This window comes from Endozoicomonas numazuensis (genome assembly GCF_000722635.1).
Lineage (GTDB): Bacteria > Pseudomonadota > Gammaproteobacteria > Pseudomonadales > Endozoicomonadaceae > Endozoicomonas_A > Endozoicomonas_A numazuensis.
Genome location: NZ_JOKH01000003.1, coordinates 129768 through 186316, shown reverse-complemented (window position 1 = coordinate 186316; position 56549 = coordinate 129768). Strand labels below are relative to the sequence as shown.

The window sequence follows — 56549 nt, the reverse complement described above, 5'->3', positions numbered from 1 at the left end:
GCTGCCAGTCGTGGGCATCCTTTTACACACACAGGTGTTAATGGTGTCTTCAAACACCGGCATCGTCTTCCTGAAGCCTTCCATCATATGCCAAGACACAAGCTGGAAAATATGGTTCAGGAATTGTTGAGTGAGCGTCCTCCAAGAGTGGTCAAGGGTACACTTATGGGATCAAAAGAACATAAGTGGCTGGACTCTCCCTGGGGACCATTTGCTGATGGCAAAGGCCGGATCGAAGAGGGTGCTGATCGGCTGAAAAATGACTGATTTAGCGTTTCCAGAGCGTTTCCAATTTCCAGCATTTCCAGAACATTTCCAGATTTTTGGAAACGGAGAAAAGTTTAAGAAGGTGCTCTAACAGTCTGAAAGCATGAAGAAATCTACAAAATTGAATGACATATGTCGCATTTCCAGTTTCCAGGAAATGGTGTGGCTCTGGAAACGTGTAACTTGTTGAAAAATAACCCGTTTCCAATTTCCAGAACACCTTACTTATATAAGTAAGGTTGGAACTTAAATTTCCAACCTTACTGACACGTGATATTTCCGGCTGGAAATCGACTCAGAGAGGCGTCGAAATGGACATCAACGAACTGGCCAATCGCTATCGGGAAGCCTGGCTGGTGGCACGACGAGTGTCGTCAGGGATTAATCTCCGGTACTCCGCCTTCTGGCCGGAGATCAATCCCAATCGCTGGGAGGTCTACCAGGGTGAAAACAAAATCCTGAGACTCCCCGAGCCTTCGGAGGATGAGGTTGACCGAATGGTGCAGTGCATGCGCTGGCTGCGCTGGGTCAGTGAGGAGGAACGCAGGCTGATCTGGCTTCGTGCTTCAGGGTTGCCTTGGCGAGTGATTGCTGAAGATCTGGGTGTGAACCGGAAGACGCCTTACGCACACTGGCGCAAAGCCATGAGCCGGATTGCTATCCATTTGGCCGGAGGACGTAACCCGGAGTAACCCGAAGTAACTCGTAGTGTCCGGTTTTGTCCGGGTAAATCCAAAATAGAGGCCTCTTCAAGGGGTGGACACTTTCGCCAAATTTGACAAGAATTAACGCTAACATCGAAGCGAAGTGCACCTGAACCTCACACCCTCCCGGTCTGAGGTTTTCTTGTCTCTGGAAATCACGGAAGAACCATGTCCAGAATCCTTGTCGAAGCCATCGAACATCGCTCAGTCGCCAGTCTGGTGCCCTATGCCAACAATGCCCGGACTCACTCCGATGAACAGGTGAGCCAGATTGCCCGGTCCATCGAGGAGTTCGGGTTTGTCAATCCGGTGCTGGTGGGCAGTGATGATGTCATCGTAGCTGGTCATGGTCGTTTGATGGCTGCGAACCAACTGGGCATGGACACGGTGCCGGTGATTGTTCTGGGACATCTGGATGAGACACAGCGTCGGGCACTTGTGATTGCTGACAACCAGATCACAGCTAACTCGGGTTGGGACGAAGACCTGCTCAAGCAGGAACTGGCAGAACTGGATGCCCTGGATTTTGACCTGGATCTGATGGGGTTTTCCGATGAAGAGCTGGAAGGCCTGCTGCTGGTGGACGAGCCTGAAGGCCAGACCGACGATGACGACATTCCTGAACCGGAAGAACATCCTGTCAGCCAGACTGGTGATCTCTGGGTTCTGGGGGATCACCGGGTACTTTGCGGCAGTGCTACCGAACAGGCCGATGTGGAAACCCTGATGGCTGGCCAGCTGGCGGACATGGTGTTCACCGATCCGCCCTACAACGTCGACTACGCCAACCCGGAGAAAAATGGCAAAGCCAAAAAAGATCGTCGGATCAAGAACGACAACCTGGGCTCTGAATTCCATGCTTTCCTGCTGGCCGCCATGACCAACCTGCTCGGGGTTTGCAAGGGGGCAATTTATATCTGCATGTCGTCGTCTGAACTGGATACGCTCCAGAAAGCTTTTCGGGAGGCCGGGGGCAAGTGGTCCACGTTTATCATCTGGGCCAAGAACACGTTTACCCTGGGGCGCTCCGATTACCAGCGACAGTACGAACCGATCCTCTACGGCTGGAAGGAAGGTAATGAACACTTCTGGTGTGGAGCTCGGGATCAGGGCGATGTCTGGTTCTACAGCAAGCCTGCCAGGAATGACCTGCACCCCACCATGAAACCGGTGGAACTGGTGGAACGGGCTATCCGTAACTCTTCCAAAACCCATGACATTGTGCTGGATCTGTTTGGTGGCTCTGGCTCCACATTGATTGCCTGTGAAAAGTCCCATCGCAGTGCCCGGCTGACTGAACTCGACCCCAAATACGTCGATGTGATCGTGCGCCGATGGGAGGAGTACACCGGCAAGGAAGCCTACCTTGAATCCAGTAATCTGACCTTCGAACAAACCAGGGGCGATAGACATGGACGATCTCTCAAGGCGACTGGATCAGATTGATTCCAAGCTCGATAAGCTGAGTGATGCGGTGTCTCGCCTGGCCATGATTGAAGAACGGATGACTCATCAGAGCAGCAACCTTTCCCGGCAGGACGAACGACTGGATGAGCAGGAGAAACGCATTCGGCAGCTGGAGTTTCAGTCCAGTAAACGAGGTGTGGTGTTGAACTACTTTGAACGATTCGGTTGGGTTGTGCTGACCGCCACTATCGGACTGTTGTCATACTTTCTCAGGGGGTGAGTGATGAGTAAGCGTAAGGAAACCAACTTCATCGTTGTGCACTGTTCAGACACCCGGGCGAATCAGTGCATCACCTTCGAGGACATCAAACGATGGCACATGATGGAGAGGGCCTTTCTGGACATTGGTTATCACTGGGTGATTGAACGGGATGGTTCGGTGAAACAGGGCAGGCCAATTGATAACTGGGGTGCTCACGTGAAGTGTCACAATCACGAGAGTGTAGGGATCTGCCTGGTGGGTGGTCTGGGACAGAACAATCAGCCTGACGATAACTTCACTTCGGATCAAAAACGGATGCTGAAGTTCCTGGTGGCAGGCCACCAAGCACTGTATCCAAATGCTGTGGTTCATGGTCATCACCACTTCAGTAAGGTGAAGACCTGTCCCAACTTCGATGTGCACTATTGGCTTCGACAGGAAGGACTGTTAGGAGGTAAGCAGTGAGTCTCGTTGCAGCCATTCCGGTGCTGGGAAAGGTTATCGACAAACTCTTTCCAGATGCGGGCAAGGCTCAGGCAGCCAAGACTGAGCTGACCGAGATGCTTCTCAACGGAGAGCTGGAGGAGCTAGAGCAACAGGCTGGAGTCATCAAAGCCGAAGCTCAGGGGGAAGGCTGGCTGCAAAGAAACTGGCGACCCATCGTGATGCTGGTGTTTACGGCGTTGGTCGTGTGTCGTTGGATGGGCTGGTCAGCACCGAATCTTACCGAGGCGGTGGAACTGAAACTGTTCAGCATTATCCAGTTGGGCATTGGTGGATACATTGCCAGCCGGGGGATTGAGAAGGTGGCAACAAGACTTGGTAAGGGTTTTTAAGGTCTCTTTATTTTCGCTAGATGATAGGGCTTAAAACGCTTTGATTTTTTCAGACAGGTTTTGAATATTCCTGTAGACTCTGGACAAAGGGATAGTCGTATAAAAAGAAAAGGATGTATTGTGAACTCATCTAAATTCCATAATTACCCTTCAGTCATCCACTATTACCAAAGAATCAGAGAAGACGTGTGGTCCATCACTCAGGAGACGTGGCCCCACGCAACTATTAAAGGTATTTCACGCAGTACTGCATTACTGGCTGATTCGTGGAAAACCCTTCAGGGGGAAGGGTATCGACGTTCCAGAGCTATTTGGGACTGGGAGCCCGAATTTAAATCGTACCAGACGAAACCCAAACGCTTTGAAATGTCTATCTGGTCAGGCAGTGAACTGTGTGGGCTGACATACGGGAGTCTATCAAAGAATGGTTCCAAGGTTCGTATGAACCTAATTGAAGCTACCCCGGTAAGGCCTAGCCCACTTGGAGAGGCTGTTTTCCCTATCCTTTCTTTTGGGGCCACAGTCTATGCTGATTTAGTTGGGGCTGATGAGATCTGGCTTCTGGACCCTGTATCAGGTGCAATTGATTATTATAAGAATCAGGGGTATATGGCACCAGAACGTTATTGTGGCAAACGTATTGGTATGAAGAAGAGGTAAGCCTATGTTGTCCGACGAAGAGTATGAGAAGAGGCTTCAAGAAGTCAGGAAGCGAATGAAAAAAGAAGGTGAAGAAGTAAAGCAGCGCTCCAGAGAGTGTCCTGTTGAAGAGCCCACTGGAAAGATGACCAATCCATCTGATTTGGACCGAATTAGAGACAGGAAGCACGATGACTAATTCAGCACCAAAGACGCCAGAAGAAATTAAGAAGTACCTTCAGAAAAATAAGGGCAGGCTTCTAAACGATTCCAAACAACTGGAAGCCGCTATAAGGGCAAACAAAAAGGATAAGTCTTGAGGAGCTTCTTTTTAAATGCAGGGAGCGTCTCGAGATCGAAGAGAAAGCTTGATAGAAGGCTTCTGACGACCGTTCCGGGGTCCCTGGGCGGTGTCTTCTAGTGCGGGTATGCATCAGCGCGAAATAGCGCCAGCGACAGAGTGAAAATCGGGGTTGACACTCAGGTTGACAAAATCAGGAGTAGCCTAGTAATGACGGGGCTTTCCGGTGTCAACCCGTTGAAGATTTTGTCAACCTGGGCGGTCGAAGTTGTCAACCTGGTTGACAGATTTCAGGTTGAGCTCAATCCAGAGTTGACTCTGGTGACAGAGAAGCGTTTTGATCTTCAAAGTGCGAGCCAGTGCCTTCAGGTGGTTGAAGCTTGTATTTATACGAGGTTGGTGATCCTGCCAGCTGTCTCCCCAATCGCGGTACAAAGCAGAAGTCTGCCTCTCTTTCAGGTAGTGCAGATCTCCCAATTGGATCAGAAAGATGGCTTCAGGCATTGTCCGGTACCAGCGCTTGAGACTGGGGAGGGTGTGACGATCAGGATGGAGCAAACGACAGGAGAGAAAGGAGCCGCTGCTGAGTTCAACGGCCAATAGAATCGGGTCTCTCATGACTGAGGTCCCCACATGGAATGGCTCTGCCAGCCGCCATCTTGCCAGTAATAAACGTATTCGGCTCCGGTCTCCCAGGCCAGGGCAATCAGGCTCTGGAGGTCGTCGCTGGTACGAGGCCGGATCTTGGCCCAGGGCTCACCCTTGTCCATATAAGCATCGACGCCGTTCTTGGTGATGCTCGACAGGTCGCCAAAATTCACAATGATCTTGGCGTCTGCTTCAGTGGGATAGTGTTCCCTCAGCACTTTACCCACTTGATCCCCATCGAAGTGACAGTAGATAGAGCAATAGCGACCGTCAGCCAGCCGCCTTGCAATTCGGGCGCGGGTGCTCATGCGGTCTCTCCCTGAAAGAGAGCATCTAGCCCGGCGGTGATTCGGTAAATGCGGTCCTTGCCTTCAGGCTTTTCCGATTCGATGGTCAGCCCCAGTCGTTTTTTCAGAGTACCGGCAAAGGTGCCGCGCACCGTGTGTTGCTGCCAGCCGGTTTCGCGCATGATCTCGTGGATGGCGGCCCCGTCGGGGCGGCTGAGCAGTTCGATCACTGTATGCAGCTTGGTGCCGGTGCGGATCTTACCCAGACTCTTGGCGGTTGGCCTGGCTTCTTCATCCTAAATTCCTCACTTAAGAATCCCGACTAAACTGTAATCCCTTCTGCAAAGAGGGATACAGATGACTTTTCCACCAAAACCTACTCACCCAAAAGGTGAGCCTAAAGAACTCAGCAAAAAGTGCTCGACAACCTCTCTTGAGGTGGACACATTTGAGGGGAAAATCCATGTCGTGTGGGAACCTGACGCATCAGTCACACCAATGGGGCAGCTACCATTTTTTATTCAGTTTTTAAAAACAGGTTGTCGATTTGAACCATGGGTTGAAGACTGCCCCCTGAATCCGTGATTTCTTGATTGCAGAGAAGATTTTCCATCTCATTTAACTCAATGACAGAAAGTTTTACGCTTTCGGTGCGTGCAATTCACCACAAAATAGCTGAACAGATTTAATAGCACGGCTCTTTTCCAATGAATACCGAAAGATTTCTGCTCTGAAGGCGAGCGAAATCCTGCCAGTGTCAGCCATACTTTTTCATTCAGTCGAGAGAAATAAATAATCAGCTAACAGAGCTGTTTTTCAGGAAAGAGTTGCATAAAGGCCGACAGCCCGGGGCTATGTCGGCCAAAACGAAGAATAAATTGGCGACTCTTTTTCAGGAATCGCGCAGATTGGTAAACCAGCTCCTGCATAACCGTCTTGATTCTTCGGCGCTGAGCTTTGTGGCGAACCGGAGAATCAGGACCCAGCAAACAGGTTTGCCCCATGTAGCGCAAAATTTTGTAGGTCAGTGCACCAAGACACATGACAAGATCATTCGTATCAAACTTACCTGAAGGCAGTCTTTCCAGATCCATGTCAGTCTTGAATTCACTATGAAACTGTTCGCTGGTCGCATGGTCTTCATAGAGTAATATAACATTATCATTATCGTATTCAGTTTCATCCAATGTCGTCCACCAACCATCCAGCTCGTAGTCTGGTGTTAAAAAATACTGACCCACCGAGTCAGTAGTACGCTTGATAATACGGATGATTAGTCGCTGTCTGCCGTAGTCGGTCTCATGGATAACTGAGTGTGTCGCATACGTTTTTCCGGGGCGAAGCTCTGTCCACTGAACACTGGCTGTCTCAAAGGCTTGCAGCCAGGCTGTTACGGCATACTGCTTACGTGGATTGAGTTTGATGATGTGATCCACATGGTTGTGATCGGCAATCTCTCGGCGAGTGTCTTCTGCATCATGGCCACTGTCGAGTCGCAGCAATACCGGAGCTTGAGTAACACGACGAAGTCTGTGTAATACGGTATTCAAGAAGGGTACGAAGTCGTTTTGTGAGTGTTGTGAACCAGGACGTAGTTCAGTGCCTAGACACCATCCCTCGGTTCCCACATAAGACATAATGGGGGCAAAGCCATGAAAGTGCTTGTAGGTCCATTGCACACCTTCTTTTTGAGTTTTGCTGTTATCCTGCGGAGTAACGTCTATATCCAGCGGAATGTGCTGAAGGTGATCGAGTTCTTTTGAAAGTGGAGAGATCGGTGCATCCAATTCGACCAATAGCTCGGGGAGGGCTTCTTCAATTAAGGGGATCAACTGAGTGGCATCTTCATTAAACCGCTGGCGCAAGCGACTGGCGGAAGGCATTTGTTTAATGTCCATACTGCGCTTGAACCAGTCATCATGGCGATAGTTATCAATAGCATCAAAATCAGTTTTACCCAAAGCCAATAAGCCGACAAAAGCCCGCACCAGATCAATATTAGGAATGCCGTGACGTTTCTTGATAGAGCGCAGCGATTTCCTTAGAGATGTTTTCTGGTTCAGGGCATGACCGACAAAACAGAGACCGGCTGCCGGCGTATAAAACTCAGTGTCAGATTGCTCAAATTTAAGTTCCACAAAAATGCACTTATAAGGTGAAAATAGGGATGAGCAAATATTAGCCTACAGGTACTGGTACGACTGAGTTTTTAGTGGATTTAGTGATGGTAAACTCACGGATTCAGGTGCCCCTTAACTTACAAAAGCAACAACGCACCCAAGAAAGTTAATGTACTCGGCTCCCTTTTTCTCTCAATACTTTCAGGTCACAAGCGTTATGCACATATCGGAACATTAACAGGAGACGGAGTGAACCCGAAATTACTGGGTATGACAAAGGTAGTCAGTGATGATTCTGCTCGACGGGGCTTACTTAAAATAGATGAGGACGAAGGTGTTGAATGGATGCAACACCACTTGCAAGAATGCTATGAGCCCTTATTAAAGCTGCCGTGGATATTGGACGCAGATGTTACGATAAAAACAATTTACGGAAGTCAGGAAGGAGCAGAAAAAGGATATAACCCGCACAAGAAAGGACGCCCTTCACATACTTACCACTCTTACATGATGGCTAATTTAAAGTTGATTCTTGATGTTGAAGTCCAACCCGGTGATAAAGGAAACAGCAAGCACTCATTACCCGGTTTAATTAATTTATTAAATCGACTTCCTCGAGAGTGCTGGCCTGAGTTTGTTCGAGGCGACTGTGACTGGGGAAGCGATCGGGTAATGTCAGAACTAGAACAAGCGGGTTGCGGTTATCTTTTCAAAATAAAGAAGACAGTTAACGTCAAGAGGTCCATACACCACGCACACTGTAGCGGAGGATGGGTTCGCTACAACAGGCACTGGGAAGGCAAAGAATCAGAATTAAAGCTGGATGGTTGGGCAGAACCAAGGCGAATCATTATTGTCCGAAGAAGGTTGGCTGGTGATTCTCTGATGCTGGAAAAAGAGAATAACAAGAAACAAAAAGAAATCGCCTTTATTGAAGATCCAGAGAACATCAAACTCTTTGAATACTCAGTATTAGTGACCAGCCTTGATAGTGATGTAGTGTCCATCATAGATCACTACAGGGACAGAGCTGACTGTGAAAACAATTTTGATGAGATCAAGAACCAGTGGGGCTGGGGAGGTTATACAACCAAAGACATAAAGCGATGCCGCCTCCTGTCAAGGATGGTTGCACTGGCTTATAACTGGTGGACTTTGTTTGTAAGGCTGAGTAATCCTGATTCGCATAAAGAGTCAATAACCAGTAGGCCGTTATTAATGAGTGCTATTGGCAAGTTAACAGAGAGTGGTCGTCAGAAAAAAATAACGGTTACCAGTCAGCACAATCTGATGAAAAAGATCCAAGCAATGCAGGAGAATCTCTGTGGATTTTTTGATGCAATCAAGGAAATTGCAACGCAGTTAACTCCAGATGATATCTGGTGCCGGATATTGACGAGAGCTGTATCGAAATTTTTAATAAAAGATCAAGTTATTACACCTGTTCGGCTCATTAACTCAAGTTAAGCGAGAGCAAAGCTCTGCAGCTCACTTGGTGACACTGCACACTTAGCGTACGGTGGGCTATCACTCAACTGCTGAATTTAGGTTGAAAGAGAACTGGTCAAGCAGCAGAAGCGACCAAGGCAGTATGGCGTCTATTCCAGCAAGGGAATCTGAATGAAGATCCGACAAAAGATTGCCGGGTGGCTGCTGCCAGAGCTGAAAAACCTGGCCTATACCTCGGCAGGCCAGGGACGGCGCAGTCAGAGTTGGATCGCACCTTCTACAGGCCCGAATAATTCACTGACTGGTAATCTCGGTACCCTGATTAATCGTTCCCGGGCAGCGATTCGTAATGACCCCTGGGCCGCTTCCGGGCTGGAGAAGTTGGTCGCCAACATTGTCGGCACTGGCGTTAAACCCAAGTCAGAAGCCACAGATGATGCGTTTCGTAAACAGTTACAGGCATTGTTTCTGGTCTGGACCGATGAGGCCGATGCCGATGGCCTGTTGGACTTCTATGGGCTGCAGGCACTGGCCGCTCGATCCATGCTGGAAGCCGGTGAATGCTTTGTACGTTTTCGACCTCGTCAGCCCGGTGATGGTTTAAGCGTGCCCCTTCAGTTACAGCTGCTGGAATCCGAGTTTGTCCCCTGGGATTACAACGACGATCTAAAAAGAGGTCACAAGATTCGTGCAGGCATTGAATTTAATGCTCTGGGTCAGAGAGTGGCGTACTGGATGCATCGAGCACACCCCTCTGATTTTACCGTACTGGATACTGCAGACCTGCGTCGTGTGCCTGCGAAGCAGGTAATGCATCTTTATGAACCTTTGCGGCCCGGTCAATTGCGAGGCCAGCCACGGTTGTCTCAGGTGTTGTTAAGGATGTTTCATTTGGACAAGTTTGATGATGCCACGTTGCTTCGCCAGGAAATCGCCAATCTGTTCACTGGTTTTATTACCAAACCATCACCGGAACAGGAGAAGGTTGATCCTCTGACCGGTAGGCCGATCGTGTATGACTTACAGGGTGTGCCTATGGTCGCTATGGAACCGGGTACCATGCAGGAGTTGTCACCGGGTGAAGAGATTACCTTCAATACCCCTCCGGGAGCGGCCAGTAACTACCCGGATTTTATCCGACAGCAACTGATGGCGGTGGCGGCAGGGATGGGACTGCCCTATGAAATCCTGTCCGGTGATATGAAAGGCGTCAGTGACCGGGCACTTCGCGTCGTGCTGAATGAGTTCCGTCGTCGGATTCAGCAGATCCAGCACAATCAGCTGGTGTTTCAGCTCTGTCGACCGGTCTGGAACCGCTGGTTGGAGATGGCAGTGCTCAGTGGTGCGGTTTCGGCTCCTGAGTTCCATCGAAACCCATCGCAGTACAACCGGGTGAAATGGATACCCCACGGCTGGGCCTATATCCATCCGGTGCAGGATGTTCAGTCCCAGAATCTGGCGGTGCGCAGTGGGTTCAAATCCCGGTCGGAAGTGGTCTCTGAGCAAGGGTACGACAGCGAGCAGATCGATGACGAAATTGCCGCCGACAATCGCCGGGCGGATGAGCTGGAATTGCAATACGACAGTGATGCCAGAGTTCAAACACAAGAAAACCCTGTCACGGATGAGGATAAAGCACCGGATGAACAAGAAACCGCTCAACAAAAATAGAGCCTGGTATACGCTGAAGGACCAGGCTGGCCAGCCAGCGGAACTGCTGATTTATGATGTGATTGGCGACTGGGCGGGAGTTTCAGCTCGACAGCTGGTCAGCACCCTAAAAGATATCGATGCCGATGAGATTACCGTGCGTATTAACAGTCCCGGTGGTTCTGTCTTTGATGGAGTAGCCATTTATAATGCCCTGCGTTACCACAAGGCCCATATCCACGTCCGTATAGAAGGGCTGGCGGCCAGTATTGCCAGTGTCATTGCCATGGCAGGCGACAGCATTCATATGGCTGAGAATGCTCTGTTGATGATTCATAATCCGTTTGGATGGGTCGGTGGTGATGCTGGTGAGTTGCGAAAGATGGCGGATATGCTGGACAAAACCACCGAGGTCATTGCCCAGACTTATTGCAGCCGATGTGAGCTGGATCTGGAAGCCATGTTCAAGCTGATGAATGACGAAACCTGGTTTACCGCGACAGAAGCAGAGGGCCATGGTCTGATTGATAAGGTGGATAGCCCGGTGAAAATGGCGGCCAGCTTTGATCTCTCTAGCTTTATGCATCCGCCACATCAGCCTGACCCTGAACCCAAAGAAGAGAAAGGTCTACAGGCTCTAGCGGTGATGACATTGTGCAATCAGGCCGGTTACCCGGAAATGGCGGAACAGTTTGTCAGACAACAGCAAGGCTTAGAGGATGTAAAAGCCCGGCTGGCGGAGTGCGAAGCCATCAAGTCTCTTTGCACCGCAGCCCATTGCCCGGACCGTGCCAGTCAGTACATCCGGTCCGGCAAGTCCAAAGAGCAGGTGCGCACAGAACTGTTTGATTTGCTGGTGCAGGATGATGACGGTATCGATAATAGCCTGACCCCCCATCAGCAGGAGCAGACCTTCAAGCCGCTGATTGATACCCAGAGCGTTTACCGCAAACGCAACGGACAAACCGACATTCACCACCCCGAATTAGGAATAAATTTCTTGGTACGTTGACCCCAAGACAAGGACTATTGTCGTCATACTCTCCGAGAGACCGATTACATGTTTCTCCGTCCCGTTGACCGTTAACACATGGACACCCGAAAAACAGAAGAAAACCCACCTGCCTGTAGGGTTCTGGGCTGGCTTTTTCTTCATGTCAGGAAACGTCCGACTTTGCCTTTTCAGCTCATGACGAATCCGGTGCTGGATAGCAGCATAGACCATCAGGCAAAGCGTCATCACCATTAATAAAGCCTCAATGCGTTCCGGCTTCTTCAGATACAAAGACGACACCAGAAAGTCCGGGCTTTTCAGAAAACGGAAGCCCCTTTCAACCTGTTGCTGAGATTTGTAAGTCCTGAGCAGTTCTGCGGTGGTCAGTCTGCCTGTATCAGTGTCGTTCGTAGCGAGAACAAAGCAACCCAGCGATGCCTCAGCATCCCGTCGGGTTTGCACAGTGACCGAGCAACACCCTGTCACGAAGTACTCCAGATGATCCGGCTCTGCCCCGTGAGCGGGACGACCTTTGGTCTTGTAACAGGGCTTTGAAATAATCTGTGGCTCAGCCTGACAGAGTTCAGATTGCTTTTGCCACTGCTTGAAGGCTTCAAGGGCGTCCTTCTCGCACCGAAACGCTTTTTTGCCCAGTTTTTCCAGTTTCTTGCACTCTGCCAGAGATTTTTTCTGCATACGTCTTGTCAGTGTCTTCTGTTCAGTTTTCCGGCTTTGCTTGTTGCGGAATAAAACCCAGCGTTGTTCTACGCCAGCATAATCAGACGACACCTTTATGGCTTCGTAATGCTCAAAACCTTCCACAGCCTTCATAGTGCGTGTTGGCGCACTCTGCACCAGCTCTTTGGCGGCGGCGATATTGAGGGGAACACGGGAAATGAACCACTGCCCTTGTTGATCCAGTTTTTGAAGCGTTTCTGCTACATACAACGCAGCATCAGCAACGAAGTAACGGGCTTCCAGTGCGGCCTTGAAACTCTTCAGGTGCTGGGATACGACCCACTGAAAACTCGTCTTGTCGGTCACATTGCCGCTGGCAGCGGCCATAAACATGGGAATGCCCGCTTTGTTTTCGGTCATCAGAAGCAAAATGGCCTGGTTCAGGTCTGGCCGATGGTCACGGCTGTAGCCTTTGCAAATCCTGATGCAATTAAGGTCTTCGTCGCTCTCCTCGCTGTCGCTATTATAACGACCATCGACGTGTAGGCTTGTACCGTCAAGGTTTAACGCCTCGCATGGCAGCTTGAGGTTCTTTGCTACCTTGATAGCCAGCTCGAAATAGACTTTACTGACATCCAGGTTGAACATCTCATCCAGTGCTCTTCCGAGCACTTTGTCGTTTAAGTGCTCAGGTTCGACTCCCTCCCTGATCAGCTTGTCGAGGGGTTTGTTGTCGAAAAACTGCGGAAACATATGGAGAGATTGCCCAACGAACCCCAAGCCATTGAGAATCATGGCGAGAATGCACTCACCATGAGAAACCTTCCACTCGTCGGACTGCTTTGGGGCACGCTGGTCAATGTGTTCGACGATCCCAAGCTCTTTGCACATTCCTGCGACTAAGCCGAGGTGATCCATGACCTGAGTGCGGTACTGAACAGGAGGCATAAGACGGTTTCCTGATATTTGCTTATCTGATAAATAGCAGACTTCAGGAAAATGTCAGGTTAGGTGGTGAATGTCGGGACAAACGACTGCCTAAGCCTTTTTATTCGACGTTTGATTCTATCTCTCTCAAAGGAACTGAAACCATGCCTGTCATGACAGAGCCGGTGCACACTGGCGAATTTATTGTGTCCGAAGGAAACAACAGCATCAGTCGGGAGTTGGTTGAGCTGGCCCCGGATCTGAAGCTTCTGCCTGGCTCAGTGTTAGGCAAGAATACATCCACGGATGTTTATGGACCGCTGGACCCTGATGCAGACACCGGTCTGCAAATGGCGGTTGGAGTGCTCTGGGATCATGTCAGCACCGATGCTACGGGAGGCGAAGGTGTCATCATTGCCCGTCTGGCGGAGGTGCATCAGGATCTGTTGATTTGGCCGGAAGGTGTAACGGATGAGCAACAGGCGACAGCGGTGAGTGAGCTGGCGTCACTGGATATTATTCTCAGGAAAGGAGAACAGGGATGAACTTGCTGGATATCTTTAACAACGATGCTTTCAGTCTCACCAGTCTGACCGCCACGCTCAATGATTTACCCTATAAGCCGGGTCGTATCGGGGAGTTGGGCTTGTTTAGCGAAAACGGTATCAACACCACGACAGCGATTGTGGAATCCAGAAATGGTGAGTTGATTCTGCTGCCGACCTCTGAACGGGGGGCACCGGCACCGCAAGCCAAAGGCCGTAAACGCAAGGTCCGCAGTTTTGTCATTCCTCATATTCCTTATGACTCCACCATTATTGCGGATGAGGTGCGTAATGTGCGGGCCTTTGGCTCGGAGAGTGCTCTGGAAGGTGTGCGTACCGTTGTTAATCAGCGGCTGTCGGATATGAACGCCAATCATGAAGTCACACTGGAGCATCTGAGGTTGGGAGCGATCAAGGGACAGATTCTGGATGCCGATGGCTCCAGTGTCATTTACGACCTGTTTCAGGAGTTCGGGGTGACCCAGCAGACTCATACCTTCAAATTCAGTGTGGCCGAGACCGATGTCCGGCTGGAGTGTGTTGCTCTTCGCAGGAAGGTAGACAAAGCACTGGGGGCGCAACCCTATACAGGATTAAGGGGGCTTTGTGGTGCCGACTTTTATGACGGTCTGGTTGGGCACGATTATGTGAAAGATGCCTACCACCGCTATCAGGACAGTGCCCTGCTGCGCAACGACCCCAAGGCCGGATTCCGGTTCGGTGATATCGACTGGGAAGAGTACCGGGGACAGGTAGGTGATTTGCCTTTTATTCAGCCGGATGAAGCTTATGTGATCCCGGAGGGCACCGGCATCTTCCGCACCTGGTTTGCCCCGGCGGACTTTATCGAGACCGTCAACACCATCGGTCTGCCCCGTTATGCCAAGCAGAAAATCATCGATTTCGACAAAGGCGTACAAGTGCATACCCAGTCCAACCCGTTGCCGATTTGCCTTAAGCCCCGGGCGGTAATCAAATGCAAGATGAGCTGAAGGCATTGAACCGGCAAGTGCTGGCTACCTTTGGTCAGTCGGTGTTGATCTTACGTTCAGACGACAGCGAACTGGAAACCACAGGCGTATTATCCAGAGAGCTGATCCCGACCGGACAGTATGAACAGGTGCTACAGGAAGTGACTGTGTTGGCCCTTGCGTCAGAAACACCGCTTAAAAGAGGTGAGCGGGTCTCATCGGATGGGCAACAATGGACCGTTGATCGAAAGCTGAAAAGTGACGGTCACATGATCTGGTGGAACCTCCATGAAGCTGGATCTTGAACTGGATGACCGTATTGGAGGGCTGATCACAGCTTTCCAAAACTCACCTGAAAAGGTCGATCGGGCTACTCGACGTGCGTTGAAAAAGCTGTCGCGTTTTGCCGAACGACACACCCTGCGAGCGCTGGCGCGGCAACAGGGTATCACCCAGAAAACACTGAAGGCATTGGGTCGGGTAAAAGTCAGTCTTCTTAAACCGGGAGAGCGGGGCAGTGAGGGTTATAGCCTGGTGGTCTGGATCGGAGCCAGTGATCTACCGGCTCACTACCTGGGTCAACCCAGACAAACGACATCGGGCGTTAAAACTGGCAAACACTTCTGGAAAGGGGCGTTTCTGATGCAACCGGTGAATGCCCCCAGACCTATGGTCTTCCGCCGAAAAGACAACTGGCAGCACCAATACCAGCGCTCAAAAAAGTCGGGTCGCATGATGTGGATGGGGCTGCCATTGGAAAAACAAGCCCTGCCTATGCTTCACAATGCTATTAAAGTTCTGGAAAAACTGAAACCGCTGTTGCTGGAGCGGTTTACCACATTAATGCAACAGGAATTGAACTTTTTATGGAACGAGGCATTCAATATCTAGTCCTGAAGCCCGGATTGTACAAACGCTGGTTGAAAGACTGAAGTCTGTTATAGACAACGTGCTGCTGGGTTATGGGGCCACCGGACTGGAAAAAGACCTGACACTACCGGCTCTGCTGGTGCAGCTGGAATCCATCCAGGAAGACTCCCGTCAGGGGCTTAAAGCCAAATACCAGTTGCAGTGTAATCTCAGTGTTGTGATTCGAACGGATGAGCAGACGACGTACAAGCTGATTGAACTGTCCAGTGCGCTTCGTAAAACCCTGAGTCCTGACAACCGACTGACGGCAGAAGTCCGGAAAGTAACTCTGAACGAAACTCAGTTTGATATTGCCCCTAATAACGGTCACCTGTCTTTTTCAGATACGGCACTGACCATTGAAGCCGTCTTTTAATCGAAACCTCAAGGAAGGAGATTCCCATGTCCACCATCGACCGCAGCTTTATCGGCGCAGGCAGTATCCATATCCAACCCTATAATAAATCGGCACCGTTACTGCCCATTGGTAATGTCAGTGAATTCAACTTCAGCTTTGAAGAAGACCGCAAGGAGCTGAAGAACTATCTGGGCGGTGGTGGCAATCGCAATGTCATCAGTCGGGTGTCGGGTATTACCGCCAGTCTGGTGGCTCATGACTTCACTGCCAGTAATATCTCATTAGCGCTGAGGGGCAATGTGACTGCAGCGACCACCACGCCGGTTGTGGATGAAGTACTGGTAAGTCACGGTGTCACCGATGAATTGATTCCCTTTAAACGTCTGCCGGACCTCAATCAAACCATCACTATCAAAGACAGTCTGGATACGATTTTGGTTCAAGGTGATGATTACGAGCTGATGAAATCAGGCATCAAAGTGTCAGAAGGTGGTGGCATCGACGACCAGGGTCTCAAGGTCAGCTACACACCACTCAAGGCCAACATGGTACAGGCGCTGGTAGAATCCGGGCGTGAATTTGTCCTGTTTATGGAAGGGTTAAACGATGCTCAGGAAGGTTTGCCCTTCAATATCCGGGTTCACCGGGTGAAGTTCTCACCGGTACAGAACCTGGGTTTTATCTCCGATGACTTCGCCAGCATTCCCTTGCAGGTGGATGTGCTGGCGGATACGTCGATTTCAGGGAATGGGCTGAGTTCGTTTATGCAGCTGGATTTGGCTCAATGAAGGGAATTATTCAAGAGGTCTGTTACTTAAGTCAGTACTGAATAATATTCCCCGAAGTTCATTGTTTTCTATTACTTGCTTGAAGGACTCTTGACAGTAAATACCCTGAAAACAGTCTACTTCTGTGCGGAAGATGGGAGTCTCCTTCAAAGCTGCCTGAATAAAGGCAATTTTCTCCAATTCGTCCCATTCATTGAAGCAAGTTTTCTCTTGATCAATAGCTTGTAAATCTTCAGCAAGGACCAGTGGGTTGAACAGGTAAGCTTTTGTTCCATCCTCATGTTCTACAGGTAAAAACTCACCATGGTCTTGTAACAAAGTAAATAGCTGATTATAGGCTTTCTGACTTAGATAAAGTTTGCCAAGCTGATCACAGGAGATATCTGGAACAGGGTTGTCTGTCTTGCTGGAAACAGAGCGATAAAATTCTATATGAATGGGTTGCCATAATTGCTTATATTGGGTCGGCTGGCTGTCCATATAGATCAGACAATCTTCCCCAAGTTTGTCTTCTACTTCGTCAGCATCAAGAGTGAAGCGTTGAAACTGTTTAACTTCAGGGTGGATTCGATAGATCATTCAGGTAAACCCTCACCTTTACGCAGCATAACATAGGTTGGCTGTGACCCAGCCTGTAGCCTGAGTTCGATAGTTTTCAGAGTGTACTTCAAGTCATCCTGGCTTTTTGTTTTGCTGGTATTGATCAATGTTCCCAGCCAGAAATAATAGTTAAATCTGTGAATTCTACTGTGAGGAACAGCCTGTTTGAGCCGCTTTGGCATATAAGTAAGAGCGCTGGTGTTTTCTGGAAGCCAGCAGCCATTGTAGCTGTCATCGATACGCATTTTAAGGTGGGCTAATACAGCACGCATTGGAGCGGCGTCTTTATGTGCTCCAGAAACAATGGCATGAGCATGGCATTTGGGATGTGGCTTCGAATCGCCCGTATCCTCTAGATGACCTGCCAGCCTGGATGATTCATGCTGCTCATTCCTAAGTTCTTTTCGTGTCATTTCATCTGCGCCTATGCGATATCGATCGATACCGAGTTCAACCTGTGCAGTTACAGATACTGCGATCAGGTCAGCAGGTGTTGGATTTTTTGTAGAAGCAAAACGATCAATGGAATGCTCGACCCTGTCTTTTTGATAATACCGTTTTTCATTGACTGGCACGGCCACTCGACACCTCCTGTGCACGAAAAATCGTCATTCTGTTTATTTTTTATCACTGCTGTCCGGTTAAAAATCCGGAATAACTGGGAAGTGCCTGTCCCTGTTGGTTTACAGTAAAATAGAAGTTGTCGAGACAGCTATTTCACAGACCAAGAGAGACAGGCATGAAGCATCATAACAGCGTTTTCCAACAGTTGCTCAAAGTCATTCCCCGCCACCAATTCCAGAAGGTGGTTGACCGTCACAATGGTGATCATCGGATCAGAACTCTGTCATGCTGGACTCAGCTGGTCGCCATGATGTTTGCTCAACTGGCCAGTCGGGTCTCGATTCGGGATTTAGTTGAGAACTTCAACACCTGCCACAGCCACCATTACCATTTGGGCGTCTCTCGCATAAAGCGCTCTTCACTGTCGGACGCCAACAGTCATCGGTCCGCCAGCATTTTCTCAGAGACTTTTTTCTTTCTGCTGCAAAAGGTCAGAAGCCATCTGCCACGGGGAGCGGCCAGTGACATGGTACGTCTGATTGACTCCACAACCATCGACTTGAATGTAAACCAGTTTGAATGGGCTCATTTCAGGAAAACCAAGGGCGGCATAAAGCTGCACACGGTTTATGACCCGGAGGCAGATACACCGACCTTCTTCGAACTGACCAGCGCCAAAGTGAATGATCGTAAAGCCGCTCAGAACCTGCCCATTATGGCGGGTGTTACCTATGTTTTTGACCGGGCCTATGATGACTACAGCTGGTATTACGAGATGACCTGCCAGGGTACTCTTTTCGTTGGCAGAATGAAGAGCTCTGCGGTCTACGAAGTCATTGAAACTCGTGCAACGAAGGAAAACTTTATCCTTGAAGATCAAATCATCAGGCTTTCTTCTGACAAAGGCCGTAAAGACTGTCCAACCTACCTAAGACGAGTCAAAATTCACCGTGAGGAAGACGGCAAAGTACTGGTATTTATCAGTAATGACCTGAAGAGAACAGCGGTTGAAATTGCTGCCCTGTACAAATCTCGCTGGCAGATTGAACTGTTCTTCAAGTGGATTAAACAGAATCTGAAGATTAAGCGGTTCATTGGCAGAAGTGAGAACGCAGTGAAAATTCAGGTTCTGACAGCAATGATTGCCTACCTTCTACTACGCCTGGCCCAGATCACAACACGCTGCCAGCTGTCGTTACAGCAAATAGCCAGGAGAATCAGTCTTAATCTGACCGGTCGTCGTTCTCTTCTGGAGTTATTCAGTGATCCTCCGGAGAAAAGCGGGGGCAGCTTGCTCCAGAATCAGGGAAAGCTGGAGCTTGGATATGTTTAACCGGACAGCAGTGATTTTTTATCGATAAAAAGACACCGTGATTCTAAGTGTAACTGAGAGTCAAAGGCAATCTCGCATCAGAAGTAGAAGTTAATGAGTTAGAAGAATTTAGGAGGACAGTATGTCAGCTATGCGTGATATGGCTTTGAAGCTGGTACTAAAAGCCAAAGACACCCTATCCAAAACCGTCCTCCAGTCAGCTACTTCCCTTGAATCCCTCCGTAAAGAAGCCCAAATCCTAAAACAGAAACTGTCTGATTTACAGAAACAAGATCGATTACTGTCGTCTTTTCAAAAACAGACAGCAGCCGTTCGAGATACAGGCAAAGCCTACCGGGAAGCAGAAGCCAGGGTTGAGAAGCTGGCTCGGGAATTTCAACAGGCTGAGAAACCCTCCCGGTCTCTTCAACGCTCACTGGAGTCAGCTCGCAAATCCGTGGTGTCGGCCAGTCGGGCTTATCAGTCTCAGCGCCAGAAGCTAGCCGGATTACGCAGTAGTTTGGAGCAGGCAGGTCTTTCCAATCGTAACCTCTCTGCCCAGCAGCAGCGACTGCAAAAGGAGCTGAAAGAGACAGCTTCCGCATTGCAGAAAGTGGATGCCAGGGCGAAAACCTCTGCTCGTTCATTTAAACGCATCGGCTTCCGGCAGCTGGCTCGAGATGCTGATCGGACATCAGGCAGTATGAGTCGTTTGTCTCAGCGATTGGGGACTCTGGTGGCGGCCAGTGTTGGATTGTATACAGTCAAACGGGCAATTCAGGGACTGTTGGGGACGGGTGATCAGTTTGAACGCTTGAGAGTTCAGCTCAATGCCGTAATGGGCTCAGTGGCTGAAGGTGAACGAGCTATTCAATGGATCAAGCAGTTTACCCGTGAGACCCCTTACCAGCTGGAACAGGTGGCAGAGGCATTTGTACGACTGAAGGCGTTCGGTCTTGATCCTATGGACGGCAGTATGCAGGCCATGGTGGACCAAGCTTCCAAGCTGGGTGGTGGTATGGAGCGCCTGAATGGTATTTCACTGGCGGTGGGACAGGCCTGGGCCAAGCAGAAGTTGCAGGGTGAAGAGATTCTGCAGCTTGTAGAGCGAGGCGTTCCGGTTTGGGAACTGTTGGAAAAAGCCACTGGGAAAAATGTTCAGGAACTGCAGAAGCTGTCGAGCGCAGGCAAGCTGGGTCGGGATACCATTGCCTTGCTGATTGATGAAATTGGCAAGAGTTCAGCCGGTGCCGCTGCTGAGAATATGTCGTTACTGTCGGGTTATGTCAGCAACCTGAAAGACAGCTGGAAGAACTTCCTTGATGAAATCGCCCAGAGTGGCGCTCTGTCTTACGCCAAGGATCAGCTGAAGGGTATTTCAGACCAGGTCAGTGTTATGTCTGAAGATGGTCGTCTGTCTCGATTGGCACAGTCCATCAGCGATGCCTTTGTGCAAATGGGTGAGGCCATCAAGGCCAACTTCACCGGGCTGACATTTGAAAGTGTGGTGACCAGCATTCAGTCTGCCAGCCAGCGTATCGCCTCAACCCTGGCCAGCCTTAACAATACATTTACTTTGACCGGTAATACTGTCCAGTTGTTCTTTAATGGTTTTACCCTAGCGGTGAAAGCCTTTGGTCTGGTTTTCAGTCAGGTGCTCTCTTCCGTTTCGCAGGGGCTGGGCAGTCTGTTTAATGTGTTTGGTGCGACAGAGTCGGCCCAGAAACTCCAGTCCTTCAGTGAGTCACTAAAGGCCGTTTCAGCAGGCTTTAAGGAAGCTGTAAAGGAGGATGTGCAGGACATTAACAGTACCTGGCAAAGTCTGAGTGATGCAATTCTTCAATCCAGTCAAACGACCCAACAAGCCATCCGCAACGAGAGCCAGAAAACGACAGAGTCCGTCGAGCAGGATGTGGTCAAACTGAACTCCGTCTATGTCCAGTCAGCCCAGACCGCCAAAAACGCCTTCACCGATGCCGCTGATGCCCTCAGGCAGATCAACACCGCAGAGGCACGCACCGAACTGGCAGACCTGGCCGTGCAACTGTCCCAGGCTTTTGCTGAGGGGACACTGACTCAGGAGCAATACAACGAAGCCCTGGAAGCCAGTCGACAGAAACTGGCTGAGCTGGAAGACGGTGCCCAGGCTGCCGCTGATGCAGCCAGGACTCTGGGTGATGCCGTCGACGAGGCTGGAGATAAACAAGCACAAGGGGCTGAACGTGCATCCGGCACACTCAATGGTCTAGTGGGCTTCTATAACAACATCACCTCCGAGCTCTATGGGTTGAGTGCCCAAGCAGAAGACACCTTTCTGGCCTTGCAGGGAGCGACTCAAATCGACACTACCGACACTCTGGGCGAAGTTGGGCAGCTCAAGGCCGCATTGGCAGAGACCACCGAAGAGCTGCACCAGTTACAGAGTGCCAATGTAGGAGCAGATGTCACTGGCCTGGGTCGGTGGATGCAGAATACCGCTACCCATGCCGCTGCCGTAAAAGCGGAATTCTATGAGCAGAAAATCGCCCTGGAAGAACTGGTGCAAGGTTATCAAGACGGCTCCATTTCGGCAGAGACTCTGGCCAGACAGGGAAAGGCCGCATCAGAGTCCATGAACCTGCTTAACCAGCAAGATTTGGATCGACTGAACAGTGCTATTGATCAAGCTGAAGCGAGTATGGAACGCCTGGCCAACAGCACTCAGGGTACCCTGGAAGGATTGCAGGATGAACTGGATCGTCTGCAAGGCAAGCAAGACGATATTGACCGTCGTCGGTTTGAAGCCCGGAAACAGGAGCTGGAATCTCAGCTAGCCATAGCTAAACAGCAGGGCGATAACGCATCCATCAGCAATCTGAAAAAAGCGTTGAGCCTGAACCAGTCTATCTACGCAGAAACCAAATCCAGACGTAAACAGCAGGAGCAGGAAGCGGCCAGGAGAGAAAGAGAAGAAAAGACACGCCAGGAAAACTTGCATACTCAACCCTCGCGCCAACCGACACAAGGGTCTGCAGCCCGAACAAGGGCCACTCCTGATAAGGTCATTCGCCTCGAATATCCGGGAGGTCAAGTAGATGTCGGAGTTAAAGCTGGGGACGAAAGGCGGCTGCTGGAAGCATTGAAAAATGCGGGAATGAGGTCCGCACGATGACACTGGATAGCATCACACTGCCTGATGATTTGTTATGGATCAATGAGTTTGACTGGAATCCGGTGGAACAAAGCCAGGATCGTAGCCTGACCGGAGGCCTGCTGATTCAGGAGCAAAGTAAACGTTTCGGGCGACCTATTGAGCTGAATGGTGGTGAAGAAGTCGCCTGGGTATCTCGATCCGTGGTAGTCAACCTGCTTGCATTGAGCCAGATTGCCAACAAGATCATGACCCTGACCCTTCCCGACTTAAGGCAATACTCAGTGATTTTTGATCGCAGCTCGGGAGCCCCTATCGAAGCCCAGCAGATTTTGCCTTATGCCTATCCGGGTGACGACTATCAATACAGCCTGATTGTCAGACTGCTGACCGTTGAATGATTATTTCTTTTCAGAAAGCAGGGACTCCTCAATTTGCTGTTTTAACCCCCGGTCAATCAATCGAACATGACAATAAAAGGCAATGCCACTGAAAGTCAGACCGACTAGCCAGAGGTAGATACCTATAGGCAGCTCTTTAGTGAGATGAGAAGTGGCCATAACTGCTGACAGGGCTATGGCGGTTAATGACCATTTTTTGCCTCTGACTGCTTTGATGGTCAGAAACAGGGTAGGTATTGGAATGCTCAAAGCTATGGCAAGTACAGTCAATGGTTTGAGTTCCAGTAGATTAAAAATGGGTACCAAACTCCAGGTTAAGGCCATAACTAGAAAGGTGTAGGACAAACTTCCCAACATTCTTAATCCATCCCTCTGATCAAGTAAATCGTTGTATTTCGAACATGGCCATCCAAAGCGCTGGACAGGAAAGACAAGCTGGCGGCAATGGAGTCTCGTAAGGTCAGTACGGCACCAGCAGACAACACTTGAGGACTCATTCGTCTGGGTAATGTTTGGGAGCGCAGCAATGCTTTGATTTCACCCTGGGTAGCATGGGGACGGTTGGCTTTATGGATTTCGCGAGTCAGTCGTAATCTTTCCTGCCGGTTTAAAACTTTTTTACTGGCTGATCTCAGGCTGATGCCTGCCTTCCCCAAAATTCCCATAACCCTTATCGTCGCAAAAGCTGAAGCTCCAACGCCAACCAGAGAGACTCCATCCAAGACTTTCATGGATGTTTGGTAAGCAGGTGAGTTATCCCAGGCTGAGTTCATATCCGGGTTATCGAACGCATTGTACGTACGTATCAGTGAGTTAGCACAACTCCCTGCAGTTGCAGCAGTAGCCGCATACCCTATGGAGGTCAGCGCCAGACTGCTACCCCCGGTAAAAGGAGACGTGGCGGCTGATCCAAAAGTGACCAGCGTGGCTACAACCATCGCTGAACAGTTGATGGCAGCCAGCCCAGCTTCTCTGGAGACTTTTGTCATATCAACAGATGATTTGGTGGTGACATCAATGACCCGGTAATCACCCGCTGCTTGACACATCTCCGAGGCAGGCTTGCGCAGGATTTCAGGAAAGTCGTCTCGGTTCAGCACCACGCCAATGCCGGTCAGTGCTCCAATATTGTCAATTTTGTGCAGGATCTGGTTTTTTGTTGTGTTGGGTAAGGTGTTCATTTTTATACATCCATTGACTACTAAATAGGGCTTCTTGCCTCTTTGATAAAAAATCTTGCACCGGAAAAACAAGGAATTATCAGGCCATTAGCTTACTGGCTAGATGACCAGATTTCTACAGGTAGAAGGCTATATCATGAACAGAGGAGCTATGGATGGCCATCAATAACGATGATGTGAAACTCTTTGAAAGCCAGCGTCTCAGTGATGAAGAAGACGGGGGTGGCCGGGCTACCGGCAATGTGGTGATCGACGGTAATGTGAATAACCTGTTTCAGGACATCTCACGGATTGATAGAACCATCGGTGATGTGGCTCTTCGCAAGGCTTACATTGGCATCAGCACCGATAATAACGACGCTTATCTGGGCAGTCATATCATCCTGACCGATGCGCCGGATGACGACAATGTCAGTGTGTTGCTGTTCAACACCGACAGCCAGGTGGATGAGCGCAATGCCGCTCGGGATAGGATCGAAGCCTATGTGGTGCCGGGAATATCGGCCAACAAAAAATGATGCGGGTGAATACAGCCACCGAAAAATAGCCCTGGTTCATTATATTGCAGACTGTCAGGTATGCTCAGGAGAGGTTACGGTAGGTAAAGGCGGCTGGCATTTTCCCGGTCGGCTAGTGGGGCGCTGTAATGAAAACCCTGTGGAACATGTTTATACCTTTGACCATGTGACGCGGGTGGGCAAGCCGCTACGGTGATATCTGGCACGATCCGGTATGGTACTAATGTTCGGTTTATGGGGGTCTCAATAAAGTTCCTCATAAGTTCCCCACCCAGCGCCAAATATTGAAAAACCCGTAGACTTTCGTTTACGGGGTTTTTCTCTCTTCCCAAGTTTGCTGAAGGGTCAGAAGTACTTCTGCTTTTAATTGAGTTTTTCTTTATAAAGCCGCTTCATAATTTGGTTAGCAGAACTTTCCAGACAATGCCTGGTGGCTGATATGGGTGTGCTGCATGGTGGGAGTAGGGGAGTTGGTTTGGGGTTGTCGGTATAAATACTCAGGTTGTACGATAATTCCAGATGAAAATCCTTTCTAATATACTATTGCCGCTGACGAATATTGGTTTATACTCGTTGAGAACAGCTCGAAGCCATGTAAAATGGGCACCACGTTATAAGTGCGTTTGATTCTTTATGTATAGATTAAGTGTTCCGAGTGTAGTAGCTCGTCATGTTCTTCATAAGCGATAACAAAACTTCTAGCTCTATCGTCTTGTTAGCGAAGGCAAATAAGGCAAATTTTTATTGAAAAATATCAGGATATGATTATGTCTACTACTACCGGTACTGTTAAGTGGTTCAACGAAGAGAAAGGTTTTGGTTTCATCGCTCAGGAAAATGGTCCTGACGTGTTTGCCCATTTCCGTCAGATCACTGGCGACGGCTTCAAGACTCTGACTGAAGGCCAGCGCGTTGAATTTACTGTTACTCAGGGCCAGAAAGGTCCTCAGGCAGAAGATATTCGTCCTCTGTAAGGACTAAGCTGCATCTAATGTAGCTGACTTGTTTCGCATCATGTGAAGCTGAAAAGGCAATACCCTTGGGTGTTGCCTTTTTTACGTTTAAAGGGAATGCATAAAGAGGAAAGTTATAGCGACCTATGTCGTCAGGTTGCAGTTCAATTCCTTATTCCCAGAGGACGTGGTTTAGATCTCAGTCCACCCTGCTATACCATTCATCATGAGTTGGATCTGCCCCGAATACTCACTAAGGATTTGTCCCAAAATAACTTCCCGATTTTCACCCGGACTCCGTTCGCCCTGAGCTTGTCGAAGGGTTTTGGCATTGGGCTTCGACAAGCTCAACCCAAGGGATTTTGAGCAGATTTGAATAAGGAAGTTATTTTGGGATTACTCCTAATACGACACTGCACTTGTTTTTCTTTGGGTCAGTTTTGATGCATATATACCCATCGCCTTTCAAGATGCTACGTTGTTGCCAGCGTTCGCTCACCCTGATTACCTATTACTTATAGGCTCACAGGGCTTCGCTCACTTGTCGCCTAGTAGCATCTTGAAATCCAATGGGTATAGTCTCTGGCAGTTTAAGCAGAGTTCGCCCTGGGTCGATATATGCCGTCTGTCTTTAACCCTGTTTCTACTTTTGATCATTCCTAATAGGCCAGTGTCTACTGGCATGGCTTTTAAGGCTTTGGTAGCATGAGTGACAAGTGGCAATATTGCGGTTTGCCCTTGCTTCTTGATACAGCATAAAGTGCGCAACGAATCTCTTATTTTGTGTGCTTTCTTTCGATATTGTCTTCTTTCAATCCCTTACATTCCCAAACGGTAGAGATCTATGCTTTCCTATTTGCTGGCTGGTGACCATGGTATTCCACTGACTCTGGTGGAAACTTCAAATTATGATCGCTGGTTTGATGAGCAACCAGAGCCTCTTCAGAATTGGCTGACCTGTACTGACTATAAAGGGAAAGGTATCAGTCTGATCCCTGGCGAAGAAGGTGTCATGAGTCAGGTGATTGTAGGTGTTGAAGAACTGTCCAGTCACTTTATCTGTGGTGACCTGGTCAACCAGCTGCCTGCCGGGGACTACAAATTACAAGGTGACGAAAGTCTGTTAAAGCTTGCAGCCTTTAGTTGGGGGTTGGGAGCGTATCAGTTTGATCGTTATAAAAAAGCAGAGGAAAAAGAGCGACCAAGGCTGATTTTGCCGAGTCAGGCTCAGGTTGAAGAGGCAGAGAAGTTCGTTAAAGCAGTCGCTATTGTTCGTGATCTGGTGAACACACCAGCGGGCGATATGATGCCAGAGCACTTGGGCGATGCAGTTGAAAAACTGGCAGAAGAGTTTGGTGCCAAGGTGGGGCAGATTGTCGGTGATGAACTGCTGACTCAGAACTATCCCACTATTCATGCAGTAGGCCGTGCCAGTACTCATGCTCCACGTCTGATTGATATGACCTGGGGTGACGAGAAACATCCGTTGATTACTCTGGTGGGCAAGGGTGTCTGCTTTGACAGTGGTGGTCTGGATATGAAAGGTGCAGCGGGTATGCGCCTGATGAAGAAAGATATGGGCGGTGCCGCTCATGTTATTGGTCTGGCTCGTTTGATCATGGATTTCAATCTGCCTGTTCGATTGAGAATGATGATTCCTGCCGTTGAAAATGCCGTTGCTGGCAATGCCTTGCGTCCCGGCGATGTGGTTAAAACCCGTCAGGGTTTGACAGTAGAGATTCATAACACCGATGCCGAGGGGCGTCTGGTGTTGTGTGAAGCACTGACTGAAGCCAGTACTGAAAATCCGGAAATGATTGTAGACTTCGCCACTTTAACTGGTGCCTGTCGTGTTGCTCTGGGTACTGAAGTAGGCGGTTTTTACACTGATAATACCGATCTGGCTTGTGCGCTGATGCAGGCAGGCGACAAAACAGATGATCCAGTCTGGCGCATGCCTTTGCACAAGGGCTACAAATACATGCTCAAAAGCGAAATCGCTGATATGACCAACTGTGCGAAGGAGCCGTATGGTGGCTCTATCACTGCGGCCCTCTATTTGCAGGCATTTGTTGGCAAGAATATCCCTTGGGTTCATTTTGACATTATGGCCTGGAATATCCGAAATCAGCCAGGTCGTCCGGTAGGTGGAGAGGCCTTTGGTGTTCGGGCCGTGTTTGAAGTACTGAAGGAACGCTATGGTAAGTAAGTTGTTAATGGTTGTAATAGCCACTTCCTGATTTCAGGCAGTGGCTTTTTTATGGATGGTTGTTTTTGGACTGACTATTAAAATTACATGGCTTGAGCAGATGCCTACTTCATCATAAGGAAGAAACGTATATGAAGGGAGCACGCTATGTCGGGAGGGGTTCAGTTTGATGCTTCAATACCCTCTGGTATTCCCGGCGGGCTTCCTGAAGTTCCGGCGACAGAAGTCCTGATGATCAATCTTCGCTGCCTTCCATCAAGACGAAAGAGCCAGAGAGCACTGAGGTAATGCAGCCTTTTGAAGAAGTTCTTCAAGAGAAAGTGCCGCGATCTTTCAAGAAAAAGCTTGCCGATGCAGCCAGAAAACTCAAATCAAAAACCTATGGTGACTTGAAGCGTTGGGTGTTGGGGCAGAATCTTAAGCCCATGCCTCAAGGGCTAATTGATCGAGTGTCATATGATGGAAAAATGCAAGGTATGGCGACTGAAAGAAATCAGATGATTGCCACCTTGACGGAGTTAAAAGAAGAGCTCAATAACCTGAAGGATGAACTGTCCAGACATAAAAAAGATTCACCGCGTTATCAGGAGATCAGGTCTGGATTAGTACAGATCAAAGCTCAAATAAAGAGCATTCCTCTGAATCGAGAAAAGTTGAAGGGAGATATCGAGGCACTCAACAAAGAAATGATTGCTGATTTACCCCGATTCGGTGCCGTTGAACGGCAAATAAAAGGACCTTGATCAGAGTTGAATGAGTCGTCAGGGCGTCGCTATTGTCGGAGTCTGATGTTTAGAGTCGTGTTTTCTCAACCGTAGACCTAGCCAATACATCAGTCCATAGAGTGTTATTGACCCTATTAATACCCCAGACCAGGCAGCTATCTCCCAACAAGCGATGAGCAGAAACCCTCCCAGGCTGCCTCCCAGATAATATGAAACAAGATACAGTGCTGTTGCGGTAGCTTTAGCCCGGGTTGCTTGATGGCTGACCCAGCCATAAGCGAGAGAATGAACAAAAAAAGCGCCTGAACTGATCAGCAGCAGTCCAATTATAATGGCCGCAAGGTCCTGAAAACTGGCTATCCACACCCCACTCATACTTATGAACGTCCCGATCAGTATGCCTTGGGTGGTGGTGTGTTGTTTTCGCCAGTGACCACTAAGCCGGGAAGAAACGGTGCCGCTTAGATAACAGAGAAAAATTAATGAAGTCCAGCCCAGGGGCAGGGAGTAGGGTGGGGCAATCAGTCTGAGCCCCATCACCGTATAGAGATTGACGAACAGAGCAAAATTCAGTCCGCCAATCATCACAGCTAATAATATTTTGGGGGTGTGTAAGTGCTCGGCAATATTTCGAGTGGCGCCTTTGACACTAAAATTCTCTGCTTTTTGAAAATGGACGGCTTTGGGCAGTAATGAATAAACAATCAGAGCACAGATCAGGCTGAAAAGGATCATGGCTATTACTGCTGTTTGCCAGTTCCACTGTTCAGAAACCAGTCCTCCAAAAATTCGTCCACTGATACCTCCCAGAGAGTTGGCACTGATATAGGTGCCTACCGCCATCATCAGAGCGCTTTGGGTAAACTCTTCTGCCATATAAGCCACAGCAACGGCAGCAAAGCCTGCCAGGGCCACCCCCAGCATTGCCCGGGAAAAAATCATGATACTCAGGCTGTCCGAAAAAAGGATGCCCAGTCCAGCCAGGGGCACCAGAGCCAGGCTGATCATCATGACAGGGTATCGTCCTACCTTTTCAGAAAGAATGGCCCAGGGCAGTAATGTCAGAGCCAACCCTGAAGTGCTTGCAGCCAATAGCCCATTCGCTTTGAGTACCGACACGGAAAACTGGTCAGCCATCAGTGGAATCAGGGGCTGAAACAGGTACAGATTGCAGAATATCAGGAAAGATCCCAGCGCCAGAGCAAAGGTAGCTTTACGATAAGTCGGGGTGGCAAGATCGATCATGTCATTACTGCTGCTTGGCCTGAAACAGGTGTTAGAATAAAATTTTTTAAGAAATAAAAAAAATATATAATAAATATAGTTTCCATATATAAAAGATATGACAGGTGAATATTCGATACCTCCGTTACTTTATGACAGTGGCTGACACCCTGAGCTTCACCCGGGCTGCCGAGCAGCTGCATATTGCGCAGCCTGCACTGAGTATTGCCGTTAAAAAACTCGAGCAGGAGCTGGACATTACTCTTTTCCACCGACAAGAGCGGAAGGTTTCTTTAACTTATGAAGGGCAGGTCCTATTGGAGCATGCCCACCAAATCATGCAGCAAATAGAGAGTGCCCGACTGGCTATCGATGAGCTGAAAGGTCTGGAGAAGGGGGAGGTTAGGCTGGGGGTGCCCGGTATGATGGGTTCATACTTTTTTCCCGATATCCTGATGGCCTTTAAAACCCGTTACCCGAATATTAAGTTGCGAATGGTTGAGGCAGGCACTCAGTCAATTCGAAAAATGTTGGTGAATGGTGACCTGGATCTGGGCGTTGTGGTGAACAGGAATGTTCCTGATACCTTAGCTACAGAACATCTGCTCAACTCTGAAATGGTGGCGGTAGTCAGTCAGGTACACCGGTTTAGCAAAAAATCATCGATCTCTTTCAAGGAATTTTTCAGCGAAGATCTGGTGATGTTTCGAGAGGGCTATTTTCACCGTGAGCTGGCCGATGAAATTTGTCAGAAGTATCAATTAGAGTCAAAAATTGCAGTTGAGACCAATCTTCTGCCCATGATACTGAAAATTGTTGAAGGCAATCATGCCGTTTCTCCCCTGCTTAAGCTGGTGGCTCAATGTGAGCATCAAGTCAGCTATGTACCTTTTGAAGACCCAGTCAAACTCGAAATTGTCATGGCCTGGCGAAAAAACAGCTATCTGTCTCTCGCTGACCAGACGTTCAAAGAGTTTGTGAAAGAGAAGTGTGTCTGACAGCCCTGATAATGACTGAGTGATCCGAACTCGACGAACTTGCGTATAAGTTTGAGTATTAGGTTTTCGACTTGGTTTAATCTCCGGAAAAGGATGTTCCGTATGATAAGAATTCTCTATCGCTTGCCTGACTTGCCCTGTGCCCAAAAATTTAATGAACTGGTTGAATCTGAAGGGGTTGCTCATAACCGAATCCATATTGCCCACAAAGACCACTTAACCCTCCAGAAAAAGCATTTGAATGACTTAACGTTTCTCGAAGAGTTCGACACGGTTCATTCCGGTGAGCGGGGGTTTCTGGTTGGTATTATATTGACAGTACTGGCTGGACTTTCGGTCTATGAGATTATGGAAGGGTATCCGGTCGCTTCAATGATTACCTTATTTGCCTGCCTGGTTGTGCTCGGATATTCCACCTGGTTAGGGGGACTGATTGGGGCTTCCAGTGACAACTACAGACTCCAGCCTTTCCGGGCTCATCTGGATGACGGCGGCAGTGTTGTTATGTTGGATGTCGACCCGGTTTCAGCTTCTAGACTAATGAATGTGATTGCACACCACATTCCAGAGGCGCAGCCTGCTGGCAGAAGTCAAACACTGGACAATCCGTTCAAGGGGTCGTGGTTTTTAAGAAAACATTCGTGAGGTTAGGTTATGAATTTGAAAAAATTGACTGCAATCGTGCGACAAACGCCGGTTCATCTGGAGTTGATTTCAGCTGAGGGTGATATCTATTTATGCCGGATTAATGATAAAGAGTGGCTCACTGATGGTTCAGAAGAAAAGCCCAAAATTTTTCATAGTATTTTCGAGGCCAAGCACACACTGGGTAAGGAACTGTCAGATCAGCTGGATATGGTGATGTCTACCACCTACGATGAAATGATCAGTTCAGGCGATACACCCAATAACCAATCTATTCGTCATGGGCTTTCAAAAATTGATCAATAGACGTGCACCAGCTGTCGTTTGATCGATCGGGCAACAGGTTCTGATCTCTTAAACCCAACTTGAACTCTACCACTGAGCGCCATTCCATTGAGCCGAGATCAGGACCATGACCCATCCCATCTCCAGTGGGTACTCTGGACTCAACATATTCGTACCAGCTTTCAGAACACAATGACCGCTGTTTTGGACCTTTCTGAGAAGAACACCCTGCCAGAATGAAACCAATGGTTAACCCGGCTAATAAATATTTAGACTGCATGGCTACTGCTCTCCACTGTGTCCATAGGTTTTCAGTACCAGGTTAATAATCATCAAGATGACAGTAATGAAGATCTGAATTATTTACTCTTCAATAAAAGTCACCTTGAAGTTGACCCTGTTATTTCAGCATTAATGGTAACAGTACGCCTATGAAAAACATGTTGTATTTTTTATTTTTTCCGGGCTAACCGATAAAATTGTGTTCTTGGCTGGAAGGTCATCTATTGACCGGTTCTTGCAAACCTTCCTGAGTGGTAATACCAGCCAAACACCATGATGTTGTACCAGTTCCTAAGAGTAAAATTAACGAAGTGTCCCTTAAAAGTATGCATAGCAACTATTGATTTCTACTGATTTCTACTGATTTCTACTGATTTCTACCCATCTGAATAGTGATGTTTACCTGTTCGACCTGAAGATAAGTCTCCAGTATTTTCAGAAATATTGGGTTTCACGCTTTCTCTTCCGTTTAATCCACAGTGACTCCTCGTCAGGGATTCTCTATCCTGATTCCTGTGTTCAATTTATAAACAGAATAAAAACAGCCCTGAAGGCCGATAAGTAATTGGAAATACTGATTTTTATCCTTTAGGAAAAATATCAGCTGAACTCAGAGGAGGCGCTTGAATGCCCCCTAAAAATGACCATTAGCCTGGCTGGCAGAAAAGTGAGAGTGAACTTACTCTATAGATAAAAGGTCTAAAAGTTGATTTATATCAATACTATAGAAGGGGTGATCCATTAGTTTTGCGCACTCGATTCGTGTGAACTGCTTATAAAGTGATCGCCTTATTTCGAGATTTCCCTATCGTGTGGGGGTCGGTAAGACAAGGGGCACGGTATGGAAATAATAATGAACAAACAGCCAAGAGCTGGGAATTCTACCTTTCCCTGATGATCAGAAGGGGTATGAATTTCATTATAAATTAAGTGGGTATAGTATGGGCGAAACTCAATCTCTATTTGATCGTATGGCCAGTACCAGTCTGGTGCTGAGAATTATCATTGGTATTGCACTGGGTGCAGGCCTCGCGGTAGTCGCGCCAGATACTGCCCTCTCATTTTCTCTGCTGGGTTCTCTGTTTGTTGGTGCCCTTAAGGCGGTCGCGCCTATTCTGGTTTTTGTGCTGGTGGCATCCTCTATTGCCAACCAGAAAAAAGGTCAGCACACCAACATGAAGCCCGTCATCGGCCTTTACCTGGTAGGTACGCTGGCGGCATCCCTGACAGCCGTTGTCATGAGTTTTGCGTTCCCGATTACCCTGACACTGGTCACCAATGAAGCCAGTGCAACACCTCCTCAGGGTATTGGTGAAGTACTGAACACGTTGTTGTTCAATATTGTACAAAATCCCGTGGAAGCTCTGATGACCGGTAACTTTATCGGTATCCTGGCCTGGGCTGTTGCTCTGGGTCTGGCCCTGCACCGGGCGTCTGATAACACCAAACGTGTTGTTCATGACCTTTCTGATGCGATATCCAACGTGGTTCGCTTTATTATTCAGCTGGCGCCATTCGGTATCTTTGGTCTGGTGGCTAACACAGTGGCCCAGACAGGCTTCTCTGCTCTGGCTGAGTATGGGCAACTGCTTATGATCCTGATCAGCTGCATGGTGATTATTGCTCTGGTGGTGAACCCGTTGATTGTGTTTACCAAGATCAAGCGCAATCCATACCCTCTGATTTTCCAATGCCTGCGTGAGAGCGGCGTAACAGCCTTCTTTACCCGCAGTTCTGCTGCCAATATTCCAGTCAACATGGAACTGTGCAAAAAGCTGAACCTCCATGAAGACACTTACTCTGTCTCCATTCCTCTGGGGGCCACCATCAACATGGCTGGCGCTGCCATTACTATTACTGTGATGACTCTGGCGGCGGTGAATACACTGGGTATTCAGGTTGATATGCCAACCGCCTTGATTCTGAGTGTTATTGCTGCTGTTTCTGCCTGTGGTGCTTCTGGTGTTGCAGGTGGTTCTTTGCTGCTGATCCCTCTTGCGTGCAGCTTGTTCGGTATCTCTGCTGATGTGGCTATGCAGGTCGTAGCGGTTGGCTTTATCATCGGTGTTATTCAGGATTCAGCTGAAACCGCTCTGAACAGTTCAACCGACGTTGTGTTCACAGCGACAGCGTGCATCTCTGCTGAAGACAATGGCCAGGCTATTCCTGTCACCCGGAAAGCCAATGTCTGAGACTGACGTATTACTCAGTCCATAAAAATGAAGCCGCCAGTTGATCCTGGCGGCTTTTTGTATAAGCAGTGAAAATCAGGATTTAGCGAGGTCAAACCGATCCAGGTTCATGACTTTTACCCAGGCTGCTGCAAAATCATGGACAAATTGCTCTCCAGCATCTGATGAACCATAAACTTCAGACACTGCTCGCAGTTCAGAATTAGAGCCAAAAATAAGATCCACCCGGGTGGCTGTCCACATCAGAGCTCCGGTTTTTCGATCAGATCCTTCAAAAAGACTTTCGTCCTCAGATGTGGCTTTCCATTTGGTGCCCATATCCAGCAGATTAATAAAAAAGTCATTTGTCAGTGTTTCTGGTCTTGAGGTGAACACACCGTGTTGGCTCTGGTCACTGTTGGTGTTTAGAACGCGCATACCTCCGATTAAGACGGTCATCTCAGGAATGCTCAAAGTCAACAGTTGAGCTTTATCAATCAGAAGCATTTCGGCCGGAATATTCACAGTCTGGCTCTGGTAGTTTCTGAAGCCATCTGCCATCGGTTCCAACAGTTGGAAGCTCTCAATATCGGTCTCTTCCTGTAAGGCGTCCATCCGACCCGGAGTAAACACTAAATCAATACTGTATCCGGCATTTTTTGCAGCTTGCTCAACCGCTGAGCAGCCTGCCAGTACAATCAAGTCGGCAAGGGAAATCCTTTTACTCCCCGGTTGTGAATGGTTGAACTGATGTTGAATGCTTTCGAGCTGTTCAAGGGCCTTAGACAAGAGTTCGGGTCTGTTTACTGCCCAACTTTTCTGTGGCTCCAGACGAATTCGAGCTCCATTGGCTCCACCACGCATGTCAGATCCTCTGAACGTAGAGACAGCAGCCCAGGCGGTTGATACCCATTCGCTGATAGAGAGAGGGGTGTTCAAAATGAGCTCTTTGAGAGCAACCTGATCCACTTTATTAACCAGTTCATGATCAACTACAGGAATAGGATCTTGCCAGATCATGACTTCCTTGGGGACTTCCGGGCCGAGATACCGTGCGCGAGGCCCCATATCCCTGTGTGTCAGTTTGAACCAGGCACGGGCAAAGGCGTCTGCAAACTGGTCCGGATTTTCATAAAAGTGTCTGGATATCTGTTCGTAAGCAGGATCAAACCGAAGCGACAGATCTGTGGTCAGCATAGTGGGTTGATGTCGTTTTACGGGGTTATGGGCATCGGGTATGTTGGAATCACTGTCTTTGGCAATCCATTGATAAGCTCCGGCAGGGCTCTTGGTCAGTTCCCATTCGTATTTAAAAAGATTTTCAAAAAACAAGTGACTCCACTGAGTGGGTTGGCTGGTCCAGGTGACTTCTGGCCCCCCTGTTATGGCATCACCGGCTTTGCCGCTGCCGTAACTGCTTATCCAGCCTAACCCCTGTTCTGTAATATCAGCGGCTTCGGGTTCCGGGCCTACCATGGCAGGGTCGCCTGCTCCATGGGTTTTACCAAAAGTATGACCGCCAGCAATCAGGGCTACCGTTTCCTCATCATCCATAGCCATGCGGGCAAAAGTGGCTCTTATATCTACTGCAGCGGCTACCGGGTCAGGATTTCCGTTGGGGCCCTCGGGGTTAACATAAATCAATCCCATCTGGACAGCAGCGAGAGGGTTTTCCAGATTGCGTTCCCCCGAATATCGTACGTCACCCAGCCAGGTGTTTTCATTGCCCCAATAAATATCTTTTTCTGATTCCCAGATGTCTACACGCCCTCCGGCAAAGCCAAAGGTTTTAAAGCCCATGGATTCAAGCGCTACATTGCCAGTGAGAATGATCAGATCGGCCCAGGACAGTTTTTTGCCGTATTTTTGTTTGATGGGCCAGAGTAATCTTCGCGCTTTATCAAGATTGGTATTATCTGGCCAGCTATTGACGGGGGCAAAACGCTGGTTGCCGGTACCGGCTCCACCCCGGCCATCAATCGTGCGATAGGTACCTGCACTGTGCCAGGCCATTCGAATAAAGAAAGGGCCATAATGACCAAAGTCGGCAGGCCACCAGGATTGGGAGTCTGTCATCAAGGTGCGTAAGTCAGCTTTTACCGCCCTGAGATCCAGAGTCCCGAATTCATCCGCATATCGAAAATGCGAACCCATAGGGTTTGAGGCAGCTCCATGCTGTCGAAGAATATCCAGCTTCAAGCGGTTGGGCCACCAATCCTGGTTGGAAGTACCACCGCCAGCGGTATGGTGCATAATCGGACATTGACTAACAGACATACAGTGTCTCCTATTTGTCCTGCAGAAATGCGGAACAAACGACATAAGATCAAGGCAGCATGGTAGGGTGTCTGGCAAGCGCCATGCAATATCCGGAAGCTACCTGAGTTCAGCCTGATTAAAGTTTTTGAGAGTAGAGTGATAAGCAAGTGTAAGAGCCATTGGCTGTGTCAGCAAATAGCGTTTGATGGCAGGCAGCGTTTGTGAAGGCTACAGAGTATATAAGACTGGATGGGGAAAAATCTTCAGGCAAACCTCCGGCGTTGCCGGAGGTTGATATTAAGGACTTTAATCTGACTGTACGACAGTCATGCTTTTCTGAAAATCCACCAGTTCACTCAGTGTCGGTGCTCCGTTTGAACCTGGTTTGCTGACCACAATGCCCGCAATCAGGTTGCCCAGCTCAACTGCTCTCGTGACAGGCATTCCCAGAGCTATCCCGGCAATAACGCCACCTGTGTGACTGTCTCCCGCTGCAATGGTATCAGCCACCTCAACTTTGAGGGCTTCAACAGTGACAGGAGGCATACCTGGCTGGCAAACCGTAGCGCCTTCTTTATCAAAACGACAAATCAAGGTTATATCGCAATTGTTTGAAAACTCGATAGCGGATGTGAGAAGGCTGCCTTGACTGTCGTTTGGCATCTCCAGAGCCCGGAGTTCATCTCTGTTCAAGGTCAGAATGGGTTTCTTCTCCAGTAGTTTGTTAATAAATACTGGATCGATATCTCTGATTCGCGGGCCTAAATCAACAAAGAGGGTTTTATCATCTGACTGTGCCAACAACCAGTCCCTCAGAGCTTCGCTACCATCGCTGACCAGTTCATAACCAGACACATAGATAATGGCTTGATCCGGAACCGGGATCTGGGCAAGCAAAGGCTCGTTCCAATGTTGTTCACACCCTTCTATGGAGACAAAAGTTCTTTCCCGGTTAGCTTCCACCATGGCTATGCACCAGCCATTGTCGTGTGTTGGGTGCAACAATGAAACGGGCAGGTTTTCCTTTTCCATGGCTGCAGCCACTGTTCGACCATGAACACCATTTCCTACCGGTATTGCATTGACAGGCTCCAAAGACAGGCGTTGCAGAACCCTGATGACATTAAAGGCGCACCCGCCCACCTGAGAGCCCAGATCCTGAGCTGTCACATCGCCACCGCTTTCAGGGAGTGTATCTACTCCCAGCATGACATCACAGAAAGCTGCGCCGACCACGACCACCGGCCTCACCTGTGAGTATTGGCTCAGCTCAAACATACAGACTCCTGCTGTGGGCGTAATGCTTTGTTGTACAGGTTGTACATCAACAGGCTGACACCGAAAGAAACAAAAAGTCCGAGGCTGGAGTCTGCAAAGATACCCACTGCAAAAGGCCCGTCAATAAAGCCGGTTTTGGTGACCATCAGGCCTGATAGTGCACCTGCGATCCAGCAAGTTAATGTGGGCAAAATGGTACCCGTCTCACCAAACAGTTCTTGCTCTGAATACCCACGGTGACGATGGTAACTGAAGAAGTCGGAGATAAAGATGGCCGCCCAGGCCGCCAGGAAGACACCACAGAACACCAGAAAAGCAATGAAGGGGCCCAGGAAATCGCCGGAAACAAACAGCACATAGAGGGCAATGCCAAGAATCAAAGTGGCGTCCAGGGCAATAGCGGTTCTCTGCTTGAGCTTGATGCCCATGCTCAACAAGTTAAGGCTGGCAGAATAAAGGCTCAGTACAGAAATAGTGACAATACCTGCGACCGCTGCGGCCAGATAAGGGATAGCCATCCAGGTGGGAAGGAGTTGGCCGATCGCCGAAATAGGGTTTTCATGGGAAGCAAGGTCTGGAATCTGTGCGGTCAGTAGAATGCCGGTCAGCATCAACAAAACCAGTGGTAAACCGGCGCCCACAACGACAGAACTGAAAATGCTGCGGTTAGAGGAAGATGAGGCCTGGTCACGGCTGTAGTCTGCACCTGCAATCGCCCAGCTAATGCCAGTACCCGCAGCAATAATGGAAACTGCAGGCAGAAATCCGGTAAGCCAGTTGCCAGATGGCAGGGCTAAAATGGCAGGCCAGTCAGCAGTGGATAAAAGATACAGCACCACAAACAGTGTCATAGCGCCAAAGGTTCGGGTGATCCACTTCTGCATCAACAGTACGGTGTTCTGTCCGAGCATACTGACTATTACAGTCAGGCCGCCAAAGAGAATCAGGGCAATGACTTTTGTGGCCACACTTTCTGTAATGCCTACTGCACTCAACAAGGCCACTACAGTCAGTGTACCGGTGATGATATTAACGGCTTCCCAGCCCATCAGGTTGATCCAGCAGAATGAGGTGGGGGCAATGTTGCCCTGCTTGCCAAAGCTGGAGCGGGAGAGGGTCAGAGTGGTGGTTCGGCCAATCTTGCCGGCCATACTTGAAACACCGACCAGGGCAAAGGACGCGACACCAACAACGGCCGCCAGAACGGACTGGATAAACGACAATCCGAATGAAACGATGATAGCGCCATAGACAACGCCAAGGATACCAATGTTGGCAGCACACCAGACAAAAAACAGCTCAACCGGCTTTTTGGTCTGCTGGCTTTCGGGTACCAGTGCAATACCCAGTTGATCGATGGAAGGTTCTCCCCCGGAAGTTCTGCCTTCAGGGATCCCGGCAGTGGACTCAATACTACTCATGATGCATGTCCGTTTTGTTTTTTCCGTTAAAGGTTTTTCTTTGCTTCAGGTTGCTTAAGAAAAGCGGAAGTCCGTTAATGCGGCGGCATATGGCGCAAAGTCAATGTCATTTGCCTGATTAATCAGGCTGATATGTTTTGGATCAAAAGCTTCCTGACCATGCAAGGCTCCACAGATAGCCGTTGCCATAGCACCAATGGTGTCAGTATCTCCACCCAGGTTGGCCGCCAGTTTGGCGCACAGAGTGGGTTCAGTTGAAGACAGTTCTACCAGAGCCAAAGCAGCCGGTATGGATTCAATCATATCCATGCCTGAACCAACATTGTCGTAAATATCGGCTAAGCCTTTATGAACATCCTGCTGACCATAAACAATAGCCAGAGCATACAAGATGCGCTTACCAATCAGAGGGCTGAAAGTGGACTCAAAACGACGTTGTACATCACTGGCTAACGGGATGATTTCCAGCTTAATCTGTTCCCAGGTAGCCCCTTCAATGGCCCGGCTTATTGCCCAGGCAATAGCGGTAGCGCCGGCTATGGCAATGTCTGACTTATGAGTAGGTAGACAGGAGTTTCTGACGGTCTCAATAAATTTGTCCTGATCCTGGGTTGGCATTAAGCAACCGACAGGAGCAACACGCATGGCAGAGCCATTCGTGACACCGTTAGCTTCGATTTCTTCCAGAGGGGTACCGTTCTGCAAAGCAAGCAAGGCATTTTTTGAGGTAGGACCCAGAATGTTTTTTTCAAAAGCATTAATACGCTGAGCCCAGTTCATTATGTGTTGGGCTACAACCATGGGCTCAACTTGCCCCTGGCATTCAATAATGGCATCCATCAAGGCAACACACTGACTGGTGTCGTCAGTATACTGCCCGCGTTCGAATTCATTAGCCGCTATGTTTTCTTCCGGTCCGGCAAGGAAATCAGAAATCCATTCAAAGTGACTCTGAACGCGGCTGCGTGGCCATAATTCAGACGGCATTCCCATGGAATCCCCGATGGCCTGGCCATAGAGGCACCCAAGAATCCGGTTTCTGACAGGATTCACTTCTGGTTCCTTGCTCACAAACTACCTCTTAATAATGCTTGTTATACCCATCGCCTTTCAAGATGCTACGTTGTTGCCAGCGTACGCTCACCCTGATCACCTACTACTTGTAGGCTCACAGGGCTTCGCTCACTTGTCGCCTAGTAGCATCTTGAAATCCAATGGGTATAGAACAGTTTCTATCATGATAAGTCCAAAACAAGTCCAGTTAAATACCAATATCACTCCAAAATGATTGAAATCAAAACATTTGATAGAATCTGTCGGCCTTTTTCCAGCATTAAAAAATCAGGTGAATCTATTGAGCCAGCGTCTCCTAAGTTATCTGAAAGACCAAATGTACCAACAAGAGCCAGCCCCGCTGTATCTGAAGTTGCAAAATGCTATTCAGTCAGCGGTCGACAGTAAGATGCTGACTCATGGTAATACTCTTCCTTCAGAACGTCTGATGTCTGATGTACTGGGTATTTCCCGGGTGACCGTCGTGAAGGCGTTGGCTGAACTAAAAGACATTGGTTTGCTGGTCAAAAAGCAGGGGCGGGGTAATCAGGTTAATCAGCCGGTGTTATACAACCTGGCCGGAGGAGGGTTTTCATCACAGCTTCAACACAAGGGAGTTGTCAGTAACCGGTGGTTAGTGCGCGAACTGGTCAATGCGAACGAGACGTTAACCCTGAAGCTGGAACTGTCGAAAGCGGATGAGTCCGTAGCAAAAATAAAGCGGGTACGATTACTGGATCAGATCCCTGTTTCTATCGAAACACTGTTTATTCCAGAAGAGTATCTCCCTCGGCCTGATCTGCTGGAAGGTTCACTGTATGCTTTTTGGAAAGAGTGCGGAATTATTCCGGATAAACAGCAGTATGATCTGAGCATTTATATGCCCGACTCAGAAGAAGCGGCCATGCTTGAAATTCCAAGGAGCATCCCTCTGATGAAAGTAGGGTTGCTCAGTCGCCGGCAGGATGGCCGTATTATTGAATACGGATCTGCGGTTTGCCGGAGCGATTATTACAAATTCCAGTTTGAGGTTAAGGTGGGCTAGGAGCCTGATTACGAACAGACAGGCTCCTCATGTTAATCATACCCTCTAGCCATTTTTATATTTCAGGGTGAGCCGCATTTCCCGCTCATGGCTGTTTATGGATTCCAGACAAAATCCATCTGTCTTGCTGTTTTCTCAGCAAGCGCCTGGCTGTGCAGCAAACTGACCAGAGAAAGGCTCATATCGATCCCGGCGGTAATGCCTGCAGATGTGACGACGGAACCCTCTTGAACCCATCGTTGGTCTGAGACCACATTCAGTTCAGGAAACTGTTGTTTGAGCTCTGGAATATCTTCCCAATGGGTGGTGACCTTCTGATCTGTCAGAATCCCCGCTGCTGCCAGAATAAAAGCCCCTGTACAGACTGATACGGTCATTTTTGCAGAGGCTGAAGAGGTCCGTATCCATTCCAGCATTTGAGGTTTTTTCAGTTCAGCATGGTGAACGCCACCCACTACCATCAGCAGGTCGATAGGAGGGTGGTTGTAAAAACCATAATCAGGATTCACGCTGAATCCGGCACGGGCAGAAACTGTTTCTCCGGTTTCCCCCACCAGAAAGACATTGAAAGGCGCTCCGCCTTCACAGATCCGGCTGGCCGTTGAAAATACTTCGAAAGGACCGGAAAAGTCCAATATTTCAGCATTGTCGTATAGGTAAATGGCAATGTTCATGCTTTATTCTTGCCTTGGGCTTTTCAGAGAGTTTTGAATATAAGGACGTTTGACCAGTAGAGAAAGATTCAGAGGAGGGATGAAATTTAAGGGCGAGTGGTGTACCGAGTGAAGAGGGTAGAACAAGCCAGAAGGCTGGCCTTGTTGCACTGTATTCTGGACTGTCTTTAGTTCTCTGTCTCGACCAGATCACTGACAGAAATGATTCGTCCTTCTTCGGTTTTAACAAAAAGAACCGAATCTCCAGCAGGCATGCAATGACGGGAACCGTCCCTGTTTCTCACACAGGCAGCATTGAAAATACCCATGTTTCTTAGCATTTTTTCCCACTCATCATAAACCGGTTTAACCCTTGAGCGTCCTTCGTCAACAGCGGCCCCCATTCGCATCAGGCGGCTGTACATTTGCCGGATCTCTTTTTCTTTGTGTGGGTAGGCTTGCAATTCCAGAGGCATGGTGTGTTCAGATTTGCAGGTCAGCCAGCGGGTGAACCATTGGGGGTGTTGTTCGTCCCGGTCCACCTGCCACTGAGACTGACAGTGGGTACTGGCTCGATCAAAGTCCTGTTGGGTGATTTTTTTTGAAGCGCTGCCACATCCTGATAAGAAAAAAATCAGAATGAAATAAACAGTCAGTTTGACCGGCGTGAGCAAGACCCTTCTCCCTGGTGCCAGATTCCCAATAGATCATCGTATCGGTTTGAATGAGTCTTTACAATCCAGAGGCAGTGCGGTGTCTAAGCTTAACCTTGGTATTTGTGAAGGACTTCAACAATTTCTACCTGATAATCCTGATACCAGAGTGTTTTTCCTTTTTGTTGAGCAGAGAGATGCTCCGGATTATTTTTCCAGGCCCGGATACTCTCCTTGTCTGGCCAGTAAGAAATAGCCAGTTCCTGATCACCTTCAGTATTGGCAATAAATTCAATACAGCCATACTCGTTTAAAGCCAGCTCACGCATTCGCTGAGCCTTTTGAGTGTATTCCTGATCCAGCTTTTTAAGAGTGGCTCTGAAAATCACAGCGTACATAGGCATTCCTTGTCTGATATGACGAGATATCAGCTGTCAGCTTGCATGGAAACAAAGCCCGGTAAAGCATGAATATGTTCTATCCAGTTCTGGATACCGGGGTACAGTGACAGGTCAAAACCCCCTTCATGAGCAACATGCGTGTACCCGAACAGGGATAAATCAGCTGTTGTCAGTTGATCTCCCACCAGAAAAGGGCTTTTTAACAGTTGCTGTTCCATGACTTTAAGCGCCTTGTGGCCACCTTCCTGCTTACTTTCAAACTCATTGCGTCGATGCTCAGGCATTCCCAGGTATTTATTGATGAACCGGGCCACAGCAATGTAGGGCTCATGACTGTATTGTTCAAAAAACTGCCATTGCTGGATTTTGGCCTCTAAAAAAGGATCCGCAGGAAGCAGCTCAGAGTCCTGGGCCAGGTAATTAAGGATGGCATTGGACTCCCAGAGGCAGCGACCATCATCAAGCTCTAATAGAGGAATCTTCCCGTTAGGGTTTTTGCTAAGAAAGCCTGGGCTCTGGGTTTCATTGTTCAGAATATCAATATCGACCCACTCATGATTCAGGTCGAGCAGAGCAGCCAGCAGTTTGATCTTGTAGCAGTTGCCGGACTGAATATCGCCATAAATTTTCATGTTCTGACGCACTCCATACAGATTTTTATAATATTTTATGAATGACTCAAGAAGCCTTGGCCTGCTCAATCAGGCGCTCATGTTCCTGCCGAATGGGCATGACCTTGAATGGACTGACATTACTGCCACCGGTATTCCCTTTGGGAACAAAGCCTATGGCAGTCATTGCGGCAGCACCGAAGATTCGAAAAATCTGGCCGAAGAACTCACCCGGTCTTTTTTGCTGGAACCCCCAAAGCATCATGATCCAGTGGACTTTGACATGAAGCCAGGTGGATTCCTGTCCCAGGACGTGAGCATTTTCCAGATGTTTGAAAGCCTCAGCAGGTTTGGCCTCGCGCATGAGTGCACGATATTGATCAAGCTCTTGCTCGACGTAAGGTCTTATTTTTTTAGTGAATACAGGCATGATGTTTTATCCCTGATGTTAGGCTCCTGGAGCAACCTATCATTTTTTTCGACAGTCCTGCTACTGCCTGAGCGACTATAGCGAAAAGATCATTCTACAGTTAGATCACAAACCAGCCGGAGCATGTCTTTATGTTGGATACCCTGTTCAAAAATGGGCTCAACATAATGATCAAGAAAGAAGTTTTTACGGATAGAGTCGACCCTGAAGCCCTGCCGCTGATAAAAAGCCAGCTGATATCCAAAAGTACCTGTACCCAGTTCGACTCTTTGAACTCCCTTGTTTTTGAGTGAGTCCAAGGTGAACTTCAGGAGCTTGGAGCCAGTTCCCTTGGCCTGACAATCTGGACTCACAGCAATATTAAACAGTTCAGCCAGTTTGTTGTTCTCGGGCTTTACAACACAAATACCAATGACCGTGTCGTCTTCAAGTGCTGCATAGCACCATGAATCTTTCAGGTATTTCTGTATACATTCTTCAGAGGGGTCGGCTTCCAGAAGTAAGCGGAAGAGGGTGGAATGTGGATGAGAAGCAGGACTGCAAGGCACGTGAAGGCTCTTATCATTCTTCCTCCGGAGCAGGAGGTAAAGAGGCTGCTAGCAGGCATCCATGCTTCCCTGAATTCCCCTAATGAATATCCTTTAACTTAATGGAATAGACATTGGGTTGTCCAGAGATCGAAAAAGCAAAAAGAAACCTGAAAAGCAGGCTGCATGTCATAACGTATTTTTATTGGTTTTGAATCGTATTTTTAATGTGCTTTCTACCATTAATTGAGGAATAAAGAATAACAGAAACACTAAACCCAAAGGAGGCACCCAGCAGGCCAAGTTCCAGTAATTCACTAGCCCCAAAGCCAGTGATAAGAAAGCCCAGTAACGCTCCGGAAGAAGCAATAATCAGAAAATTATTAGTGTATGGGATGACAAAATATTCCATGATTACGATGGAAATGACAGATTGGATGCCCATGAAAATATAAGCAAATAGCAGTGTAATAAAGAAATTGGCAACAGGCCTTCTGGGTCATCCGAGCCGCATGCTCTGCCGACTCCTCCTTATGAACTTTCCAAGCCACGATCATCCGGCTGTAAACGTCCATGACCAGATAAAGGTAATAATACTGACCCCGAATCGACGAGTTCAGGTACGTGATATCCCATGACCACAGCTGATTCGGCTTTGTCGCACAATGGGATGTGGGCGTTCTCCTGACCGGCTTCTGGCTGCGACCTCGATGATGCTGTTGGCCGTCTACTTTCAGTACTCGATAGAACGAGGCTTCCGAACCCAGGTAAACGCCCTCATCCGTCAGTGTTGGCACAATCTGGCTGGGAGGCTGGCTTTTAAAGCGTTCGCTGTTACAGATCTCAATAATCCTGGTGCGTTCCTCTTTCGTTAATTCGTTGGAAGGCACTGGACGGTCAGCGCCTTTTCGCTGATCCATCCTGACGCCTTCTTCATTGTGTACCCAGCGCTGAACTGTGCGCACTGACAGGTTAAGGACAGAGCAGGCCTCTGCCTTACGGGCGCCGTTAGCCACCGCCTCTTCAATCAGTGCTACAGCTTCCTTGCGATCCGGGAGAGGAATCAGTCGTCCTCGCGCTCCCCCCAGATCGCCTCGGCTTTTTTTGACAGTACCAGCAGAGCCGCAGTTTCAGCGAGAGCTTTGTCCTTGCGCTTGAGCTCTCTTTCTAATTTTTGGATGCGCTTTTTGTCACTGCGTTGGGAAGCTGCCTGAGCCTGCCTGGATTCAGCGGGCTTTGAGCTTCCAGTGATACAGTCTGACTTCCATTGCTGAAGTTCTTCTGGATACAGCCCTTTTTTGCGGCAATATTCAGACAGCTCGGTAGTATTCATGGTCGCGGTTTCCATCAGAACCGCGAATTTGTCTTCAGCTGACCACTGATCAGGATTTTTGCCATCTCCGGGCTGAACTCTTGCCTGTTTGCGCCAAGTATACAGGGTGGCATCGGTGATACCTGTGTCTTTTTTCAACTGGGAAACTGGCACATTATTGGGCGGCATCATTTTCTGGATGATTGCTGCTTTCATTTCTTTGGAGTAACGAGCCATTACAGCCTCTTTCAGTCAGCTCTCAGTTGTTGAGAGTCATGGATCAAAAGTGGCGACATCTATCCTGACACAGGCGGGTTGTGGGGGGTGGAGGTTAGAAACCTCCGGCTACCCGATTATGTTGCGGTTGTTCTGCTCTGAGCTACAGTATGAGTCAGAAGATGCTGTTCACCGGTTGTGACTCTATGAAGATTTTATGTATATTGTTGATCGTATTATGCACTGCTTCATGGGCTGATAAAAACGATAGCCCAAGTCAAGATTTAGCTCGTTTATTTGACTCTATTCCCGTTGACATTGAACCATATGAAAACAGTGGATATATAGAACGAAATTATATTGGTTGTTTGAGTCATGAGCTTGAGATATATGGAGTACTTTCTCAGGATAAAAGGATATGTATTGTTCTAAATGAGAACAATACCTTGAGCAAAACCACAAAATTCAGTGAAATCTTTCCCGACTCTACATCTTTAAGTACTACTGCTTCTCATTTTATTACCTCTAACTCCACTTTGAATCAAAGTTATTGGCAAATGAATAATGATTCTCTCTGTTATATTCAGGAACGGTCTGGGTCTCAACATAGTTGCTTGCTTCCAAGTAATTATTTTGAGTCCAATGGAGCTTGGATTCATGGCGAGCCTAGCCCAGACAGCTACTCAGATGAGGGATGTGGTGATTTACAAGCCGCCGTAGTAGGTACAGGTCTATTTGTAGTCATTACGGTCTCTATCCTGACGATAATCAATGTTGTGGCTTGTCAGATTAGAAGCTCAAAATATAGTGGGTATAGCTCTTTGTAATTGTGAGTTGAGCAACATAACGCCTGCAGCAGGGGCGGCGAACGCAGTGAGGCGTCCCTTTTGACTGCACTTGTGTACGCCCGGCATGGGCATGAACTTATGGGGTGAAAGTCCCCTGTAGGAAGATCACCGTTGAAAACCCTGTTGTGATTAAACGCTAACTACTAGCGAACGGCAAGGGCCAGCCCGTGAGGTCTGGTCTGGAGGAAGCCGCTAGCAAAGCTGCGAGCTGATGAACAAGAACATCCTATGAGGCGTAGGCTGGAGGCGAGTTGGCACAAGACAACGAAGCCACGTGATCTGACGGCCACCGTAAAGGATGCAGTTGCGCAGTGACAGTTCATGTCCTTATCCGGGGAGATCTGCTTAACACGCGATCGGTTACTTTCCAGTTCTCAGCCACTGGTCTCAACAGGCTCGGCGAACGCTGGCTTATTTGAAATCACAGGGGCTCTATTCACTGCGGGACGGATGGATCAAGCTTCACCATCCTTAAGAAATGCCCTGTGCGGACCCGCATGCAGGGTGTTGTGGGGGTTGGAGGTTAGAAACCTCCGGCTACCCGATTAGGTGTTTTCCACAAAACCAAATTTTTCAGCTAAAACCGCCATATTTTCTGACTTTGCTTCTAAAATCAAATTTTCTTTTTTCATATGACATTCGTTAATTGCTACAGCTAAACAATATGTACCTGCCCCACGGTATTCTTGCTGCTTTGCTAACAGCAATAATAATTTTTGGTTCCCTTTTTTTGAACTAGGAAGAATAAATGCTAAACAATACAGATCATCCTCTATTGATACATCTATTTCTGTATAACCTTCTTCATAAAATTCAATTTCAGACATTAACCACTCAACTAATTCTTTTGTAAAACCTTGTTGACTTGGTGGAAGGTTATCAGTAATTTTTTCTAATTTTGAAGATAGTTCTAACACACCATTTTCATTTAACTTTTTATTGATAACTTCATGATTAAAGGAAGGTTTTTCTTTTTCTAAATGACCTTTTGTTGATTTCGGTTTAAGTTCTGACAGTTCAATGCTTTTTTTGGGAATAAGAATACATTCTTTTTCAAATAGCCTAGGCTTTAATTCAGAAATACTTCTACTCAATAGTTGAGGTCTACCAGTTTCTACTTGTTCATTCTGGGGTATTTTTTTTGAATAGGTTGTACTATTTTTCGAAGGTGCTGGCTGTAATTCAGAATCTAATTCATGAGATGGTGGTCTTTTTCTATTAATTCTATCCATAAATATATTAATCTCAGTTATTGATTTGCGCCTAATCGGGATAGGGCGGAGCCTCGCGGTTCAAATTACTGTTGTTTATCTTGTCGCCATTTCTGGCAAACCCAAGTTCCTGAAATATCTATTCGGCAGTGCTCTGGTGAGTGCCGGACTACCACTTAAACGCCAGACCCCATGCGCCGACTTCGCTGTATTCCAAGCTAGAAATCGATCAACTCCCAGTCGTCTGAGCATTCGGTAACCTTTGCTTCCCCACTGCTTCAAGATATAACACCTCAATCGTCGTCGAATCCATTTATCCAGATCCCGCAGAGGACTCGGTATTTCGGCAATGTCGAAATACGCTTTCCAGCCAAGCAGGGATTTTCTTAACTCTGTGATGATCTGGGTGACTGAATGACCTCTCGTTCGACGGCTCAGCTGTTTAACCGTTGCTTTCAGCTTCATCAGTGCTTTATCACTGACTTTCATTTTAAGTCCCCGCCGACTGAACGTAAACCCAAGGAAGTTGCGCTCCCAAGGGCGTCCTACCGCACTGATCTGAGGTAGTAAAACTGGACACCAGGTTAAACTTCTGCCAACTCATAGTTCTCAGGGCTTAAATAACCCAAATAACTGTATCGACGAGTTCGATTATAATCAACTTCGATGTATTCAAACACTTCTTGGCGCATCTGCTCCCGATTGATCATAGGCTCATACAGTACGGCTTCTACTTTCAGAGAATGAAAGAAGCTTTCTACACAGGCATTATCCCAGCAATCGCCCTTGCGGCTCATGCTTTGCAGCAACTCCTTCTCCTGAAGGATACTTCGAAAAGCCTCAGAGCAGTACTGACTCCCTCTATCACTATGGAAGATAGTGCTTTTAGGACATTTGCGTCTCCATAGGGCCATATTCAGGGCATCGCAGACTAAACTTGCCCTCATGGTTGTGTCCATCGACCAGCCAATGACTTTACGAGAGAAAAGATCAATGACAACCGCCAGATATAACCAGCCTTCTGTCGCTTGTAGATAAGTGATGCTCCAGCCCATTGTTGATTAGGTTCAGTGGCTGTAAAGTCACGTTCCAGTAAATTTGGGGCAACAGGCATTGAGTGTTTGCTGTCAGTTGTCACTTTAAACTTCCTTGCTGCTTTCGGGATAAGCGCCTGACGCTTCATACTGGCCTGTATGGTCTTAAGGCAACAGGGATAGCCGTCGTCTTCGAGGTCTTTATGTATTCGGCGCGCACCGGAGCGGCCTTTGCTCCGATAAAAGGCTTCACGAATCAACAAGTCACGTGCAGACTGACTCTCTGCCCGCTGACTGAGTGTATGGCGGTTCTTTGCCCAATGATGAAACCCACTTCGGGAAACGCTCAGCACAGCAGCCATTCTTACCAGAGAAAACGGGTCACTGTGTTGAGCATAAAGCGAAACCGCTCTACTTTTGGTTCTTCGCGAAGTAGGTAGCCGCCTTTTCCCCCTGTGTCACCATAGTTGTCGCCTCTTCAGGTTTCTCTACTAAAGACAGGGGGCGGTCAGTGAGTAATCAATGGCCCGTTATTCAGAAGAGTTTAAGGCATCCGTCGTTCAAAAAATGATGCCCCCCAATAATGTACCTGTTGCCCAGTTATCACGAGAGACTGGTATCACTGAGGCAACCTTGTACACTTGGCGGAAAAAGACAAGAGCGCAAGGAGTACCTGTGCCTGGTGATGGTCTGAATCCTGAACAATGGCGTTCAGAAGATAAGTTTGCTGTCGTGCTTGAAACTGCAGCTCTGAATGAAACAGAACTGTCCGAATATTGTCGGAAAAAGGGCTTGTTTCCTGAGCAAATAGCACAATGGAAAACCGCCTGTTTGACAGCCAATGCTGAAGCTGCCGAACAGCGTAAACTGCTTGCTGAAGAACGCAAACAAGACAAGAAAATCATCAAGAACCTTGAACGTGAACTCAATCGCAAGGACAAGGCTCTGGCTGAAACCGCTGCCTTGCTGGTACTGGCAAAAAAGGCCCGCGCGATCTGGGGGGAGCGCGAGGACGATTGATCAGCCTCCAAGATCGCAAAAATGCTGTAAACCTGATTGAACAAACAATGGAACAAGGAGCCAGACAGCTTGCTGCCTGTCAGGTTCTGGGACTGTCTGTACGCACCTTTCAGCGATGGAAACAGGAGGATAATGTGAAAGTGGATGGCAGAAAAACAGCGAACCGACCTGCTCCGGCTAACAAACTTACCGAGTCTTGTACTAAAATCAGACAATTGATGTGTCTTGGCGTTGAAATCCGAATGGTAGTTGGTTGTGGTCGAAGCAGTAAAGGCCCGTGGAGAAGCGCGAAAACGCCGGGTATCAATCAGGCGCTATCGCTGGCTTATCTGAAATCACAGGGGCTCTATTCACTGCGGGAGGGATGGATCAAGCTTCACCATTCTTAATGAAACGCCCTGTGCGGACCCGCATGCAGGGTGTTGTGGGGGCTGGAGGTTAGAAACCTCCGGCTACCCGATTAGACGCGCGAAGCTTGACTAAACTTAGATTCAGCATCTTCATATGTAACTGCTATGAAAAAGATAATCTGTTTTTTATTTGCTTTCACGAGCGTCTGTCATTCAAGTATGTTCTATTTAAATACTCCATATGGAGTGTTGCTTATAGATATAGAAAATGGTGGAAAAATTACTTCAATAATATATGAAAACAATCAACTGAGATTCACGAATTCTACAGTATTACAATTAGTTGTTACTCATGACCCAGCATGTCCTAGCTTGGCAGTTTTATTAGCCTCTTTCTTGAGTGTTAATCATCAAGGTGAGAGTCAAGACCTTTTTTCCATGCATGGCGAAGGCTCTTTGCTAGAAGCAAACTTTATAAGTTATGCAAATAATTATGACTATGAAATAATGACAGAAACTTATAGCCCTAATGATTCAGTTAATTGCCTTACAAACGGTTATGTAATACCACCTCCTTATGCTACAAAGCCATTCCCTTGTATGTTTAACTGTCCAAGTGGGTTTAAAACTCCGCAACAAAGAATAAATCATTATAAAGCTAGTCATCATTCTCCATATGAAACCCTTAAACAGAAGTACAGTAAGCAAACAACATGCCCTCTATGTGGGTTTATTATTATCAGTTTTCTGTCATTTAGTAAGCACATAAATCTAGATCATTATGGGAAAGGATACTCAGATTTTTAGCGCCTAACGCTTGGTTCAGGTGCGCCGTAGGCGTCACCTGGAATTTCTTGTGTACGCCCGGCATGGGCATGAACTTATGGGGTGAAAGTCCCCTGTAGGAAGATCACCGTTGAAAACCCTGTTGTGATTAAACGCTAACTACTAGCGAACGGCAAGGGCCCCCTGTGTCACCATAGTTGCCTCGCACTAAAATCAGACAATTGATGCGTCTTGGCGTTGAAATCCGAACGGCAGTTGGTTGTGGTCGAAGCAGTAAAGGCCCGTGGAGAAGCGCGAAAACGCCGGGTATTAATCAGGCTCTATCGCTGGCTTAGCTGAAATCACAGGGTCATTTCAAAGCGGAGTTAACACTCTATTCACTGCTGGACGGATGGATCAAGCTTCACCATTCTTAATGAAACGCCCTGTGCGGAACCGCATGCAGGGTGTTGTGGGGGCTGGAGGTTAGAAACCTCCGGCTACCCGATTATGTTGCGATGGTTCTTAACTACACTTGATACCTACATGACCACTTACAATTTTTAACATGCATCATTTTTTCGCTGTTTTCGCTGTTTTCGCTGTTTTCGCTGTTTTCGCTGTTTTCGCTGTTTTCGCTGTTTTCGCTGTTTTCGCTGTTTTCGCTGTTTTCGCACTGAGCTTTTTTTCTGGTCTTTTATGTGCCTCTTATAGAGAAGAGCGTTACACAGAACCTAATGAAAAAGTTGCTCGTGGTGTGCTACCTTGGATAGCGAAAATGTCAAGTACTTCCTCAAGCTATACCGCTGTATTAGTTTCAAATAAATTTCTTTTAACTACTGCTCATACTCTGGCACAGGGTGATAAAAGTGACTGCCTTAAAGCTAGATTTTTAAATGCAGCTAGCCCTTTCACTGTGAGTGCGAGAAAATATTTAAAGAGTTCAGAAGATGATTTTGCAATAATTGAGTTAACAGATAGTCTTAATACATCAAATCTTAATCCACCAGAAATGGATTTTGAAAACTATAGAAGCATTGATTTGACAATGGTAGATCCAGTTTATGCTGCTGCATATGATGGTTCGGAAGTACTGAAACAAGTCAAGCTTTCGTGGAAACTGTCAAGTTCAAGTGATGGAGACTCTATTCCTCAATCATACCAACTGAGTTATTCTGGTTATAGTGAGGCTGGAGACTCTGGCGGGGCTTTATTCTATTCTAAAAGTGATACCTTTTATTTGTTAGGACTCCATACTGCAGGGTATGAGTACCCTGGAGCCAATGATTATTATGAACCAATCTTTAAGCATATGAGTTTGATCTTGAACTGCACAAACATTTATTCATCAATTGCAGGAAGTATTTGCCAACAAGATGATTGGCAAGATATCAGCTGTAAACATGATAAATATGAACTTGTCATCAAATTTTTATACGGTGTAGTTGGTGTAATTGGTGTAGTGATTACATCAGCTGCAATATATTATGGCTCGAAATGGTTAAGATTAAAGTGCATTAATAGCCAATAGTGATTAGCAACATAACGCCTAGCGCAGCGGCTTGTGGAACTGGCGCTTGTTTTGCCGTTTTTTTTTGGCAAAACGAGTGACAGTTTTGCAAGTCCGCTGCCGCTACTTGTGTACGCCCGGCATGGGCATGAACTTATGGGGTGAAAGTCCCCTGTAGGAAGATCACCGTTGAAAACCCTGTTGTGATTAAACGCTAACTACTTTTTCGACCACGTTATGCACCCTGAAAACCTTCAGAGAGCATGGTAGCAGGTCCACGCCAACAAGGGCGCAGCCGGTGTAGACGGCATGACCATTGACGCCTTCCCTGAATGGGTGCACCAAGGCTACTGGAAACACACGGCAACGGCCTTGCAGAACGGAATCTACAGACCTGCGCCAGTACGACGTGTGACGTGTAGGGTTCGACAAACTTGACGGAGGAAAACGCCCTCTGGGTATCCCCACGGTACAGGATCGCGTTATCCAGCAGGCGATGGCTCAGCTTCTGACACCTCTGCTCGATCCAGGATTTTCCAATAATAGTTTTGGATTCCGCTCTGGTCGCAATGGGCAACAGGCTGTCAGACAGGTGCAGTCCATAATCTGCAATGGATATCGTATCGCTGTTGATATTGACCTCTCTAAGTTCTTTGACCGGGTAAACCACGATCTGCTGATGTCGCTCCTTGGCCGCAAGATTAAGGATCAGCGCGTGATGCAATTAATCGGTCGCTACCTGCGTGCCGGTGTCATGGATAACCACTGTCTTACAGAAACTCGGGAAGGTGTTCCCCAGNTTGAAAACCCTGTTGTGATTAAACGCTAACTACTAGCGAACGGCAAGGGCCAGCCCGTGAGGTCTGGTCTGGAGGAAGCCGCTAGCAAAGCTGCGAGCTGATGAACAAGAACATCCTATGAGGCGTAGGCTGGAGGCGAGTTGGCACAAGACAACGAAGCCACGTGATCTGACGGCCACCGTTCAGGCGCTATCGCTGGCTTATCTGAAATCACAGGGGCTCTATTCACTGCGGGACGGATGGATCAAGCTTCACCATTCTTAATGAAACGCCCTGTGCGGACCCGCATGCAGGGTGTTTTGGGGGCTGGAGGTTAGAAACCTCCGGCTACCCGATTAGCCGTTTCCCTGATGTTTGGTTTGAACTTTTTTGCATTTTATCAGTCCAATTCATTAATAAAGTTTTTACAGGGAAGTGTATAAATGGAACCTACACTACGGAGACCCCTTATTGCAGGAGTGCTTTCAGATCACACCACGAAGCGTAAAACTCGTTTTCATAGGAAAAAAGAAACCGAACCAAGGCAAAAAACCATGCCGCGCTCAGAGCGAATTCGCTATAACGCTCGAGCAAAACATGACTATACAGATATATTATCTCGAAAAATAAGCCATTTTAGAAAAGACATGAAAGATAATATTGGTGATCGTAATGTAGCAATTGCAGTGATTAAACACTCTGTATCTAACACTGAAGAATTCGTAGCTGTTAGTGGAACTGATACAAGAGTTGGTTTATCAGTTCCTAGGAATAGAGCCTTTGAAACTTTTGATATTCGTCATGACCGATCATGTGATGCGGAAGTGAAGATATTTGAATACTTGGATAAAAAAATCAAAATCGACTCAAAAGCATCTGTTTTTCTGCACTCTGAATTGCCTGTATGCGATTCTTGTCGTTATGTGATAGACCAGTTTAAAGATAAATATGACAAGATAAAAATATTCACATCCTACAGTTTACTTGACCAGCTCTGAATATTGCAGACGGCTAACGCCTGCTTCAGCTGCAGACAAAATTGGCTGTCGGTTGCCTGCACTTGTTAGAGGCTGGGCAAAACATACCTGAATACTTTTGTTTTTATACTGAAACTAACCTCTCTATTCTCTGGTGAATATGAGATTACCTTTGTTATATTTTTACCCTTAAAAAATGTCCCAATTTCTTGCTCAGTAAAGTCTCTACTGAATATTTCAGTAAATGAATTTGAAGAAGTTTGACAAAAACTTGGGGAGTCGCTTGCACTTATTGCTTGAATCCAGCTTTACCAGAACAACGTTCGTCGATTACAGGAATTTGAACATTTATGGAGTAATAGCTTTTACCACGAGTCTCTTCGGCTAAATAAACGCGGCTTGAAACATTTGCACGAACGCATGTATTGCCGAGAAAATATGAATGAGAAATGCCTGTCGTTGGTTCACCTTTAATCTGTAAGCTTTCTCCCCTATCGAGCGCAGAGTAAAAGTTTCTATCATACCCGACATTCACCACCTAACCTGACATTTTCCTGAAGTCTGCTATTTATCAGATAAGCAAATATCAGGAAACCGTCTTATGCCTCCTGTTCAGTACCGCACTCAGGTCATGGATCACCTCGGCTTAGTCGCAGGAATGTGCAAAGAGCTTGGGATCGTCGAACACATTGACCAGCGTGCCCCAAAGCAGTCCGACGAGTGGAAGGTTTCTCATGGTGAGTGCATTCTCGCCATGATTCTCAATGGCTTGGGGTTCGTTGGGCAATCTCTCCATATGTTTCCGCAGTTTTTCGACAACAAACCCCTCGACAAGCTGATCAGGGAGGGAGTCGAACCTGAGCACTTAAACGACAAAGTGCTCGGAAGAGCACTGGATGAGATGTTCAACCTGGATGTCAGTAAAGTCTATTTCGAGCTGGCTATCAAGGTAGCAAAGCACCTCAAGCTGCCATGCGAGGCGTTAAACCTTGACGGTACAAGCCTACACGTCGATGGTCGTTATAATAGCGACAGCGAGGAGAGCGACGAAGACCTTAATTGCATCAGGATTTGCAAAGGCTACAGCCGTGACCATCGGCCAGACCTGAACCAGGCCATTTTGCTTCTGATGACCGAAAACAAAGCGGGCATTCCCATGTTTATGGCCGCTGCCAGCGGCAATGTGACCGACAAGACGAGTTTTCAGTGGGTCGTATCCCAGCACCTGAAGAGTTTCAAGGCCGCACTGGAAGCCCGTTACTTCGTTGCTGATGCTGCGTTGTATGTAGCAGAAACGCTTCAAAAACTGGATCAACAAGGGCAGTGGTTCATTTCCCGTGTTCCCCTCAATATCGCCGCCGCCAAAGAGCTGGTGCAGAGTGCGCCAACACGCACTATGAAGGCTGTGGAAGGTTTTGAGCATTACGAAGCCATAAAGGTGTCGTCTGATTATGCTGGCGTAGAACAACGCTGGGTTTTATTCCGCAACAAGCAAAGCCGGAAAACTGAACAGAAGACACTGACAAGACGTATGCAGAAAAAATCTCTGGCAGAGTGCAAGAAACTGGAAAAACTGGGCAAAAAAGCGTTTCGGTGCGAGAAGGACGCCCTTGAAGCCTTCAAGCAGTGGCAAAAGCAATCTGAACTCTGTCAGGCTGAGCCACAGATTATTTCAAAGCCCTGTTACAAGACCAAAGGTCGTCCCGCTCACGGGGCAGAGCCGGATCATCTGGAGTACTTCGTGACAGGGTGTTGCTCGGTCACTGTGCAAACCCGACGGGATGCTGAGGCATCGCTGGGTTGCTTTGTTCTCGCTACGAACGACACTGATACAGGCAGACTGACCACCGCAGAACTGCTCAGGACTTACAAATCTCAGCAACAGGTTGAAAGGGGCTTCCGTTTTCTGAAAAGCCCGGACTTTCTGGTGTCGTCTTTGTATCTGAAGAAGCCGGAACGCATTGAGGCTTTATTAATGGTGATGACGCTTTGCCTGATGGTCTATGCTGCTATCCAGCACCGGATTCGTCATGAGCTGAAAAGGCAAAGTCGGACGTTTCCTGACATGAAGAAAAAGCCAGCCCAGAACCCTACAGGCAGGTGGGTTTTCTTCTGTTTTTCGGGTGTCCATGTGTTAACGGTCAACGGGACGGAGAAACATGTAATCGGTCTCTCGGAGAGTATGACGACAATAGTCCTTGTCTTGGGGTCAACGTACCAAGAAATTTATTCCTAATTCGGGGTGGTGAATGTCGGAT

Annotated in this window: 60 protein-coding genes and 5 pseudogenes (1 of these 65 only partly in view); 38 read left to right on the top strand and 27 right to left on the bottom strand. The window is 48.0% G+C overall.

The window, feature by feature from the left end; translation table 11 throughout:
* The 9 genes from GZ78_RS29985 to GZ78_RS30685 form a co-directional block, all read left to right on the top strand.
* A protein-coding gene (locus GZ78_RS29985) for an AAA family ATPase (RefSeq protein ID WP_201772731.1) crosses the window boundary here: on the top strand, window positions 1-267 show its final stretch. 915 nt of this gene lie to the left of the window's left edge; only the last 267 of its 1182 coding nucleotides appear in the window; its start codon lies off the left edge, out of view; it ends in the stop codon at window positions 265-267.
* Between the two features lie 311 nt (window positions 268-578).
* Window positions 579-959, top strand: a complete 381-nt coding sequence (locus GZ78_RS13660; RefSeq protein WP_152558725.1) for a DUF6362 family protein — start codon at window positions 579-581, stop codon at window positions 957-959.
* 180 nt (window positions 960-1139) lie between these two features.
* Window positions 1140-2417, top strand: coding sequence for a site-specific DNA-methyltransferase (locus GZ78_RS13655; protein WP_051786177.1), 1278 nt, complete (start codon window positions 1140-1142; stop codon window positions 2415-2417).
* The gene (locus GZ78_RS13650) at window positions 2383-2658 is read left to right on the top strand and encodes a flagellin (RefSeq protein ID WP_034837075.1); all 276 of its coding nucleotides are present in this window, start codon (window positions 2383-2385) and stop codon (window positions 2656-2658) included. Before GZ78_RS13655 ends, GZ78_RS13650 begins: the two co-directional genes overlap by 35 nt.
* A gap of 3 nt (window positions 2659-2661) precedes the next feature.
* Window positions 2662-3105: an N-acetylmuramoyl-L-alanine amidase gene (locus GZ78_RS13645; protein WP_034837072.1), complete on the top strand. Its 444-nt coding sequence runs from the start codon at window positions 2662-2664 to the stop codon at window positions 3103-3105.
* Window positions 3102-3476 (top strand): 3TM-type holin, encoded by a 375-nt coding sequence (locus tag GZ78_RS13640; protein ID WP_034837070.1) that lies wholly within the window; start codon window positions 3102-3104, stop codon window positions 3474-3476. Before GZ78_RS13645 ends, GZ78_RS13640 begins: the two co-directional genes overlap by 4 nt.
* A 120-nt stretch (window positions 3477-3596) precedes the next feature.
* Entirely contained in the window at window positions 3597-4136 is a 540-nt protein-coding gene (locus GZ78_RS13635; protein WP_152558724.1) for a hypothetical protein, read from the top strand.
* A gap of 4 nt (window positions 4137-4140) precedes the next feature.
* Window positions 4141-4314: a hypothetical protein gene (locus tag GZ78_RS29495; RefSeq protein WP_161787380.1), complete on the top strand. Its 174-nt coding sequence runs from the start codon at window positions 4141-4143 to the stop codon at window positions 4312-4314.
* On the top strand, window positions 4307-4435 hold the full coding sequence (locus tag GZ78_RS30685) for a hypothetical protein (RefSeq protein WP_269078770.1): 129 nt from the start codon (window positions 4307-4309) through the stop codon (window positions 4433-4435). The genes GZ78_RS29495 and GZ78_RS30685 overlap by 8 nt, the downstream gene beginning before the upstream one ends.
* A gap of 230 nt (window positions 4436-4665) precedes the next feature.
* Here GZ78_RS30685 and GZ78_RS28935 read toward each other — a convergent pair whose 3' ends face one another.
* The 4 genes from GZ78_RS28935 to GZ78_RS13610 form a co-directional block, all read right to left on the bottom strand.
* Entirely contained in the window at window positions 4666-5034 is a 369-nt protein-coding gene (locus GZ78_RS28935) for a hypothetical protein (protein WP_152558723.1), read from the bottom strand.
* A complete protein-coding gene (locus GZ78_RS13625; RefSeq protein WP_034837061.1) occupies window positions 5031-5372 on the bottom strand; it encodes a hypothetical protein in 342 nt (113 codons plus the stop codon). The genes GZ78_RS28935 and GZ78_RS13625 overlap by 4 nt, the downstream gene beginning before the upstream one ends.
* Window positions 5369-5608 (bottom strand): DUF3489 domain-containing protein, encoded by a 240-nt coding sequence (locus tag GZ78_RS13620; protein ID WP_269078773.1) that lies wholly within the window; start codon window positions 5606-5608, stop codon window positions 5369-5371. Before GZ78_RS13620 ends, GZ78_RS13625 begins: the two co-directional genes overlap by 4 nt.
* A 543-nt stretch (window positions 5609-6151) precedes the next feature.
* Window positions 6152-7489, bottom strand: coding sequence for an IS1380 family transposase (locus tag GZ78_RS13610; protein WP_034837053.1), 1338 nt, complete (start codon window positions 7487-7489; stop codon window positions 6152-6154).
* A 165-nt stretch (window positions 7490-7654) separates the two neighbouring features.
* On the opposite strand from GZ78_RS13610, the pseudogene GZ78_RS13600 reads away from it, so the two are divergent.
* From GZ78_RS13600 to GZ78_RS27530, 3 genes and pseudogenes are all read left to right on the top strand, one after another.
* Window positions 7655-8938 (top strand): annotated as a pseudogene (locus GZ78_RS13600) (transposase); the annotation flags it as partial.
* 153 nt (window positions 8939-9091) lie between these two features.
* Window positions 9092-10591, top strand: coding sequence for a phage portal protein (locus GZ78_RS13595; protein WP_034837050.1), 1500 nt, complete (start codon window positions 9092-9094; stop codon window positions 10589-10591).
* Window positions 10563-11582, top strand: coding sequence for a head maturation protease, ClpP-related (locus GZ78_RS27530; RefSeq protein WP_051786174.1), 1020 nt, complete (start codon window positions 10563-10565; stop codon window positions 11580-11582). Before GZ78_RS13595 ends, GZ78_RS27530 begins: the two co-directional genes overlap by 29 nt.
* Here GZ78_RS27530 and GZ78_RS13585 read toward each other — a convergent pair.
* Window positions 11556-13190: an IS1634 family transposase gene (locus tag GZ78_RS13585; RefSeq protein WP_034837047.1), complete on the bottom strand. Its 1635-nt coding sequence runs from the start codon at window positions 13188-13190 to the stop codon at window positions 11556-11558. The genes GZ78_RS27530 and GZ78_RS13585 overlap by 27 nt on opposite strands.
* A 143-nt stretch (window positions 13191-13333) precedes the next feature.
* Between GZ78_RS13585 and GZ78_RS13580 the strand changes: the two genes are divergently transcribed.
* The 6 genes from GZ78_RS13580 to GZ78_RS13555 are packed head-to-tail and all read left to right on the top strand — an operon-like array spanning window position 13334 to window position 16740.
* Window positions 13334-13714 carry a head decoration protein gene (locus GZ78_RS13580; protein WP_034837045.1) on the top strand — a complete coding sequence of 127 codons (381 nt, stop codon included), beginning with the start codon at window positions 13334-13336 and terminating at the stop codon, window positions 13712-13714.
* Window positions 13711-14706, top strand: a complete 996-nt coding sequence (locus GZ78_RS13575) for a major capsid protein (RefSeq protein ID WP_034837042.1) — start codon at window positions 13711-13713, stop codon at window positions 14704-14706. The genes GZ78_RS13580 and GZ78_RS13575 overlap by 4 nt, the downstream gene beginning before the upstream one ends.
* Complete coding sequence (locus tag GZ78_RS13570) at window positions 14691-14990, top strand: hypothetical protein (protein WP_034837040.1); 300 nt, start codon at window positions 14691-14693, stop codon at window positions 14988-14990. Before GZ78_RS13575 ends, GZ78_RS13570 begins: the two co-directional genes overlap by 16 nt.
* Complete coding sequence (locus tag GZ78_RS13565; protein WP_034837037.1) at window positions 14974-15576, top strand: hypothetical protein; 603 nt, start codon at window positions 14974-14976, stop codon at window positions 15574-15576. Before GZ78_RS13570 ends, GZ78_RS13565 begins: the two co-directional genes overlap by 17 nt.
* A 58-nt stretch (window positions 15577-15634) precedes the next feature.
* Window positions 15635-15970, top strand: coding sequence for a hypothetical protein (locus GZ78_RS13560; protein ID WP_034837034.1), 336 nt, complete (start codon window positions 15635-15637; stop codon window positions 15968-15970).
* Window positions 15971-15996: 26 nt separating this feature from the next.
* Window positions 15997-16740 carry a phage tail tube protein gene (locus GZ78_RS13555; protein ID WP_034837031.1) on the top strand — a complete coding sequence of 248 codons (744 nt, stop codon included), beginning with the start codon at window positions 15997-15999 and terminating at the stop codon, window positions 16738-16740.
* A 6-nt stretch (window positions 16741-16746) separates the two neighbouring features.
* Here GZ78_RS13555 and GZ78_RS13550 read toward each other — a convergent pair whose 3' ends face one another.
* Entirely contained in the window at window positions 16747-17319 is a 573-nt protein-coding gene (locus GZ78_RS13550; protein ID WP_034837028.1) for a hypothetical protein, read from the bottom strand.
* Complete coding sequence (locus GZ78_RS27525; RefSeq protein ID WP_051786173.1) at window positions 17316-17921, bottom strand: AHH domain-containing protein; 606 nt, start codon at window positions 17919-17921, stop codon at window positions 17316-17318. Before GZ78_RS27525 ends, GZ78_RS13550 begins: the two co-directional genes overlap by 4 nt.
* Before the next feature lie 158 nt (window positions 17922-18079).
* Here GZ78_RS27525 and GZ78_RS13540 point away from each other — a divergent pair, with 158 nt between their 5' ends.
* From GZ78_RS13540 to GZ78_RS13530, 3 genes are all read left to right on the top strand, one after another.
* A complete protein-coding gene (locus GZ78_RS13540; RefSeq protein WP_034837026.1) occupies window positions 18080-19237 on the top strand; it encodes an IS4 family transposase in 1158 nt (385 codons plus the stop codon).
* A gap of 121 nt (window positions 19238-19358) precedes the next feature.
* Window positions 19359-22367, top strand: a complete 3009-nt coding sequence (locus GZ78_RS27520) for a tape measure protein (RefSeq protein ID WP_081869854.1) — start codon at window positions 19359-19361, stop codon at window positions 22365-22367.
* Window positions 22364-22747: a hypothetical protein gene (locus GZ78_RS13530; RefSeq protein WP_034837023.1), complete on the top strand. Its 384-nt coding sequence runs from the start codon at window positions 22364-22366 to the stop codon at window positions 22745-22747. Before GZ78_RS27520 ends, GZ78_RS13530 begins: the two co-directional genes overlap by 4 nt.
* Here GZ78_RS13530 and GZ78_RS13525 read toward each other — a convergent pair whose 3' ends face one another.
* Both GZ78_RS13525 and GZ78_RS27515 read right to left on the bottom strand, forming a co-directional pair.
* Window positions 22748-23104: a hypothetical protein gene (locus tag GZ78_RS13525; protein ID WP_034837019.1), complete on the bottom strand. Its 357-nt coding sequence runs from the start codon at window positions 23102-23104 to the stop codon at window positions 22748-22750.
* A gap of 2 nt (window positions 23105-23106) precedes the next feature.
* Window positions 23107-23928, bottom strand: a complete 822-nt coding sequence (locus tag GZ78_RS27515; RefSeq protein WP_051786171.1) for a hypothetical protein — start codon at window positions 23926-23928, stop codon at window positions 23107-23109.
* A gap of 155 nt (window positions 23929-24083) precedes the next feature.
* Between GZ78_RS27515 and GZ78_RS13515 the strand changes: the two genes are divergently transcribed.
* From GZ78_RS13515 to GZ78_RS13500, 5 genes are all read left to right on the top strand, one after another.
* Window positions 24084-24446 carry a hypothetical protein gene (locus GZ78_RS13515; protein WP_034837016.1) on the top strand — a complete coding sequence of 121 codons (363 nt, stop codon included), beginning with the start codon at window positions 24084-24086 and terminating at the stop codon, window positions 24444-24446.
* Between the two features lie 767 nt (window positions 24447-25213).
* Window positions 25214-25420: a transcription antiterminator/RNA stability regulator CspE gene (gene cspE / locus GZ78_RS13510; protein WP_034837013.1), complete on the top strand. Its 207-nt coding sequence runs from the start codon at window positions 25214-25216 to the stop codon at window positions 25418-25420.
* 823 nt (window positions 25421-26243) lie between these two features.
* Window positions 26244-27608 (top strand): leucyl aminopeptidase family protein, encoded by a 1365-nt coding sequence (locus tag GZ78_RS13505; RefSeq protein WP_034837010.1) that lies wholly within the window; start codon window positions 26244-26246, stop codon window positions 27606-27608.
* Window positions 27609-27755: 147 nt separating this feature from the next.
* Window positions 27756-27896: a hypothetical protein gene (locus GZ78_RS29490; protein ID WP_161787379.1), complete on the top strand. Its 141-nt coding sequence runs from the start codon at window positions 27756-27758 to the stop codon at window positions 27894-27896.
* Window positions 27896-28351 carry a hypothetical protein gene (locus GZ78_RS13500; RefSeq protein WP_034837007.1) on the top strand — a complete coding sequence of 152 codons (456 nt, stop codon included), beginning with the start codon at window positions 27896-27898 and terminating at the stop codon, window positions 28349-28351. Before GZ78_RS29490 ends, GZ78_RS13500 begins: the two co-directional genes overlap by 1 nt.
* Before the next feature lie 18 nt (window positions 28352-28369).
* Here GZ78_RS13500 and GZ78_RS13495 read toward each other — a convergent pair whose 3' ends face one another.
* On the bottom strand, window positions 28370-29578 hold the full coding sequence (locus GZ78_RS13495; RefSeq protein ID WP_034837005.1) for an MFS transporter: 1209 nt from the start codon (window positions 29576-29578) through the stop codon (window positions 28370-28372).
* A 104-nt stretch (window positions 29579-29682) separates the two neighbouring features.
* Here GZ78_RS13495 and GZ78_RS13490 point away from each other — a divergent pair, with 104 nt between their 5' ends.
* The 3 genes from GZ78_RS13490 to GZ78_RS13480 all read left to right on the top strand — a co-directional run bounded on the left by GZ78_RS13490 (window position 29683) and on the right by GZ78_RS13480 (window position 31506).
* Window positions 29683-30555, top strand: coding sequence for a LysR family transcriptional regulator (locus tag GZ78_RS13490; RefSeq protein WP_034837002.1), 873 nt, complete (start codon window positions 29683-29685; stop codon window positions 30553-30555).
* Between the two features lie 102 nt (window positions 30556-30657).
* The gene (locus GZ78_RS13485) at window positions 30658-31200 is read left to right on the top strand and encodes a hypothetical protein (protein WP_034836999.1); all 543 of its coding nucleotides are present in this window, start codon (window positions 30658-30660) and stop codon (window positions 31198-31200) included.
* Window positions 31201-31209: 9 nt separating this feature from the next.
* Window positions 31210-31506, top strand: coding sequence for a DUF6482 family protein (locus GZ78_RS13480; RefSeq protein WP_034836996.1), 297 nt, complete (start codon window positions 31210-31212; stop codon window positions 31504-31506).
* Here the strand turns inward: GZ78_RS13480 and GZ78_RS13475 are convergent.
* Window positions 31472-31765, bottom strand: coding sequence for a hypothetical protein (locus GZ78_RS13475; RefSeq protein WP_034836993.1), 294 nt, complete (start codon window positions 31763-31765; stop codon window positions 31472-31474). The genes GZ78_RS13480 and GZ78_RS13475 overlap by 35 nt on opposite strands.
* A 943-nt stretch (window positions 31766-32708) precedes the next feature.
* Between GZ78_RS13475 and sstT the strand changes: the two genes are divergently transcribed.
* On the top strand, window positions 32709-33959 hold the full coding sequence (gene sstT, locus GZ78_RS13470; RefSeq protein ID WP_034836990.1) for a serine/threonine transporter SstT: 1251 nt from the start codon (window positions 32709-32711) through the stop codon (window positions 33957-33959).
* 75 nt (window positions 33960-34034) lie between these two features.
* Here sstT and katG read toward each other — a convergent pair whose 3' ends face one another.
* The 4 genes from katG to GZ78_RS13450 form a co-directional block, all read right to left on the bottom strand.
* The gene (gene katG, locus GZ78_RS13465) at window positions 34035-36215 is read right to left on the bottom strand and encodes a catalase/peroxidase HPI (protein WP_034836988.1); all 2181 of its coding nucleotides are present in this window, start codon (window positions 36213-36215) and stop codon (window positions 34035-34037) included.
* A gap of 288 nt (window positions 36216-36503) precedes the next feature.
* Complete coding sequence (locus GZ78_RS13460; RefSeq protein WP_034836985.1) at window positions 36504-37475, bottom strand: PfkB family carbohydrate kinase; 972 nt, start codon at window positions 37473-37475, stop codon at window positions 36504-36506.
* Window positions 37463-38896 carry a purine-cytosine permease family protein gene (locus GZ78_RS13455; protein WP_081869853.1) on the bottom strand — a complete coding sequence of 478 codons (1434 nt, stop codon included), beginning with the start codon at window positions 38894-38896 and terminating at the stop codon, window positions 37463-37465. Before GZ78_RS13455 ends, GZ78_RS13460 begins: the two co-directional genes overlap by 13 nt.
* Window positions 38897-38950: 54 nt before the next feature.
* A complete protein-coding gene (locus GZ78_RS13450) occupies window positions 38951-39967 on the bottom strand; it encodes an ADP-ribosylglycohydrolase family protein (RefSeq protein ID WP_201772712.1) in 1017 nt (338 codons plus the stop codon).
* Between the two features lie 319 nt (window positions 39968-40286).
* Between GZ78_RS13450 and GZ78_RS13445 the strand changes: the two genes are divergently transcribed.
* Window positions 40287-40994, top strand: a complete 708-nt coding sequence (locus tag GZ78_RS13445) for a GntR family transcriptional regulator (RefSeq protein WP_236631554.1) — start codon at window positions 40287-40289, stop codon at window positions 40992-40994.
* Between the two features lie 95 nt (window positions 40995-41089).
* Here GZ78_RS13445 and GZ78_RS13440 read toward each other — a convergent pair whose 3' ends face one another.
* The 9 genes and pseudogenes from GZ78_RS13440 to GZ78_RS13400 all read right to left on the bottom strand — a co-directional run bounded on the left by GZ78_RS13440 (window position 41090) and on the right by GZ78_RS13400 (window position 45818).
* Window positions 41090-41668, bottom strand: a complete 579-nt coding sequence (locus tag GZ78_RS13440; RefSeq protein ID WP_034836979.1) for a DJ-1/PfpI family protein — start codon at window positions 41666-41668, stop codon at window positions 41090-41092.
* Window positions 41669-41835: 167 nt separating this feature from the next.
* Window positions 41836-42321, bottom strand: coding sequence for a hypothetical protein (locus GZ78_RS13435; RefSeq protein ID WP_034836976.1), 486 nt, complete (start codon window positions 42319-42321; stop codon window positions 41836-41838).
* 89 nt (window positions 42322-42410) lie between these two features.
* Window positions 42411-42698: an antibiotic biosynthesis monooxygenase family protein gene (locus GZ78_RS13430; RefSeq protein ID WP_034836974.1), complete on the bottom strand. Its 288-nt coding sequence runs from the start codon at window positions 42696-42698 to the stop codon at window positions 42411-42413.
* Between the two features lie 29 nt (window positions 42699-42727).
* Window positions 42728-43333, bottom strand: coding sequence for a glutathione S-transferase family protein (locus tag GZ78_RS13425; RefSeq protein ID WP_034836971.1), 606 nt, complete (start codon window positions 43331-43333; stop codon window positions 42728-42730).
* 46 nt (window positions 43334-43379) lie between these two features.
* Window positions 43380-43742 (bottom strand): DUF3703 domain-containing protein, encoded by a 363-nt coding sequence (locus tag GZ78_RS13420; protein ID WP_152558721.1) that lies wholly within the window; start codon window positions 43740-43742, stop codon window positions 43380-43382.
* A gap of 89 nt (window positions 43743-43831) precedes the next feature.
* A complete protein-coding gene (locus tag GZ78_RS13415; RefSeq protein WP_051786170.1) occupies window positions 43832-44290 on the bottom strand; it encodes a GNAT family N-acetyltransferase in 459 nt (152 codons plus the stop codon).
* Window positions 44291-44652: 362 nt separating this feature from the next.
* Window positions 44653-45189: a DDE-type integrase/transposase/recombinase gene (locus GZ78_RS13405; protein WP_236631553.1), complete on the bottom strand. Its 537-nt coding sequence runs from the start codon at window positions 45187-45189 to the stop codon at window positions 44653-44655.
* An 18-nt stretch (window positions 45190-45207) separates the two neighbouring features.
* Window positions 45208-45333 (bottom strand): annotated as a pseudogene (locus GZ78_RS30980) (helix-turn-helix domain-containing protein); the annotation flags it as partial.
* Window positions 45333-45818, bottom strand: a complete 486-nt coding sequence (locus GZ78_RS13400; protein ID WP_081869852.1) for a transposase — start codon at window positions 45816-45818, stop codon at window positions 45333-45335. The gene GZ78_RS13400 and the pseudogene GZ78_RS30980, both read right to left, overlap by 1 nt.
* Window positions 45819-45967: 149 nt before the next feature.
* Between GZ78_RS13400 and GZ78_RS28930 the strand changes: the two genes are divergently transcribed.
* Window positions 45968-46624: a hypothetical protein gene (locus tag GZ78_RS28930; RefSeq protein WP_152558720.1), complete on the top strand. Its 657-nt coding sequence runs from the start codon at window positions 45968-45970 to the stop codon at window positions 46622-46624.
* A gap of 566 nt (window positions 46625-47190) precedes the next feature.
* Here GZ78_RS28930 and GZ78_RS13395 read toward each other — a convergent pair.
* From GZ78_RS13395 to GZ78_RS30330, 3 genes and pseudogenes are all read right to left on the bottom strand, one after another.
* Complete coding sequence (locus GZ78_RS13395; protein WP_034836964.1) at window positions 47191-47877, bottom strand: hypothetical protein; 687 nt, start codon at window positions 47875-47877, stop codon at window positions 47191-47193.
* A 75-nt stretch (window positions 47878-47952) separates the two neighbouring features.
* Window positions 47953-48345, bottom strand: a complete 393-nt coding sequence (locus tag GZ78_RS13390; protein WP_034836961.1) for a group II intron maturase-specific domain-containing protein — start codon at window positions 48343-48345, stop codon at window positions 47953-47955.
* A 95-nt stretch (window positions 48346-48440) separates the two neighbouring features.
* Window positions 48441-49338: pseudogene (locus GZ78_RS30330) on the bottom strand (IS3 family transposase); the annotation flags it as partial.
* Between the two features lie 74 nt (window positions 49339-49412).
* Here GZ78_RS30330 and GZ78_RS13380 point away from each other — a divergent pair.
* The 6 genes and pseudogenes from GZ78_RS13380 to GZ78_RS13355 all read left to right on the top strand — a co-directional run.
* Window positions 49413-50104, top strand: a pseudogene (locus tag GZ78_RS13380) (transposase); the annotation flags it as partial.
* Between the two features lie 321 nt (window positions 50105-50425).
* A complete protein-coding gene (locus GZ78_RS28925) occupies window positions 50426-51067 on the top strand; it encodes a hypothetical protein (protein ID WP_152558719.1) in 642 nt (213 codons plus the stop codon).
* Between the two features lie 526 nt (window positions 51068-51593).
* Window positions 51594-52556 (top strand): trypsin-like serine protease, encoded by a 963-nt coding sequence (locus GZ78_RS13370; protein ID WP_034836955.1) that lies wholly within the window; start codon window positions 51594-51596, stop codon window positions 52554-52556.
* Window positions 52557-52977: 421 nt separating this feature from the next.
* Window positions 52978-53364 (top strand): annotated as a pseudogene (locus GZ78_RS30325) (reverse transcriptase domain-containing protein); the annotation flags it as partial.
* A 393-nt stretch (window positions 53365-53757) separates the two neighbouring features.
* Entirely contained in the window at window positions 53758-54312 is a 555-nt protein-coding gene (locus GZ78_RS27505; protein ID WP_051786167.1) for a deaminase domain-containing protein, read from the top strand.
* Between the two features lie 580 nt (window positions 54313-54892).
* A complete protein-coding gene (locus GZ78_RS13355) occupies window positions 54893-56527 on the top strand; it encodes an IS1634 family transposase (protein ID WP_034832908.1) in 1635 nt (544 codons plus the stop codon).
* The last annotated feature ends 22 nt before the right edge of the window (window positions 56528-56549 follow it).

Excerpts from the sequence above, each read along its gene's own strand:
- GZ78_RS13660 (WP_152558725.1), top strand. The coding sequence starts at position 579 with ATGGACATCAACGAACTGGCCAATCGCTATCGGGAAGCCTGGCTGGTG.
- GZ78_RS13655 (WP_051786177.1), top strand. The coding sequence starts at position 1,140 with ATGTCCAGAATCCTTGTCGAAGCCATCGAACATCGCTCAGTCGCCAGT.
- GZ78_RS13650 (WP_034837075.1), top strand. The coding sequence starts at position 2,383 with ATGGACGATCTCTCAAGGCGACTGGATCAGATTGATTCCAAGCTCGAT.
- GZ78_RS13645 (WP_034837072.1), top strand. The coding sequence starts at position 2,662 with ATGAGTAAGCGTAAGGAAACCAACTTCATCGTTGTGCACTGTTCAGAC.
- GZ78_RS29495 (WP_161787380.1), top strand. The coding sequence starts at position 4,141 with ATGTTGTCCGACGAAGAGTATGAGAAGAGGCTTCAAGAAGTCAGGAAG.
- GZ78_RS30685 (WP_269078770.1), top strand. The coding sequence starts at position 4,307 with ATGACTAATTCAGCACCAAAGACGCCAGAAGAAATTAAGAAGTACCTT.
- GZ78_RS28935 (WP_152558723.1), bottom strand. The coding sequence starts at position 5,034 with ATGAGAGACCCGATTCTATTGGCCGTTGAACTCAGCAGCGGCTCCTTT.
- GZ78_RS13625 (WP_034837061.1), bottom strand. The coding sequence starts at position 5,372 with ATGAGCACCCGCGCCCGAATTGCAAGGCGGCTGGCTGACGGTCGCTAT.
- GZ78_RS13595 (WP_034837050.1), top strand. The coding sequence starts at position 9,092 with ATGAAGATCCGACAAAAGATTGCCGGGTGGCTGCTGCCAGAGCTGAAA.
- GZ78_RS27530 (WP_051786174.1), top strand. The coding sequence starts at position 10,563 with ATGAACAAGAAACCGCTCAACAAAAATAGAGCCTGGTATACGCTGAAG.
- GZ78_RS13585 (WP_034837047.1), bottom strand. The coding sequence starts at position 13,190 with ATGCCTCCTGTTCAGTACCGCACTCAGGTCATGGATCACCTCGGCTTA.
- GZ78_RS13580 (WP_034837045.1), top strand. The coding sequence starts at position 13,334 with ATGCCTGTCATGACAGAGCCGGTGCACACTGGCGAATTTATTGTGTCC.
- GZ78_RS13575 (WP_034837042.1), top strand. The coding sequence starts at position 13,711 with ATGAACTTGCTGGATATCTTTAACAACGATGCTTTCAGTCTCACCAGT.
- GZ78_RS13570 (WP_034837040.1), top strand. The coding sequence starts at position 14,691 with ATGCAAGATGAGCTGAAGGCATTGAACCGGCAAGTGCTGGCTACCTTT.
- GZ78_RS13565 (WP_034837037.1), top strand. The coding sequence starts at position 14,974 with ATGAAGCTGGATCTTGAACTGGATGACCGTATTGGAGGGCTGATCACA.
- GZ78_RS13555 (WP_034837031.1), top strand. The coding sequence starts at position 15,997 with ATGTCCACCATCGACCGCAGCTTTATCGGCGCAGGCAGTATCCATATC.
- GZ78_RS13550 (WP_034837028.1), bottom strand. The coding sequence starts at position 17,319 with ATGATCTATCGAATCCACCCTGAAGTTAAACAGTTTCAACGCTTCACT.
- GZ78_RS13540 (WP_034837026.1), top strand. The coding sequence starts at position 18,080 with ATGAAGCATCATAACAGCGTTTTCCAACAGTTGCTCAAAGTCATTCCC.
- GZ78_RS27520 (WP_081869854.1), top strand. The coding sequence starts at position 19,359 with ATGTCAGCTATGCGTGATATGGCTTTGAAGCTGGTACTAAAAGCCAAA.
- GZ78_RS13530 (WP_034837023.1), top strand. The coding sequence starts at position 22,364 with ATGACACTGGATAGCATCACACTGCCTGATGATTTGTTATGGATCAAT.
- GZ78_RS13525 (WP_034837019.1), bottom strand. The coding sequence starts at position 23,104 with ATGTTGGGAAGTTTGTCCTACACCTTTCTAGTTATGGCCTTAACCTGG.
- GZ78_RS27515 (WP_051786171.1), bottom strand. The coding sequence starts at position 23,928 with ATGAACACCTTACCCAACACAACAAAAAACCAGATCCTGCACAAAATT.
- GZ78_RS13515 (WP_034837016.1), top strand. The coding sequence starts at position 24,084 with ATGGCCATCAATAACGATGATGTGAAACTCTTTGAAAGCCAGCGTCTC.
- cspE (WP_034837013.1), top strand. The coding sequence starts at position 25,214 with ATGTCTACTACTACCGGTACTGTTAAGTGGTTCAACGAAGAGAAAGGT.
- GZ78_RS13505 (WP_034837010.1), top strand. The coding sequence starts at position 26,244 with ATGCTTTCCTATTTGCTGGCTGGTGACCATGGTATTCCACTGACTCTG.
- GZ78_RS29490 (WP_161787379.1), top strand. The coding sequence starts at position 27,756 with ATGTCGGGAGGGGTTCAGTTTGATGCTTCAATACCCTCTGGTATTCCC.
- GZ78_RS13500 (WP_034837007.1), top strand. The coding sequence starts at position 27,896 with ATGCAGCCTTTTGAAGAAGTTCTTCAAGAGAAAGTGCCGCGATCTTTC.
- GZ78_RS13495 (WP_034837005.1), bottom strand. The coding sequence starts at position 29,578 with ATGATCGATCTTGCCACCCCGACTTATCGTAAAGCTACCTTTGCTCTG.
- GZ78_RS13485 (WP_034836999.1), top strand. The coding sequence starts at position 30,658 with ATGATAAGAATTCTCTATCGCTTGCCTGACTTGCCCTGTGCCCAAAAA.
- GZ78_RS13480 (WP_034836996.1), top strand. The coding sequence starts at position 31,210 with ATGAATTTGAAAAAATTGACTGCAATCGTGCGACAAACGCCGGTTCAT.
- GZ78_RS13475 (WP_034836993.1), bottom strand. The coding sequence starts at position 31,765 with ATGCAGTCTAAATATTTATTAGCCGGGTTAACCATTGGTTTCATTCTG.
- sstT (WP_034836990.1), top strand. The coding sequence starts at position 32,709 with ATGGGCGAAACTCAATCTCTATTTGATCGTATGGCCAGTACCAGTCTG.
- katG (WP_034836988.1), bottom strand. The coding sequence starts at position 36,215 with ATGTCTGTTAGTCAATGTCCGATTATGCACCATACCGCTGGCGGTGGT.
- GZ78_RS13460 (WP_034836985.1), bottom strand. The coding sequence starts at position 37,475 with ATGTTTGAGCTGAGCCAATACTCACAGGTGAGGCCGGTGGTCGTGGTC.
- GZ78_RS13455 (WP_081869853.1), bottom strand. The coding sequence starts at position 38,896 with ATGAGTAGTATTGAGTCCACTGCCGGGATCCCTGAAGGCAGAACTTCC.
- GZ78_RS13445 (WP_236631554.1), top strand. The coding sequence starts at position 40,287 with ATGTACCAACAAGAGCCAGCCCCGCTGTATCTGAAGTTGCAAAATGCT.
- GZ78_RS13440 (WP_034836979.1), bottom strand. The coding sequence starts at position 41,668 with ATGAACATTGCCATTTACCTATACGACAATGCTGAAATATTGGACTTT.
- GZ78_RS13430 (WP_034836974.1), bottom strand. The coding sequence starts at position 42,698 with ATGTACGCTGTGATTTTCAGAGCCACTCTTAAAAAGCTGGATCAGGAA.
- GZ78_RS13425 (WP_034836971.1), bottom strand. The coding sequence starts at position 43,333 with ATGAAAATTTATGGCGATATTCAGTCCGGCAACTGCTACAAGATCAAA.
- GZ78_RS13420 (WP_152558721.1), bottom strand. The coding sequence starts at position 43,742 with ATGCCTGTATTCACTAAAAAAATAAGACCTTACGTCGAGCAAGAGCTT.
- GZ78_RS13405 (WP_236631553.1), bottom strand. The coding sequence starts at position 45,189 with ATGGATCAGCGAAAAGGCGCTGACCGTCCAGTGCCTTCCAACGAATTA.
- GZ78_RS13400 (WP_081869852.1), bottom strand. The coding sequence starts at position 45,818 with ATGGCTCGTTACTCCAAAGAAATGAAAGCAGCAATCATCCAGAAAATG.
- GZ78_RS28930 (WP_152558720.1), top strand. The coding sequence starts at position 45,968 with ATGAGTCAGAAGATGCTGTTCACCGGTTGTGACTCTATGAAGATTTTA.
- GZ78_RS13395 (WP_034836964.1), bottom strand. The coding sequence starts at position 47,877 with ATGGATAGAATTAATAGAAAAAGACCACCATCTCATGAATTAGATTCT.
- GZ78_RS13390 (WP_034836961.1), bottom strand. The coding sequence starts at position 48,345 with ATGAAAGTCAGTGATAAAGCACTGATGAAGCTGAAAGCAACGGTTAAA.
- GZ78_RS28925 (WP_152558719.1), top strand. The coding sequence starts at position 50,426 with ATGAAAAAGATAATCTGTTTTTTATTTGCTTTCACGAGCGTCTGTCAT.
- GZ78_RS13370 (WP_034836955.1), top strand. The coding sequence starts at position 51,594 with ATGCATCATTTTTTCGCTGTTTTCGCTGTTTTCGCTGTTTTCGCTGTT.
- GZ78_RS27505 (WP_051786167.1), top strand. The coding sequence starts at position 53,758 with ATGGAACCTACACTACGGAGACCCCTTATTGCAGGAGTGCTTTCAGAT.
- GZ78_RS13355 (WP_034832908.1), top strand. The coding sequence starts at position 54,893 with ATGCCTCCTGTTCAGTACCGCACTCAGGTCATGGATCACCTCGGCTTA.